Consider the following 54,586-nt stretch of genomic DNA (forward strand, 5'->3'; position numbering starts at 1 on the left):
CCCCGACGACAAACCCGAACGCGTGCGCTTCCCAGGCGATCTGGGCGCCCTCGGCGCCGGGGGCCAGTCCGACAAGGCCGGTTACGGCGTTCAGCGCCATGATCACGGCCGCCATGGACAGGAAGCGACGGTCGAGGAGTGGACGAAGGCTGCCGTCCCGCCGCCCCAGCAGGCGAATAGCCGCCCCCATCAGGCCGAATATCGCCCCCGACGCACCCACGAGGGGATCGTAGACCTCGGGATTGACCAGACCGAACCCGGCCGTCCCCGCGACGCCGCACACTATATAGAAGGCGAGAAATCCTGCGACGCCCCGCGCACGCGGCATGAGACGGGCGACGGGAGGGGCAAAGGCGAAGGCGCCGGCCGCGTTCATCGCCACATGCTCCCAGCCGCCGTGCAGGAACATCGAGGTGACCAGACCCGGCCACCAGTCTCCCCTCCAGAGAGAGGCGGCCTGAAACGCCAGCGAATAGCCGCCGTCGGGAAGCCTCTCCTGCAGCCAGTACAGCGCCGGCATGGACGCCGCGATCACCACCGCGATCGCCGGCGCTCTGAAGACGGGTTCGCGAACGGTCGCGTCGGTCAGGGTCGGCTCCGGAAGTGCGGCTGAGGTTTCAGCGTCTTACAGCTCAGCATGGCAAGCGGTTCTTAATAACCATGATCCAGATTGGGACCTGGGTTGCCTACCGACCCCTAAACCATGTTCGCGTGTGGAGGTTCTCGTGACCATCCGGCTGAAGACCATCCCCGCCCTCGTCAGCGCCGTCGCGCTGCTCGTCCCGGCCGCAGCCATGGCCCAGTCCGCCGGCTCCTCGGGCATGGGGAACTACCAGGCGGGCTATGGCGGCTCGCGCTACACCACCGCCCGCCCGCAAACCGGCTCGACCCGCGACCAGAACGGCAACCGCCTGATCGTCGACGGAATCATCCAGGCCGGAGCCAGCGCCTATTCCAGCGCCAGCGGCGGCGTCTCCTCCAGCTTCTCGGGCGCGGGTGGCCAAGGGGGCACGGCCATCGGCGGCTCCACCGCCATCGGCAACAGCCTGAACGTCGTGGTTCAGGGCAACCACAACACGGTCATCGTCAACTCGACCCAGATCAACAACGGCAATGTAACCGCCGGCACCGCCCTGAACGGCACCTTGAGGCTTCCATGATCAACGGCCAGACCGCCCGGCGTCTGAAGACGGTCGTCGCCGCTAGCGCCATCGCCGCGCTGCTCGGCGGCTGTATCTCCGCATCGGCGGGCCCGCAGGGCGTCTATGCGACGCCGATCGGCAATGCGCCGGTCACCGCCAATCCGACGCCCTACTCCGCCGCCCTCTACTGCATGGCCGACTACGCCCGGCGCTATAACCTGCCGTCGCCGCGCATGGCCGTGGGCCGGATCAGCGACTACACCGGCACGGTCTCGGCCGACGGCGGCCGTCAGATCACAGGCGGCGCCTCGCTGATGGCGATGTCGGCCCTCGCCAAGTCGGGCGCCCGCATTCTCGAACGCTACGACACCTCGGTCTCCGAGATGGAGCTGCGCTACGCCAACAACCGCCTGATCGGCGACGCCGGCCCCAACGCGCCGGACGATGTCGAATACCGCCGCATCCTCGCGGGCTCGGTCCCCGGCACCGACTTCTACATCGTCGGCGGCATCACCGAGGTGAACTACAACATCCGCTCGGGCGGCTTCGACATGGCCGCGGGTCAGGCCGCCACGGACACGCCGCTGTCCACGGCCTTCTCCGGCAAGTCGTTCGTGATGAACATCGCCATCGACCTACGGCTGGTCCAGACCACCACCCTCGAGGTCGTCGACGTCGTCTCCTACCAGAAGCAGATCATCGGGCGGGAAGTCTCGGCCGGCGTGTTCGACTTCCTGAACGGCAACGTCTTCGACATCTCCGCCGGCGAAGGCGGGCTGGAGCCGGTTCAGCTGGCGGTCCGCGCCCTGATCGAGCGGGCCACGGTCGAGTTCATGGCCAACCTCTACGGCGCACCCGGCCCGGAGATCTGCCTCTCGGCGGGTCCGGACCCGCTGGGCACCGTCGGCGCGACCGGCGGCTACTATCCGGCTTACCCCAACACGGGAACGAACAATGGCGAAACCCGCGCGGATCCGTCTCGCTGGCACGATCGCCGCGACGGTGATGTGCGCCGCAGCCGCTACTGAGGTTGCCGCGCAGACCCCGCCACCGGCGGATTCGATCGTCCTGAACGAACAGCTGCAGCTGGGCGACGTCTTCTCGCACCAGACGCTCAACGTCGTCGACGCCCAGGAACAGGTCACCGTCAGCACCTCGGCGCAAGGCAACAGCGCCTCGGGCGCCGTCGAGAACGGCTCCATTACGGTCCAGTCCGATCAGGACATGCGCGGCGATTCGGTCGCGACCACAGACATGACCCTCGGCGGCGACACCTACGGGATCGTCAACGCCACCACCCAGGCCCAGGGCAACTATCTGGCCGTCAGCGCCTATGACGCCGACCTGACGGTGGATGCGAACCAGTCCAACACCGGCGCCCTCGTCAGCGCCACCTCCCAGCTGGGTGAGGACGACGCCCGCCTGCTCGGCGGCGCGGTCATCAACGCCTCGGCCATCTCCAATACGGTCGCGGTCTACGGCGAAGGCTCCACCGTCGGCGGCTCGATCGACCAGTCCTCCTCCGCCACCGTTCGCGCCTACAACCGCATCGAGACGCAGTACATTCCGGCGGAGGCCAATGTCTCCAGCCAGGCCATCGTCAACGCGGTCCAGGTCACCAGCGGCCAGACCTCCGGCCAGAACCTCGCCATCGTCCAGACCTCGACCGGCGATTTCGTCGAGGCCGAGTCCAGCGCCAACTCCGGCAACGCCTGGGATCTGGCCGCCCGCGCCCGCGCCTCCGCCAACCAGGCCGTGCTCTACAACCAGGGCGGCTCGGTCGTGGTCGAGTCCAGCCAGGACAACACCGCCTTCGTCCGCGCCGCCGCCACCACCACCGCCTATGACTACGGCCGGGCCGAGGCTCACGCCCGCGGCGTCGCCAACGAGCTCTCGGTCGGCAACAACGACATCTACGTCGAGATCGACAACAGCCAGTTCAACTCGGGCGGCGTCGACGTCACCGCCACCTTCTCCGGCACGAACGGCTACGACGTCTATGTCGGCGCGGACGCCGTCGGGAACAGCGTCACCGGCTACGCCTGCTCCGAGTGCGAAGGCTATCTCGAAGCCCGCAACAGCCAGACCAACAGCGGCGACGTCTCGGCCACGGCCAACACCACCGTCGCCGGCTCGACCCGCGCCGTGATCACCGGCGCCAACGCGGTCGGCAACTCCGCGACCTTCTACGTCTCGCGGCCCTCACATTAATCTTCCGTAACTTGAGCGGCCCTTCCGTGTCGCTGAAAGGTTGTCAGGGGCGTCGGCGGTCGAGGATCGCGGCCCCTGAACCTTGTCCGGCGCGGCCGACCTGAGCCTCAGCGCCAATCGGAAAGATCCGCTTATGCGTTCCCCCCGTCTGCTTCTTCTCGCGGCCGCCTCGGTTGCGGTTCTCGCCACGGCCGCGCCCGCCCTCGCCCAGGTCCAGCCCAGCGAGCCCTGGGCCCAGAGCACGAGCGACATTCCCGCCGACGCCAACGTCCGCTTCGGCCAGCTCCCCAACGGCATGCGCTACGCCATCCTGCGCAACGCCACCCCGCCGGGTCAGGCCTCGCTGCGCCTGCGCATCGACGCCGGCTCGCTGATGGAGAACGAGAACCAGCTCGGCCTCGCCCACTTCATGGAGCACATGGCCTTCAACGGCACGACCAACATCCCCGAGAACGACCTGCTGCGCATCCTCGAGCGGCTCGGCTTGGCCTTTGGCGCCGACACCAACGCCTCCACCGGCTTCGACCAGACCGTCTATATGCTGGAGCTGCCCCGGACCAACGACGAGACCGTCGACACCAGCCTGCGCATCATGCGCGAACAGGTCTCGGAAGCCCTGATGGCCCCCGAGGCGGTCGATGCCGAACGCGGCGTCATCGCCGGCGAGGAACGTCTCCGCAACACCCCGGGCCTGCGTTCGATCAAGGCCCAGCTGGCCCTGCTCGCCCCCGGCCAGCGCATCTCCCAGCGCCTGCCCATCGGCGATCTGGAGATCATCCGCACCGCGCCGCGCGAACGCTTCGTCGAATTCTACGAGGCCTATTACCGCCCGTCGCGCGCGACCATGGTCGCGGTCGGCGACTTCGACGTCGACCAGATGGAAGCCAAGATCCGCGCCGCGTTCGAAAGCTGGGAGCCGAAGGGCGCCGAAGGCCCGGAGCCCGACCTGGGCACGGTCGCCCCGCGCAATCCCGAAACCCGCATCCTCGTCGAGGACGGCGTTCAGTCGTCGATCCAGCTGAACTGGATCAAGGCGCCCGACACCGATCCCGACACCGTCGCCGAGCGCCGCGACAACCTGCTGCGCAACCTCGGCGTGGCCGTTCTGAACCGGCGTCTGGGCGAGATCGCCCGCGCCGACAACCCGCCCTTCATCTCGGCCGGCGGCGGCCAGTCGACCCTAGCTGAAAGCCTCGACATCGCCTCCGTCTCCGCCCAGTTCAACCCGGGCGAATGGAAGCGTGCGCTCGAAACCATCGAGCAGGAGCAGCGCCGTCTCGTGCAGTACGGCGTGTCCGACGCCGAACTGCAGCGCGAAATCACCGACACCCGCGCCGCGCTCGAGAACGCCGTGGCCGCCGCCGCCACCCGCCGCACGCCGTCGCTGGCCAACGGCCTTGTCGGCGCGGTGAACGACGAAGAGGTGTTCTCGTCGCCCCAGACCAGTCTCGAGCTGTTCAACGCCGCCGTCGAAGGCCTGACCGCCGCCCAGGTCAATCAGGCCATCAAGCCGGTGTTCGAAGGCGGCGGCCCGCTGGCGCTGGTCGTCTCTCCGGTCGAGGTCGAGGGCGGTGAAGCCGCCGTCACCGCGGCGCTGGAGGCCTCGCGACAGGTCGCCGTCACCGCCCCCGCCGCCCAGGCCCAGCTCGACTGGCCCTACGCCAGCTTCGGCGCGCCGGGCGTGGTGCAGGAACGGCGCGAGATCGCCGAGCTCGGCGCCACCGTCGTCACCTTCGCCAACGGAGTCCGCCTGACAGTCAAGCCGACCGATTTCCGCGACGAGCAGATTCTGGTCAGCGTCCGCACCGGCATCGGCGAACTGGGCCTGCCCACCGACCGCTCGGACCCGCAGGCGCTGGCGCCGCTGATCTTCACCCAGGGCGGTCTGGGCAAGCTGACGGCCGACGAACTCAGCCGCGTGCTGAACGGCCGCATCTATTCCGCGGGCTTCGGCGTCGACAGCGACACCTACAGCCTGTCCGGCGCGACCCGCCCGGCGGACTTCGGCCTCGAGATGCAGGTTCTCACCGCCTATCTGACCGACCCGGGCCTGCGCCCGGCGCCGTTCCAGCAGATCAAGGCCTTCTTCCCGCAGATCGTCGCCCAGCAGATGGCCACCCCCGGCGGCGCCTTCCAGCTGCAGGCTTCCGGCCTTCTGGCCAGCGGCGACAAGCGTCAGTCCTTCCCGACCGCCGCCGACGTCGCCTCCTGGACCATCGAGGACATGCGCGCAGGTGTGACGCGCGGCCTGTCCTCCGGTCTGATCGATGTCGTCGTCGTCGGCGACGTGACGGTCGAGCACGCCATCGCCGCGGTCGCCCCGACCCTCGGCGCCCTGCCGGCCCGTGGTCCGGACCCTCAACCCGCCCCCGGCGCGACGGTGCTTCGCTTCCCGGCCGGCGTCGCCGAGCCGGTCCAGCTGAACCACACCGGTCCCGCCGAACAGGCGCTCGGCTACATCGCATGGCCGACCACCGACGCCATCGGCGACCGCACCGAGTCGCGTCAGGTCTCGATCCTCTCGGAGGTGCTCAAGCTCCGCGTGCTCGAGGAAATCCGCGAGAAGCAGGCTCTGGCCTATTCCCCCGGGGTCGGCGCCAGCGCCTCGGATGTCTACGAGGACTATGGCTCCATCTCGATCACCGCCCAGACGGCGACCGACGCCCTGCCCGCCTTCTATGCGGCGGTGGATTCGATCGTCGCCGGCCTGCGCGACGCGCCGGTGTCCGAGGACGAGCTCAACCGCGCCCGTCTGCCGGTCATCGAATCGCTGCGCCGTAGCCAGGCCAGCAACGAATACTGGCTCGGCCAACTCGCTGACGTGGCGGTCAAACCGGATGAGGTCCAGCAGACGCTGACCCACATCTCGGACCTCGAGACGATCACGCCGGCCGACATCCAGCGTCTGGCCCGCCAATACCTGCGGCCCGAGACGGCCTGGCGCGCGACTGTCACCTCGTCCCGCCCGGCCGCGGCTCCCGCAGCGGCTCCGGCCGCCCAGTAAGCCGCCCGGCAGGACGCGAAAAAAGGCCCCGGTCCTTGCGGATCGGGGCCAGTCGCTTCTCAGGATCGTCGACAGAGCCGACGTTGATCAATCTAGGCCTCGCCGGCTGACGGCGGGCTGAACGCCGTTGTTCAGATGGGCGTCAGAATACCCGCCCACCCACGCCGCCATCCAGCGTCATGGTCGCGCCCGAAACGGCTATGCCCTGCTGCTCGACGACTTCCTCGCGGTACTCGGTGTAGATCTCTTCCCGGATCATGGTCAGGATCTTCACGCCCGCGCCGTAGCGGCGCAGCAGCGAACGCTCGTTGCATTCGCGCTCGGCCTTCTGGGAGCGGCATTCGACCTGTCCGCCGCGACCGTGCCACAGCGCCTCGCCCTTGCGGCAATCCATCGTCTCGCCGTGGCCGAAGTCGGCGTCGCTGACATATTCGGCCCAGGTGTACTGCAGCCGCGTTCCGGCGAGGCAGCGATACAGTTCGCCTTCGTAATCTGCGTCCACGTCACGGTCAGGGCGGACCTGCGAGGCCGGATGCGGCACGTCGCGGTCGTCGATGCAGAAGGCGCGGATCACGACCCGCTTCTCCCACCGGCGACGCGCCTCATAAGGGACGCGCACGACCTGGCGCACGCGGGCGCCCTCGACGTTCAGGCCGTTGATCGTGGTCGGATAGGGCTGGTCGACCGTCACATAGGCCGAGCCGCCCCCCGAGACCCAGACGCTGCCGCCCGCGCGGGCGTTCAGTCCGGCCCGGCTGCGCGCGCTCGCGTCGGCGCTGGCGTTGACGTTCACATTGACGTTGAAGTCGCCGCCGCCGCCGCAGCACGGCGGAGCCGGCGGCTGCTCGCAGCAGGGAGGCGGCGGGGGCGGCGGGGGCGGGGGCGGCGGCGGCGGCTGGCAGCACGGCGGCGGGGGCGGCGGGCAGCCTTGCCCGCATTGCGCCGCAGCAGTTCCAGCGACCGCCGTCACGGCGACGAACGCCGCCAGACCCGGGGCCCAGTTCATGATCCGCACCCGCATGGGCCGACCTCCACATTGAGTCTTCGCCGCTCATCCAAGACGCGAGCCGCTCCAGACTGCATCTGAACCGCAAAAGCCTTTCGTTTCCGTTGCTTTTCGCCCGGCCCGCTCCTTGCGGCGCAGAGGTCAGAGGCCGAGGCGATGTTTCACCCTGATACGCAGTTCCTGATCGACCACTGGACCGCCCTGTCGCGCGGACCCGGGGCGCGTGGCGGAATCCCCGACCGCGCCGCTATCCAACCGGACGCGCTGGGACTGCGCCTGCCGCGGGCGTTCGTGGCGCGCCGGAACGGCGATGACGCCGTCATTCGTCTGGCCGGAAGCTGGATCGAAGGCTTCCACGGCGAGGCCTTGAAGGACCGGTCGCTGCTGCCCCTGTGGCGCGCCGCCTCGCGTCCGCTGGTGTCCACCGCCCTGACACAAACCGTCCGCGAGGGTCGCCCCGTGGTGATCGTCGCCCTCGCCGGCGCCATCGGCGCGCAGATCGAGATCACTCTCCTGCCCTTGCGCGGCCCGTCAGGACAGCCGGATCGCCTGCTCGGCCTCTATGCGCCGGCGGCAACCCTCACGCTCGCCGCCGACGAGCCTCGCCTGCTGACCGCTCGCGTCTCGATCGGTGTGGGAGAGGCCGCGCGCGCTCCGCTCAGCCTCGCCGCGGTCGGCGGCCGCCGGATCGCCTAGGCCGGCTTCAGGTCCGTCAGATAGCGCTTCCAGTTCTGCACATAGTGGGCGGCGGACGCCTTCAGCGCCTCGATCTGACCCGGCTCCAACTGCCGCACCACCTTGCCCGGCTGACCCATGACGAGTGAGTTGTCCGGGATCACCTTGCCCTCGGTGATCAGGGCGTTGGCGCCGATCAGGCAGTTCTTCCCGATCTTCGCCCGACCCAGAACCACCGCCCCGATCCCGATCAGGCTGTTGTCGCCGATCTCGCAGCTGTGCAGCATCACCATATGTCCGACCGTCACCCCGTCGCCGATGGTCAGGGGCTCGCCGGGGTCGGAATGCAGCACGCTGCCGTCCTGGATATTGGTGTCACGCCCTATTGTGATGGGATCGTTGTCGCCGCGAACCACAGCCCCGAACCAGACGCTGGCGCCGGGCTTGAGAATCACTTCTCCTATGACGGTTGCAGTCGGCGCCACCCAGTATTCGCCCTCCGGGGGAAGCTGCGGTTTCTTGTCACCTAGACTGTAAACATTCATCACAACACCGTCATTTCTAAAGAAACCAAGGGCTTTAAGCTCTCGTAAACCACGCTAGCATCAGAGTGTAGATGCGATTCGAGGTCGCCATTTCGGCCCCGGATCCGAAGCCGGATCAAGCCCGGTCCGGTCAGCTCGGGAGGACGCGCGTGACGCGTTCCGGTCGGCGGATGTTTCCGCTGGAGTTTGGTTCCTCCTCCGACCCGGGCGGGTGCGTTGCATCCTCTGTCTCCCTCCTCCCCATCCTCGTCCAAGGCGATGCTTTTTCGGCGTCGCCTTTTTTCATGCCCGCCGGCGACGCGCCTTCTGCGTCGCCGTTTTTCATGCCCCGGAGGCGTCCATGACCAAGCGTGCGGCAATCAAGCGTCAGACCCGCGACCTGTCCCGTGAGCACGGGGTGCTGGATTCGCGGCAGTTCATCGATGACGCCAAGGTCAGGCGGCTGCCGACCCATGCCGGCTGGTCGCCCTATCCCTCCAACGACGACCGTGACCAGGCCTATCTGAAGACGCTGAAGCCGAAGTCCGAAGGTCAGGCCGAATTGATGACGATGATCGATCATCACAATCTGGTCCTCGCCCTCGGCCCGGCAGGCACGGGCAAGACCTATCTCGCCGTCGCCAAGGCGGTCGAGGCGCTTGAGGCCGGCAAGGTCGGCCGCATCGTCCTGAGCCGTCCCGCGGTCGAGGCCGGCGAGTCGATCGGCTTCCTGCCGGGCGACATGGAGGACAAGCTGGCTCCCTATCTGCGGCCTCTCTACGACGCCCTGTCCGACCGCCTCTCGATGAAGCGGGTCAAGGCGCTGATGGCCGAGGGCCTGATCGAGATCGCCCCGATCGGCTACATGCGTGGCCGGACCCTGAACAACGCCTTCATCGTCGTCGACGAGGCCCAGAACTGCACCTACGTCCAGCTCAAGATGCTGCTGACCCGCCTCGGCTGGCACTCGACGATGGTCGTCACCGGCGACCCGCAGCAGTCGGACCTCCTGCCCGGCATCTCCGGCCTGTCCGACATCGCCGAGCGTCTCGTTGCGGTGCCCGACATCGCCGTCATCAAGCTGGCCGAGCGCGACATCGTTCGCCACCCGCTGGTTGCAAGCATGATCGGGGTGCTCTGAGCGCCCACGACCGATTCTGACGCAGGTTCATGGCAGACTGGCTCATGGACCTGCTCAGGCGCCGAACGGCCGCGTCCGACTGTGATTTTCCGGGGCTGAACGGACTCTATGGACGCAGTGGACGCATCGGACTCTTCGGACTCTTCGGACTCTTCGGACCCAATTTTTCGCCGTTTTACCCGGGTATAATCCGGGGCTCGTCAGCCTCGGCGGAGCTCAGATCAGGTCCGTCACCCGCGGCGGCTCCGGCGGGGCCAGAACCGGCCGTCCGCCCATCCTGTCGATCAGGGCGAAGACGAACGGGTTCAGCGATATCGACAGCAGGGCGGCCGCCAGGATCAGGTCGTGCGTCTCCTGCCGCATCCCGCCCAGGCTGACGCTCAGGGCCGCCAGAATGAAGGAGAACTCGCCGATCTGGGCCAGCGACGCGGCCACCGTCAGGGTCGTCGCCCGATCCCGCCTGAAGGCCGTTGTGATGGCCATCGCCGCCAGCGACTTGCCGACGATGACGATGGCCAGCACCCCCAGCACCGCCAGTGGCTCCCTCACGAGGATCGAGGGATCGAACAGCATCCCCACCGACACGAAGAACAGCACCGCAAAGGCGTCCCGCAACGGCAGCGACCGCTCAGCCGCATTGTGCCCCAGCGGCGAACTGTTGAGCACCAGCCCCGCCAGGAACGCCCCCAGCGCGAACGAATGGAACAGGGCATAGGCCACCCACGCGATGCCCAGTGCGATAGCCAGCACGCCCAGCGTGAACAGCTCCCGCGACTTGGTGTGGGCGATCCGTACAAGGACCCACGGCAGCACCCGCGCGCCCACCACCAGCATGACCGCGCTGAACCCCGCCACCTTGAACAGCGTCCAGCCGATCGAGGCCGCCAGCTCGCCGCCGCTCAGCGTCTCGCCCGGCTGGATGATCAGCAGCGGCAACACGACCAAGGCGATGACGATCACGAGGTCCTCGACGATCAGCCAGCCCATCGCCAGCCGCCCGACGTCGCCCCGCACCTGTTTCCGTTCCTCCAGCGCCCGCAGCAGAACGACGGTGGACGCCACCGACAGGGCGAACCCCATCAGCACCGCCTCGAGGTCGCTCAGCTTCATCAACCAGCGGCCCATGGCCCATCCCAGCGCCGTCGCCGCGGAGATCTGCACCAGCGCACCCGGTATGGCGACCTTGCGAACCTTCATCAGGTCCGCCAGCGAGAAATGCAGCCCCACCCCGAACATCAGCAGGATGACCCCCACCTCCGCCAGTTGCGGCGCCAGTTCCGTGTCCGCGACGAAGCCGATCGTATGGGGCCCGACGACGATCCCGGCGACCAGATAACCCACCAGCGGAGACAGCTTGAGCCGGTTGGCCAACATGCCGAACACGAAGGCCAGCACGAAGCCGCCGACCAGGGTGAGGATCAGGCTGTCGGCATGCGGCATCGGCTCTCCTTGCAGGGTACAGAACGAACTTGAGCGAACCCTGCAATTGAGGCCTGCGGCCGGGTCAGGCAACCTTCACCGCCTGCCCTGCGTCCACGCGACACGATTGCCCCTTCGCGACCGGCGCGCGGACTGCTAACCGGGCGATCTCACCACTCAGCGATCCGAATGAAAATCCCGCGCATCACCCTGGCCGCCTACGGCTTCGCCCTCCTCATCGTCGTCGTCGACCAGCTGATCAAGGCTTGGGTCCTGAACGGACTGGGTCTGCAGTACGAGGGCCAGTCGCACCCGGTGATGGACCCGGTGTTCAACATCACCCTCGTCCACAACGAGGGCGTCAGCTTCGGCCTGTTCGGCGACGGCTCGGCCCGATGGATGCTCAGTGTCTTCTCGATCGCCGTGGCCGGCGTTCTTGGCTGGTGGGCGCTGAAGGCCGATCGCCGCCTGCTGGTCACCGCCGTCGGCCTGATCATGGGCGGGGCCATCGGCAACGTCATTGACCGCATCCGGTTCGGCTGGGTGGTCGACTTCCTCGACTTCTCCGGGACGGGCTTCTTCCCTTGGGTGTTCAACATCGCCGACAGCGCCATCACCATCGGTGTGATCCTGCTCATCCTCGACAGCCTGCTGTCCGAAAGGGCGGCCAAGGTTGGCGTGGCCGCCGAAAAGTCGTAATCAGCCGCTTCCTCTAGGGTCTACGCGCGCGCCTGCCTGGCGCGCCCAACCGAGATTGACCATGCGCCTTACCCGCACAGCCCTACTGACCCTCGCCGCATCGGCTCTCGTGCTGGGCGGGTGCGGCAGCATGCGCAACAGCATCGGCCTGACCAAGGTCACGCCGGACGAGTTCCTGACCGTCTCGACCGCGCCCCTGACGGTGCCGCCGGAATACGGCCTGCGTCCGCCCGCGCCGGGCCAGCCGCGCCCGCAGGAGCTCGCGCCTGAATCCGCCGCCCGCCAGATCCTGCTGGGCCAGCGCCAGGCCGTCACCCGTTCGCCGGGCGAACAAATCCTCGTCGCTCAGGCCGGCGGCGACCGCGCCGATCCCCTCGCCCGCTACGTCGTTGATGACGAGTTCGGCGACCTGGCTCACAAGGAAGAGGGCTGGGCCAACCGCATCCTGTTCTGGCGCCGCGACGACGCCGCCTCGCAGGCGCCGACCACCTCCCAGACCGCCAACGGCGCTGTGACCATCGACGCCGCCAGCGAATACGCCCGCATGCAAGCCCTGACGGGCGGCCGCGCCGGCATCGTCATCGCGCCGCGCCGCGACACCGGCTTCAAGCTTCCCGGCCTCTAGGACCGGCTGTCATCTCATTGAAGGGGCCCGGACGCGTCGGCATCCGGGCCTTTTTCATTGTTCAGGCCTTGGCCGCACCGGCCCTGAGCCCACGCTCCGCCAACGCCACGACCGCCACTCCTCCGATCGTCAGCCCGGCGCCGGTCAGGATCTGCACGGACAGTACGTCGCCCATCAGCAGCCAGCCGATCAGGATCGACACCACCGGCGTCGCCAGCAGATAGGGCGTCACCCGCCCGGCCTCGCGTTTCTGGACAAGCCAGAACACCAGCGTCGTCGCCAGCACCGACGACACCAGCCCGGCCCAGACGACGCAGGCCCAGACGATGGCGTCGGCCTCCCGGATCGCCGCCCACTGTCCCCGTTCGAACACAGCCGAACCGAAGGCCAGGCTCGGCAACGCGACCAAGGCCAGCAGCCCCTGCATTTTCAGCGGCGGGATCGAGGTGGTGCGGCGCGCGATCACGGTCGTCATGGCCCACGCCGCGCTGGCTGCGATGCCCACCAGGATGGCTTTCCAGTCGGCGATGGCGTGCGGGTCCAGCGTCATCCACGCCACCCCGGCGAAGGCCACCCCCATGCCGATCAGGGCGAACCGCGACAGCCGCTCGCCCAGCAGGACGAAGGCGAACAGGGCCGTGAACGGCACCCACAGCTGGGCCGCGACCGACACCGGGCTGACGTCCTGCGCCATCCAGAAAGCCAGATAGATCAGGCCGTAGTGCACCGGACCGCCGAGCCCCACGATGATCAGCAGGCTTTTCCAGTTCGGGAAGGGCGGCCGCACGAACGGAACCAGACACGCCGCGGCGATGGCGAACCGCAGCGCGCCCACGAGCAGCGGCGGCATGGTCTCCGTGGCCAGTTTGGCGGCCGCGTTGTTGACGCCCCAGATCACCACCACCGCGACGATGGCGGCGACCTCGACGAGGCTGAGCGGGCTGTGGGGCTTGTCCGGTGTGATCACAGTCCGGCTATGCCATGCGCGACGCGGGGGCGCCCCTCAAAGCCGGTAACGGACCGTTTCGCCCCGCTATGCCCGGGTCAGAACGGGATGTCGTCGTTCAGGTCGTAGCTTTCCTTCGGACCGCTCGGCTTGTTGGCGCCGCCGGTCGAGAAGCCCGACGAATAGTCGTCGTCCCCGCCGCGCGATGCGCCGCCGCCACCGCCACCGCCGTCGCGGCCGCCCAGCATCGTCAGTTCGCCGCGGAACTTCTGCAGCACGATTTCGGTGGTGTATTTCTCGACGCCGGCCTGCTCGTACTTTCGGGTCTGCAGCGATCCCTCGATGTAAACCGTCGAGCCCTTCTTGAGGTAGTTCTCGGCCACCTTGACGATGTTCTCGTTGAAGATGACCACGCGGTGCCACTCGGTCTTCTCCTTGCGCTCGCCGGTGGCCTTGTCGCGCCACTGCTCCGAGGTCGCGAGCGAGAGGTTGGCGACCCGTTCGCCGGAGTTGAGCGTGCGGATCTCCGGGTCCTTGCCCAGATTGCCGACCAGAATGACCTTGTTGACGCTGCCAGCCATCATCGAATTCCTTTTGTGAGCCCCTCGTGCTTCGCACCGTTGGAGGCCGGTTTTTTGATTTCACGCGCCGCAATCTAGCCGATGACGGAGCGATGTTCCAGATTTGTTCTCTATTGCCCGGGAAGGGGCGGCGGCGCGGCGACACCGACCGGCCGACCGGTCTCGTCCCTCACGATCGCGCCCGGCATGGCCAACCGGCCGTCGCCGGTACGAGCCAGGAAGATGAAGCGTGAACCGTCCAGCGTCTTGCCGAGCCACACCCCTTCTTGGTCGATGAAGATGTACTGGCCCTGATAGGCGCCGGTGACCTCCTGGCGATTCCCACCCTGCCGCAGGAAGCGCACGCGCATCTCTTCCAGCCGGGCCGCGCAGTACTCGATCTGCGGCTGGCCTTCGGCCAGTTTGTTGAACACCGGAGGCTCGCCCTCCTTGCCCATTTCGACCGCGAAGCAGACGCCCTGTTCATAGGGCGCTTCGACCGCGTTACTGCAGGCCGAAATCGTCAGGGCGCCGACGCCGGCGGCAAGCAGAAGGGGAACGCGGTTCATCAACGAAGGTCCGGGAACTGGCAGCTCTGGTTCTGTTCGACCAGGGTGCTGAAGCGGTTGTTGTCAGGCGATTGTTCGACCCGGCGCGGCACCAGCCGCAGGGTCGTGTTGCCCCAACGGCCATAGAGGGCGTCGCCGGGTCGCACGCAGGTGCCGGAGTAGAGCGCCTGCACACAGGCGTTCAGGCTCATGTTGGACGACAGGGCGCGCCAGTCCGAGCCCGTGTGCCGCAGGCACTGCGAGCCGCTCGCCATCTGCGCAGCCGGCTGTTCGGCCTGACCCGGCTCGGGCGTTTCGACAATCGGTTGCGTGCCGGCGTCGACCACCTCGACCGGCGGCTCGATCACGGGCGCGGCGGGCAGAGCGACCAAGGCCCCCGTCTCATCGACGCCAACATCGAGAGCATCGGTAGCCAGACCGTTGCGGCGTGCACAGTCCGCCAGCGTCGCCATCCCTGCGAACTGCCCATCGACGTAGCAACGCAGCTCCCGGGTCGTGTTCAGCTCGGGCGCATCGGCGAGGTCGACGGTGAGTCCGCCCTGCGCCGCCGGCGGCGGAGCGGGATCACGGTCGCGGCCGCCCGAGAATAAGAGCGCGATCACCACCGCAGCCACAACCGCAAGGCCGGCGCCGATGGCGATGAGGATGCGGTTGTCCTGGGGCATGAAGGGCTCGCGCGGCTGGAGAGTCCAATAACCCCGCCGGGCTATGCCGCGTCAACGGCCTTGGTGGGCTGCGCGCCCTTAGCCCCCAAGCCGAGCAAGGGCCGCCTGATAGTTCGCCAGTTGATTGCTCAGATAGGCCGGCACCGGGCCGCTGGAGGCCCCCGCCGCCTTGGTGGCCGGGTCGAGGGCTCGATAAGCGTCCCGCACGGCCTTCATCGCGGCTTGGATACGTTCCCCCGCGGTCTTGGCGAGTGTCGCGTCGCCGATCCGGAGACTCGCCGGCAGGTCGAGGCCGAAGGTCCTGGTGATGTCGTCGCCGATCGTGGCGCCGATGTAGCCCGGAGACAGTCCCAGACCGGCCAGCGCATCGCGCCCGGGCTCGCCCGACGTCAGAACGGCGCCGGCGTTGCCGTCACGCGCGACGATCGACAGACGCTGGAAGCCGCCCGTCGTGGTGTTGACGCCGCCGCCGTCCTTCCCTGTCACGGTACCGCCTTCCGACGCCACGGTGACCTTCAGCTTGCCGTTCGAGGCGACCTCTATCTTGCGGGCCAGGGTGGCGAGCGTGTCCTTGGCGGCGATGGTCACCGAGACTGAGCGGCCGCCGTCGGCGGGGCTGATGTAGAACCGGTCGCCGACTCGCAGCGAGGTGGCGTCGATCAGCCGCTTGGAATCGCTCTGGTCGATTTCGCCTGCGGGCAGGCCAAGCCGGTCCAGCACGCTGGCGCCGCCCGAAGCTACAGCCAGCGTCAACGGACGGGCCTGATCGTCGTCGCCGGACCATGTCCGCTCGTATTCGACGGCGCCGCTCAGCGGGTCGAGCCTGACCAGATAGCCGCGGGTGGGATCGTCCTGGTCGGCCGCCGGGTCGCGGTCAGCGACGCCCGTGATCCAGACCTTGCCATCGTGAACCTTCACATCGGCGGCGCTGTCGTCGCCCGATCCGCCATACCAGGTCATCCGGTCGGACGGGGCAGCGGCCAGGTCGCTGGACAGGGTGGCGACGAAGACGTCCTTGCCGCCCGAGTGAGCTGTCGTCACGCCGCCTGCCGACAGGCCGCTGTCCCGGCTCGTGCCGGTAAGGATGACCTTGCCGCCGGAGACCGACAGACCGCCGATCTCGCCGCTGATGGTTCCGAGATCGCGCGTCGAGGCCAGCGTCGGCGCGCCGGCCGCGTCGAGAGTGAAATGGCGCACCACCGCATGGCCGTTCTCGACACCCGCCGTGTAGAGGTTTGACCCATCCACCGTCATGGCGTCGACGCTGTCGTCGCTGCTGGTTCCGAACTGGGTGGTGGCCGTGGCCTTCGCGACGATGCCGGCGGTGGGATAGGGCTCGCCGGCCTTGAAGGCCTGAACGTAGCCATCCCAGCCGCCAACCGCCGCCGCGCCCGTGACCGCCGACTGGGCGCGCCCGCCGATATAGACGGTCCCGTCCGCGCCGAAACTCACTGAAGTGGCCTCGTCGGCGGCGCGGGCGCCCCGGCGTTGGCTCCAGAGCTCCTGTGCATCCTTGTCGAAGACCGTGACGAAGCTGTCGGCGACCCCGGCGACATCGCCCGTCTTGCCGGCGTCGGTCGTGGAGGTGTTCAGCGCCCCCGTCACGGATCCCGCCACGGCGACGTCGCCGTTGGCGTCGACAGCTATCGCGAACCCGCTGGCGGTCGAGGCCGCGCCGAGGGTACGGGTGCTGACCAGCCGTCCGGCCGAGTCGTATTTCATCAGGGCGACGTCCTGGACACCCTTGATCGGCTGGGAATCCGGGCCGGCGGTGACATTGGCCACGACCCACAGAGAGCCGTCCGGACCGACGGCGCTGGCACGCACGTCCTTCGCGCCTCCGGGCAAGGCCTCTTGCGAGAGACGGCCGGCCACCCACTGGGTTTCGCCGATGCCGCCGCCAGTGGGCTGGGCCGCCGTGCCGACGTCACTCTGGAACTTCAGGAGCTGGGCGACGCCCGCAGCGCCCGAGGATTGAACGACATAGACGGCGTCCGACGTGTCGGGAGCGGTGAACCCGACCGTCTCGGTGGAGGTCCCGCGGATGGCGAGCGCCCATTTGTCCGGACCGGCGGGAAGGGTCACGGGCTTGCCGTTGACCTGGATCGTCTTGGCTTCGGCCTTGATCTGCTCGCGGCCGAGATGGGTCTGGAAGCCGGCCGCCTCCAGCTTGCCGTTGATGTGGGTCAGGACGTTGTCGAGTGTGCGGGGCGTCGAACCCATGTCCGCCAAGTCGATCGGTACGGCGGTGGTCTGCGAACTGGTCAGCCCGACCGGCACCTTGATTGTGATGCTGAAGCGGGTGTCGCCCTCGAAGGCAGCCACCGGGGTGTCGATGGAGCCCTCGTGGATCGGACCGGTGATCGAGCGGGCGCTGTCCCGCGGGACGGCGGCCGTTGTCTTGCTGGTCGTCTTGGAGGTGCCCTGCACCATCCGGATCGCCTCGAAATCAGACGACGACATCCAGGAGCCGATCTCTGTCAGGCCCGAACTGAACCGTTTGGAGAGCTGGGTCAGCTCCAGGCTGCTGATGCCCTTGGTCGCGGAGCGGTTGACCAGTGCGTTCAGCGTATCGAGACCCTGATAGAGGGCGAAGAGCTTGCGATAGTCCGCCGAGGCAGCCTTCATATCCAGTTGGGCGGCGTCTTCGTTGATCAACTTTCGTCCGCCAAGCGCTGCACGGACGAGTGCGTCCTGCTTGGGCGGCTGAACTGTCGTGGACCAGGGCGGAGTCGGCTGTTTGCGGGCCTGGGACAAGGTCGCAGCCGTCGTCGTGTCCAGCGCGAAGTTCGCTGTACCGCCGTAAAGTCCGAGAAGGTAGCTGTTGTTGATCACAGGGCGCTCCGGGCCGCCAGTGTGACCGGATGGGCGTAACGAGCCCTTAACGTCCGGAGGCGGAGCGACTCCGGGCGCGACTCAGGGAACAATGTGCGTTGGCGACGGTTCAGCCCTCGCCGTGGAAGCAGGAGACGTGCCGCATGTCTGCCTTCGTCGAAGCCCTGAGATCGTTGCTCGCCTTGTACGGGTTCGGCTCCCGGACCCACCGTCGGCGGCCCGCACCCGTCTACATCGGACGCTCAGGAGCCAGCCGGATCTAGGGCCTAGCCGCCCCGGAACAGCGACAGGATGATCTGCGGTGCCTGGTTGGCGATCGACAGCGATTGCGCGCCCAGCTGCTGCTGAACCTGCAGGGCCTGAAGCCGCGCGCTTTCCTTGGCGAGGTCGGCGTCGACGAGGTTGCCGATACCCGACTCCAGCGTGTCGACGAGCTTGGTGACGAAGCTGTTGTGAGCCTCGATCTGCTTGGCCTGGGCGCCGATCTCGCCGAGCGCAGCGTTCAGCTGGGTGATCGATGCGTCGAGACGGGTCAGGGCCTGGGTCGCGCCGGTGAGCGTCAGCAGGCTGTCGGAGAGCGTGACATCGACGATGCCGCCACCGAGGCTGAGGTCCTTGGCGGACAGGGTGACGAACGAGGAGGCGTCGGCGTTGGCGAGGAACTTGATCCCCGTCGTCAGCGTGCCGTTGAGAATGTTGCCGCCGTCGAAGGTGGCGTTCTCGACCTGCGAGGCGATGGCCTTCATCAGGGCCTTGAAATCGGCGTCCAGCAGCTGGCGCGACTGCGTCTTGAGCGAGGTGTCCTTCGCCGCGACGACCTTTTCCTTGAGCTGGTTGAGCAGGTCGGAGACCGATTCGCCGGCCGAGAGGGCGACGTCGGCGATGGAGGTCGCCCGGTCGAGGCTCTGCTTGACCGCGCTGAGCGCGCCGACGTCGGCGCGCTGCTGCTGGGCGATGGCCCAGATGGCGGCGTTGTCCTTGGCGCCCTGGACCTTCAGGCCCGTCGAGATGCGGCTCTGGACGTCGCCCAGGCGCTCGTTCGTGCGCGTCAGGTTCTGCAGCGCGATCGCGGCGGAAGTGTTGGTATGGACGCTGTTCGTCATCCGATTCGGCCTTTCAGGTTTGGCCAAGGCTAAGAGGCGAACCGTGCACACATGGTTAACGGCCGCTAACCACGCGTTTTAACCGCGCGGATCGCTCCTGCGCGGCGGGCCTCATCGAATACGCTGTGGCGTCAGGCCTTGGTGTCGATCACCGAGCCGGCGCTGTACTGGGCCGCCTGCATCAGGTCGACGACCTGTTCGCGGGGCAGCTGCTTGACGACTTCGCCGGTGATCCGGTCGAGCGTCTTGTAGATAAAGGACCCGGACTGCGGTCCCTCCTCGATCACCAGACGGTAGCGGGCGGCCTGCTCGGCCTCCTGCGCGAACCTGGAATCGTGGAAATCGCCGCCCGCGGAAGCCGCGGCGGCGGGCTGAACGGCGAGAGCGCCGATCGGGTCTATCTTGGCATTGCTCTGCATCTCTCCTTACTCCGACGTTCAGCCGGCGTCTCCGTGGGGCGGGCCCGGATCGGTCGGGCGGGGCGCAAGGCCCCGCCCTTCCGGTCGATCCTTAGCGGAACAGTCCGAGCAGGATGGAGGTCGAGGAGTTGGCGATCGACAGCGCTTGCACACCCAGCTGTTGCTTGGTTTGCAGAGCCTGCAGTCGGGCGCTTTCCTTGGCCAGATCGGCGTCCACCAGGTTGCCGATGCCGGCTTCGATGCTGTCTTGCAGCTTGCCGACGAAGGTCAGGTGGGTCGAGAAGGACTTGGAGCCGGTGCCCAGGCGAGCCAGGGAAGCCGAGACCTTGTCGATCGAGGCATTGACCAGACCCAGGGCCGTGGTGGCCAGGGTCGAGGTGCCGATGGTGGTCGTGGCCGCGACGGTCACGTTCGCGCCGCCCAGCGAGAGGTTTTCACCCTTCACCTGGATGGTCGAACCCGCCGTGTTGGACAGGGCCTTGAAGCCGTTCGTCAGCGTCGAGTTGTCGATGAGGTTGACGCCGTTGAACTTGGCGTTCGACACGACAGTGGCGATCTGGTCACGGATGGCCTTGAAGTCTTCGTTCAGGGCCGAACGCGCCGAGGTCGTCAGGCTCTTGTCCGTGGCGGACAGGGCCTTTTCCTTCAGCTGCGAAAGGAGGTCGGAAACCGACTCGCCGGCCGAGAGAGCCACGTCCACGGCCGATTGGCCACGGTTCAGGCTGTCCTTGACGGCGTTCAGGGCGCCCAGTTCGGCACGTTGGCCCTGGGCGATCGCGAAGATGGCGCCGTTGTCCTTGGCGGACGAGACCATCTTGCCGGTGTTGATGCGGTTTTGAACCGTACCCAGTTCACTGTTCGTGACCGAGAGGTTCTGCAGGGCGATCATTGCGCCCACGTTCGTGTTAACGCTGTTCAGCGCCATGGCACGTAGTCCTTCTTTCAAGGTGTCCGACGCCATTTTGGCTGCCGGGAGCATTTTGCTCGGAAGGCTACGCAGCAAGGACGGGACCAGTCGGCCGGGGCGCGTGCCAAGGTCACCGACGCTGTTTTTGCTGCGTTAGTTCCTGTTAAGCACGTCGCCCGCCCGGCAAGATGTGCCGGGCTCCCGGCAAGAACTGCCCAGCTACCCGGCACAAGTTGCACTCACCGACGCTTCCGGCCGCAAAAAATAGGGTCCGAAGAGTGCGAAGCGTCCGAAGAGTGCGAAGCGTCCAAAGAGTCCGAAGCGTCCGGAAAGGCGGCCGGGCTCAGGGGAAACCACTGCGGTCCAGTTCGAAATGCGGTCCGTCACGCAGGCTCACCCAGTCTCCCCCCCAGACGATGGCCGTGCCCTGCCGCGCCGCCGCGGCCTTGAAGGCGGCTGCGATGCGAGGATAGAGCGGCCAGTCCCAGCGGACCTGCCCGTCGACCATGGCGGCGACGTCAATGGCGTGGCCGGTCAGGTGACGGGATTGTTTCGTGCGGCTGGCCCCGGCGCGAACCAGAGCAGCCTGTCGCTCCTTCGTGCGCAGGCCTTCGGTGACCATGAAGTCGACGGGGCTGAGAGCGATGGCCTCGCGAGCCAGGGCGACCAGACGGGGGTGAACGCCTTCCAGCCGCCTCAGCGACCGGGCGGAGAGGTGGAAGCCCATCAGCGTCCCTCCCCGCCCGGCCGGAGCGTGCGCAGGCTGGCGATCAGCTGCTGGGCCGTCGGCGCGACCAGATACAGGATCATCGTCAGGGCCATCAGGCCCATCAGACCCTTGGCCAGCGGCAGCGTCGCGTCCGGCGGCGTCAGGACGATGAGCCGGTCCAGCAGCAGCCAGGCTGCGCCGGTGCTGGCGAATACATAGAGGCGGCGCCAGAGCCAGCGCCCCTCGGCCAACGGCGGAACGCCGACGGGACGGTCAACGGGATCGGTCATCGTTCATCCTCCGGATCATCGACCGGATGGGCGCCGTCACGGCGGTCGGCGCCGGCGTGGGCGTAGAGATCTTCAGCGGACAGCCGGAGCGGAGCCTCCCAGGCGTCGAGGTCCAGCAGCAGGTCTTCGGGGTTAGTGCGCGATCGGGACATGGCGGTCATCCCTGCGCGATCAGCCAGACGAGCCCGGCCGCGCCGGATCCGCCAACGCCGCCGGCCGATATGCCGGCGCCGCCGCCTCCTCCTCCGCCACCGGCCGCACCGCCCGCACCGCCATCGCGGCCCGAGCCCGACGTGACCGCGCCGCCGCCCCCGCCGCCCGATCCCGCCCAATAGAGCGTCGGCTGGGGAGAGGCAGCGCCGGCTCCGCCCACGCCGGAGCCTCCCGAGCCCCCGATCGCCTTGACCGCCAAGGCCCCGCCGTCGCCTCCCGCGCCGCCTGAACGGGAGACGCCGGCCGCGTAGAGACCGCCCCCGGCTCCGCCTCCGCCCGGCGCGTCCGGGCGATCGAAGCTCTTGCCGGTCGCGCCCGTGGCCGTGACGCTGGAGGCTCCGCCGCCATTTGAGTTCGGCGCGCCGGCTCCGCCTGCGCCTGCGGCCCCGCTCGCAGCGCCGCCCAGACCTCCGCCGCCGCCACCGGCCGCGATCAGAAGAGCGGTGGAGCCGAGGTAGACCGCAGAGCCGCTGCCGGCGGATCCCGCCGAGGCTACGCCTCCGGCTCCACCGGCTCCGACCACGACAGCCAGGGTCGAGGGCAACTGGTCGGCCGGCCAGACGGCGCGGCTGACGCCGCCGGCTCCCCCGCCGCCGCCCCCGAATCGGGACGCGGAGGCGCCGAAGGCCCCCGCGCCGCCGCCGGCCCCGCCGCCGACCGCCACCGCCTCTATGGACCGCGCCCAAGCCGGAACGGCGTAGACACCGGCGGCCGACATCACCGTCACGGTCCTGCGGACGGCGCCGAGTTCGAATGCGACCCGTCCCGAGGTCCGGTCGACCGCCCAGACGTCGCGCCAGACCGACCCGTCGGGGCTGACCTTCAGCTTCAGATCGTCGTCGCCGATCAGGCCCAGTTCGGCGCGGCCGCCGTATCCGCTCTGAAACAGCAGCGACAGGACGTCGGCCGGGCCTTCCTTGTTGAAGGTCAGGCGCAGATCGCCGTCGCCACCGCCCGAGGTCTCAAGCGCGGTCCACAGAGCCTTGTTCAGCTTCGCAGCGAACGGGTTCGTAGCGTCGGCGGCGGTCCCCAGCCCGAAGCGGGCCAACCCTTCGATCGTATCGAGACAGGCGCCGAGCGGAACCCAGTCGCCCTCCTGTCGGACCAGCAGTTCGCCGGCGTCGGCGACCAGAACGACCATGCCGTCCGGCGCGTCGATGACTGTCCAGCCCCCGGTTTCCGCCCGCATCAGGGTTCCCTCGGCGCGCCCGGACCAAGCCGCCCCGGCTGCATCCGCCGGCAGGATATAGAGGGCGCCGTCCGGCGGTTCGGCGGGCTGGATCGGCTCCGTGCGGCTGACCACGGCGCTCTGGACCAGGGCGTCGAGCCGGGTCAGGGCCTCGTTCAGCGTCACATGCTTCTGCATCTGGCCCGCCGCCAGATAGGGAAGGCCGAGGCGGGCGGTGGTGTCGTCGCTCATCAGAAAGTCTCCGAAAATCTGTCGGAGAACAGTCTGTGGCCGATCGCTCCTGCGGCGCGTTCAGGACGCTGGCAAAGGAGTCAAGCCGAGCCAGAACAATGACATGGCTCGAAAAAGTATGGAGACAGAGGCCGAATAGTCAGCAATCTGTAACAGTGTCAGTCGTGGAGGTAGACGATCCGGCGCAGTCCCGGCTTGCTGCGCATCTCGGCCAGATGGCGGTCGTGGGCGCCGGATGCGCGGGCCTCGCGCTCGCTGGCCTCGACCCAATGGGTGGTCTCGATGTCCTTCTGCAGCGCCTTGGCCGCCATCAGGTGGCCGGGGAAGAAGAAGTCGACGACATCGGGGGCGAATGGGACGACTTCACCGACTGCGGTGGTCGCGCTGTCCAGGCCGAGATATCCAACCATCCGCGCGACCGTCGCGGGAGAGGCCTTCACCCGGGCGGCCTGGATCAGCAACCAGCCCGCCGCGCCAACGCTGTACACAGTGCCCACAACCGGCACCCAGGTCAGCAAGCCGTCGAGGCCGATGCCGAAAGGGCCGATTCCCACAGCACGGTCGGAGAGCTTCTTCACGCCCTCGACATTGGTCCAGATTTTCTCGATATCGCCGATGGTCCGTCTGGCCATGCCATCCTCCGAAGCGAGACCGTAACGCGCCATGACGACCCCCGTTCAACCGGAAAGGCAAGGCTTGGCCCGCGCGGTTCGCGTCTGGAGGCCGGCCGGCGTGCTGGACTGGCTGGCGCGGCTGATCCTCGTGGTTCCGTTGGGACTGGCCTTGGTCGCGCTCAGCGGGATCGGTCACCGGTGGTTCGACATCCTGGCGCAGTTCACCGCGCCGGCGCTGATCGCGACCGCCGTGCTGACACTGTTGCTGGCGGTGACACGGCTGACGGGGGCGGCGACGCACGGCGCCGTGGCCTGTCTGGCCCTGCTTCTCGCGGTGAGCCCGCAGTGGTTTCCCGGAGGGCCGAAGCCCACGACGGATACGCCGATCGTGCGGCTGTATTCCGCCAATCTGTATTACCTGAACGGAGACGTGGCCTCGATTAGACGATCCATCGTCGAAGCCGACGCCGACGTGGTGGTGCTGATCGAACTGGGGCGGGATGCGGCGGGCCGGATCGACGAGGTGCTGGAAGGCTATCCCTACCGGGCGGCGTCGATGCGGATGGACCAGACGCGCGGGCCCTCGCGGTCGGTGATCGGGTCGCGCTATCCGCTGACCGTGCTGGACGATCCACCGGACGGGTTGCACGCGGTGGCGGCGGTGGCGACGACGCCGCTGGGCCGGCTGAATGTCGTCGGGGTGCATCTGACGCGGCCGTGGCCATTCCAGGAGCAGTGGGGCCAGATCAGTCAGACCATGGCCCTGCAGGAGGTGGTCGAGGGCATGACCGGGCCGGTGGTCGTCGCGGGCGACTTCAACAGCGTGTCGAGCGCGCGGATCGGCAAACAGATGCGGCGCGATCTTGGCCTGTATCCGGCGCCGGGGTTCCCGGGAACCTGGCCCTCGAACCTGCCGGCGGCGCTGGGGATGACCATCGATCAGGTCTATGCCTCACCGGAGCTTGGCTTTGTCGCGCGCCGGCTGGCCCGCCCCACCGGTTCGGATCACCGGCCGGTGGTGACGGAGTTCACCCGCGCGGCGAACTGATCAGGGTCCGAAGCCGTCCGGCATGGCCGTCGGAGGGGAAGTCGTCGGCGACCCAGCCCTCCTCGAAGGCTTTCAGAATCCGCCCTGTTTCGGGGCCGGGCTCGATCCCCAGTTTCGCCAGATCACGGCCGCCGACGGGCAGCGGCGGGCGTATCCATGCCTCGGCGAGTGCGAGCAGCCGCCGGGCGCCGGTTTCCTGATCCGGGGCTTCCGCCCAGCGGCGGCGGACGGCGTCGGCGAAGGCGCGGGCTCCATGGCGGTAGAGCACCGCCCGGGCCGCACGGTCCGTCATGGACAGGGCGACAGCAGGGAGCGCCACAGCCGCGAAGGCGAGGCGGTCACGGGTGGCGTTGGGGAAGCGCAGGCGGGCGGCGGCCTCGCGGACAACGCCCTCGTCGGGGGGAAGCAGGGTCATCAACCGGACGACGGGGTCGGCGCCCTGCTCCACCGCGGTATCGAACAGGGGCGACAGCCGCGCCTCCGGCAGGATCTGGCCCAGGACGCCGGCCTCGGCCATGGCCTTCACAGCCGCTCGCGGGTCCGGCGCGGACAAGAGTTTCATCAGCTCGCTGGAGACCCGCTCGGCGGACAGGCGGACCATGCCGGGAGCGAGGTTCCGGCAGGCGGCGAGGGCGGCGGCGTCAGGCTCGCCGCGTCCGTACCATGCGTGGAAGCGGAAGAAGCGCAGGATGCGCAGATAGTCCTCGCGGACGCGGGTTTCCGGATCGCCGACGAAGATGATCCGGCCCGCCAGGGCATCGGCCACGCCCTCGCCGGTGGGGTCGAACACCTGTCCGTCGGCGTCGGCATAGAGGGCGTTGAGGCGGAAGTCGCGACGGGCAGCGTCCTCGGCCCAGTCGTCGGTGAAGGCCACGGTGGCGTTGCGGCCGTCGGTCGAGACGTCGCGGCGCAGGGTCGTGATCTCGAACGGCCTGCGCTCGGAGACGGCTGTGACCGTACCGTGGGCGATGCCGGTGGGCACGGCTTTGAGGCCGGCGGCGCGGATGGCGCGGTCCGTCTCTTCGGGCTTGAGCGTGGTGGCGATGTCGACGTCCGCCACCGGCTCGCCGATCAGGGCGTTGCGCACGCAACCGCCTACGAAACGGGCGCAGCCGGATCCACCCGCCGCCTCGAGTGCGGCGATGACAGCGCGGGTAGCCGGGGCGGTCAGCCAGGGCTGGTCGGAGATGCGGACTGTCACGCGGCGTCCTCCCCGACGGCGGCGCCGGGCCGCGCCTCGTCGCCGTAGAGACGGGCGTGCAGGGCTCGCAGGATGGAGGCGGTGGCGCCCCAGATGTACCGTTCCCGCCAGGGCATGGCCCAGAACCAGCGACGCGGGCCGCTCTCCGGTTCGAGGAAGTCGCGGCGGTGGTTGGCCGGGTCCATCAGGAAGTCCCACGGGGCCTCGAACACCTCGGCGACCTCGTCGGGCGACGGCGAGACGACCGGTGGTTCGGCCAGCCATCCGATCACGGGCGTGACGAGGAAGCCGGTCACCGTCTCGTAGCCGTCGCCGACGCCCAGCACCTCGACGGAGGCGGGATCGAGGGCGACTTCCTCCCGGGCTTCGCGCAGGGCGGCCTGGACAGCGGTCTCACCGGGATCGAGGCGGCCGCCGGGAAAGGCGATCTGACCGGTGTGGCTGGCGAGGGTGTCGGAGCGGCGGGTCAGCAGGACGCTCGCGCCTTCCGGCCTGGCGATGACGGGCACCAGCACGGCGGCCGGCCGCAAGGTGCGGGGCGAGCGAGGCGCGTCTGGGTTGAGATCGTAGTCGGAACGATCGGGCAGGCCGTCCGGGGTCCAGGCGCCGGCCGGGGTCAGGCGCTCGATCAGCCGCTCGCGCAGGGAGTTCAGACTCATGCGACGCCGGCTCCGGCGGGGCCGAGAGCGAAGGTCGCGCCGGCGGAGCGGACGACGAGGCGGTCGTCCTCAACCCCGGCCATCTCGACCAGTTCATAGAAGACCGGACGGGCGATGCGGGCCCACAGGTCGGCGCGGACGTGCAGGGCGGGCGAGGGTTCGCCGGTGACGGGGTCGGTATGGACGCGGATGGGGTGGTCCGGACCAGCCTCGACCTCGTCGCCGACGTCGGTGACGAAGCGGAGCGCGCCCTGCTCCGCCGTCACGGCGACGGCGCGGAACGGCAGGTCCTCGACGCGGATCGACAGCTTCTCGACCGGCGTGACCAAGCAATAGCCGTCGGGGTCCTTGCGCAGGACGGTGGAGAACAGGCGCACCAGTTCGGGGCGCCCGATGGGGGAGTTCTCGTGCAGCCAGACCCCGTCGCGGCGGATGCAGATGTCGATGTCGCCGCAGTGGGGCGGATTCCACAGGTGGACGGGCGGCAGGCCGCGGCCCGGCGCCTGCGTCGCCGCCTCCGCGACGGCGGCCAGTCCGGTCTTGCTGTCGGCGGGGACGGACATGGGTGCAGACTTAAGGGTCCGGCGCGCGGTGGCAATCCTGAAAGAGGCGCGAAGGTTCAGGCGGCGGGCAGGACGGCACCGGAGGACTGATCCGGACCACGCCACAGCACCCGGCGCTGATCGACGGGGCCGGGCAGGCGCGTGTCGGGGGCGGGAGCGAAGCCGAAGCGGCCGAAATACGGAGCGTCGCCGACCAGCAGCACGCCCATCTTCGCTTGGGCGGCCCAGCTCAGGCAGGCCTCGACCAGTTCCGCGCCGAGCCCGGCCTTGCGGTTCTCCGCCGCCACGGCGATCGGGCCGAGAAACAGGGCCGGAATGCCGCCGACGGTGATCGACCACAGCCGGACGGAGCCCAGCAGCCGGTCACCCTCTCTGGCGACAAATCCGACGGCGACCGGAGCCCGCTCGCGCAGCCGCTCGGCGGTCTTGGCGAAGCGGCCCGGACCGAAGGCGGCCAGCACCAGCGCCTCAACGGCCGTGGCGTCGGCGGGACTCTCCACATCGATGTGTGGCGAAGGGAAAAGGGCGGACGTGATGGACATGGGCGCGCGCACCTAAGGGCCACGCGCGGGCGAATCAACCGGCTTTCGAGAAATCGGGCGCACGCTTCTGGCTGAACGCCATGAAGGCCTCCATGGCCTCCGGACTCGACATCTGGCTGCCGAACGCCTCGCCCTCCCGCTGCATCAGGGCCCAGAGCGCCTCGGCGTCCCGCATCAGGCGCTTGGTCTTGCGGATCGAGTTCGGTGCGCGGGCGGCGAGCTTTCCGGCCAGGTCCGCGGCGGCGGCCTCGACGCCGTCGGCAGGGACGGCGCGGTTGGCCAGGCCCCAAGCCACCGCCGTGCGGCCATCAATCGGCTCGCCGAGGGCGAACATTTCGAAGGCGCGGTGATGGCCGATGGCGGCGGGCAGCAGCATCGACGACGCGGCTTCCGGGGCGAGCGCCAGATTGATGAAGGGCACGGACAGCAGGGCGTCCTCGGCCACCACGACCATGTCGCAGTGAAGCAGCAGGGTCAGGCCGATCCCGACCGCTCGGCCCCGGACGGCCGCAACGGCCGGTTTGTCGAACTCCGCCAGCGCTTTCAGGAAGCGGAAGACCGACATGTCCGTCGGTTGCTGGCCCTGCGAGCCGAGCGCGATGAAGTCGGCGATGTCGTTGCCCGCCGAGAAGCTGTCGCCCTCGCTGCGGAACAGCAGGACGCGCACGGCATCGTCGGTTCGCGCCCTTTCGACCGCATCCGACAGGGCCGCGTACATGGCCTGGGTGATCGCATTCTTCTTCTCGGGCCGCGCCAGCGTCACCGTCAGCACGCCGCCGGAAAGCTCCGTCTGGATGTGATCCGTCATGCCTTCGATCCCTGTTTGATTGCGGTCCACCAGTCCACGCCGTCAGCATCGCGGCTGCGGGCTGCGCGCCCGCGGCGGAACAGATAATTGAGGTGCGCGAGGCTTTCGCCCGTCGCCATGCCGCGAACGCCATCGCCGACCGGGCGGGCGAACAAAGCTGAGAATACATCCACGGCGCGGCAGGGTTTGCGCAGGGTGCGCTCGAGCCGCCTCAGGGCGGTCAGATGGCCGCGGATCAGCGCATCCAGCCGCGCCTGCACGCCGCGGAACGGTTCTCCGTGCGACGGCAGGACCAGCACGTCATTCGGAAAGACGCTCTTCATCCGCTCGAGCGATTCCAGCCAGTCGCCCAGCGGATCGGCATCTGGCTCCGTGGGCCAGACGGACACGTTCGACGATATCTTCGGCAGTATCTGGTCGCCGCCCAGCACGACGCCGTCGGATTCGCGCCACAGGCAGGCGTGTTCCGGACTGTGGCCCTCGCCCACGACCACTCGCCAATCATCGCCGCCGATCGACAGACGATCGCCCTCGCGCATCCGGACGAAGCCGGAGGGCATAGGCGAGACAACTCGCCCGAACTGTCCGTATCCGGTTCGATACCCCTCGACCTGCGCCCCGTCCCAGCCCGCCGCCCGATAGAAGACGGCGCCGTCCTCGGGGGCGGGCTGTCCGGTGTCGGCCAGCAGCATCCGTGCGGTGACATACTCCAGCCGGGTCATCAGCAGTGGCGCGGCGAAGCGGCCGCACAACCAGCCGGCGAGGCCGATATGGTCGGGATGCATGTGGGTGCAGATGACCCGCGTGACCGGCATTCCGCCGAGAGGCCCGCTCAGCAGCGTGTCCCATTCGTCCCGCGTGGCGGCCAGGTCCAGGCCGGTATCGATCAGGACCCAGCCTTCGCCCTCCCGCACCGCATAGACGTTGATGTGATTGAGCGCGATCGGCATGGCCAGCCGCATCCACAGGACGCCGGGCGCGACCGTCACGGCTTGCCCCGACGCCGGCGGTTCGCCAAACGGATAGGTCAGCCGACGCTCCTCGCGCGCCTTCACCGCCTCGTCCATCATGGCGACGCCGTCAGCCAAGTCCGTCTCCAATCGAAACTGAGGGAAGATAGGCCGAAGCCGGGATGCCCGTCCAGCGCCGCGAAACCCGCCTTGACCCGGCCACAACCGCCAGCCAAGGATTTCGGCAAATCGTCCTTCTGGAGTGTCACCGTGTTCCACAAGAAGTTGCTTGCGCTCATCGGCGGCGCAATGGCGCTGGCCCTGCTTTCAGCCCAGCCGGTCCTGGCCCAAGACTCCGGTGGGCGGACCAATGAGGAATCCGACCGCGCCAGCGGCAACATCCGTGGCGACCGTGTGCTGCCGGGCCGTATGAGCGACGGCGCGCGCGAGCGGCGGGGCCGTCGCGAGCGGGAGGCCGATCAGGAGAAGCCCGAACAGGCGCCGGCCGCCACCCCGGAAGAGAACAAGGCTGCCGCGCAGGCGCTGCTGACCACGGCCGGCATCACCTGCCAGGTCTCAGAGGCGGCCCTGCTCGGCACGACCGCCGAGATGCAGTCGACCTATGAAGCGACCTGCACCAGCGGCCCCGGCTATCTGGTCGTCGCCTCGACACCGCCGCAGACTTTCAACTGCCTCGAGCTGTCGGGTCAGGCGGAGACCAACCGCCTGCGCGATCCGGCGGCCGAGGTCGGCCAGCAGTGCACCCTGCCCGTCAACCAGAACCCGGTTCCGGTGGTCGCCGCCTTCGCCCGCGAAGCCGGCATCGACTGCACCGTCGACCAGGGCGCCGCGATCGGCCGTCTGGAGGGCAACCTCGTCTACGAAGTGGGCTGCACGGACGGCGACGGCTATCAGCTCGAGCAGGCCAGCACCGGCTGGTCGAAGAGCCCTTGCTGGGCCCGGGCGCTTGAGGGATCGACCTGCCGCTACACCACGCCGGAAGAGAACCTTAAGGCCTGGACGGCGGTTCTCGCGGACACCGAAGCCTCGACCTGCGATGTGCAACAGGCCCGCAAGGTCGGGACCGACGCCCAACAACTGCAGGTCTATGAAGTGAAATGCGGCGTCGGCGACGGCTATTTCGTCCGCGTCGGCAATGCGTTCAAGGCTGAGCGTGTCCATGCCTGCGCGGCCTCGGCCCACATCGCGGGCGGCTGCACCCTGACCACCGCCGCTCCGGCCGCCGCGCCCGCCGAGCAGCAGTAAGATCAAAACCTGAGATCGACGAACGCCCCGGGATCATCCCGGGGCGTTTCCGTTTGGGCGATCGGCGCTTCACAGAGCCCCCCGACGCGCCGTAATCATGACCGATGCGCATCGCCACCTGGAACGTGAACTCGGTCAACGCCCGCCTGCCGACCGTGCTGGCTTGGCTGGAGGCGGCGGCTCCCGACGTGGCCTGCCTGCAGGAAATCAAATGCGTCGACGAGAAATTCCCGCGCGAGGCCCTTGAGGGCCTCGGATACAACGTCGAGACGCACGGCCAGAAGAGCTACAACGGCGTCGCGATCCTTTCGAAACACCCTCTGTCCGACGTGCGGCGCGGCCTGCCCGGCGTGGATGCGTCCGGCTATGAGGCCGAGGCCGAACAGTCGCGCTACATCGAGGCCCTGATCGAGGCGCCGCGTCCGGTGCGGGTCGGCTGCATCTACCTGCCCAACGGCAACCCGGTCGGGACGGACAAATTCGCCTACAAACTGGCCTGGTACGACCGCCTGCATGCCCATGCCCGCGATCTGCTGGCGCTGGAGGAGCCGTTCACCCTGTGCGGCGACTACAACGTCATCCCCACGCCCGAGGACGCGCGGAACCCCGCGGCCTGGACCGGCGACGCGCTGTTCCAGCCCGAGAGCCGGGCGGCGTTCCAGGCGCTGCGCCACCTCGGCCTTGCCGACGCGGGAGAACTGGGCGGGCAGCCGCCGGGCACCTTCACCTTCTGGGACTATCAGGCCGGCGCCTGGCAGCGCGACCATGGCATCCGCATCGACTTCCACCTGCTGTCGCCTCAGGCCGCCGACCGCTTTCAGTCGGTGGAGACGCATCGCGACGCCCGCGACATGGAGAAGCCCTCCGACCATGTGCCGGTCGTCATAGAGCTGGAAGACTGACGATGGCCGAGGCGCTCCGGGTCATCCTGCTCGTGGCGCTGGCGGCGGCGGCCCTGACCACCGCGGCCCTGGTGCTCGCCTGGTGGATGGAGCCGGTACGCCGGATGCGGCGCGCCCTGCTCAAGTCCTTGGGCGCGACGCCCGAAGCGGAGGCGTTGTCGCCGGCCGAGGGCCGGGCCGCCGGGCTGGATTTCGATGGGGCGCAGGTGGCTGTGCTTTGGAACCGCGGCGCGTCGGGACTGGTGTATGCCTTCGAGGAGATCGACGGCGGCGAAATCATCGTCGACGGCCACGTCGTGGCCCGTGTGCGGCGCGGCGAGACGCGGAAGTCGCTCGACATCCTCGCCCCCGATGCGGAACAGGTGGTGCTGCGGCTGATGTTCGGTGATGCGCGGCACCCGGAGTTCGAGCTTGCGCTGTGGGACGCCACCCTGCCCGTGCAGACCAGTTCGCCGGGCGAGGCCTTGCGACTGGGTCGCCGGTGGCTGTCGCACCTCGAGGCGCTGCTCAAGGGCTGAGCCTTCGCCCTTCCGCCGGCCCCGGCGGAACGCTAGAAGCCCCCATCCCTTTTGTGACCGCGTAATCTGGAGCGCCCGCCGTGGCCCGTCTTTTCGACGCCTACATCATCGCCGACTGGACCGCCGCCGAAGGCAAGAAGCTGGGCGACCAATCGGTCTGGATCGGCGTTGCCAAGCGCGACGTCCGCTTCCGCCTCTATACCGAGACCCACAACGTCGCCACGCGCGCCGAGGGCGAGAAGCTGCTCGCCTCCCTGCTGGCCGACCACCGCAAGCGGGGCGACCGGGTGCTGGTCGGGTTCGACTTCAACTTCGGCTATCCGGCGGGCACGGCGGAGCGGCTGAAGCTGACGGGAACACCGTGGCAGGCGATGTGGAAATTCATCGCCTCCAACGTCGTCGACAAGCCGGACAACACCAACAACCGCTATCAGGTGGCGGCCAAGATCAACCGGCTGATGACCGACGAGGCCTGGCCGATGTGGGGCGCGCCGGCCAAGCAGGCGCAGCGCTGGCTGACCACGACCAAACCGCCTGCCGGCGCGGGCGCAGACATCCCGGAGTTCCGGGCCACCGAGGACGCTGTGCGCAAGGGCCGGCTGCAGCCCAAGAGCGTGTGGCAGATGCATGGGGCCGGCGCGGTCGGCGGCCAGACGCTGGTCGGCATTCCGGCCGTTCGCCGTCTGCTGGAGAGCCTCGGCCCGTCGGGCGCGGTATGGCCTTTCGGGACGGGCTGGCGGGCGCTGGACGCGGCCGACGTCGAGCCGCTTTCGGCCCTCGTCGTCGAGGTCTGGCCCTCCATGTTCGACGGCAAGCCGAACCCGGGCGAGTTCAAGGATCAGGCGCAGGTCCGCTCCACCGCCGAGGCCTTGGCGAAGATGGACGAGACGGGGGCCCTGTCGAAGGCCTTTGCCCCGCCCAAGGGCGCGGACGAGGCGCTGATCGCCCGCGTCGAACAGGAAGAAGGCTGGATCCTCGGGGCGTAGGTCCGGCGCTTCAGCCGATCAGCGAGCGGGCCGCGGCGCGGGCTTCGTCGGTGATCGTGGCGCCGGACAGCATGCGGGCGATCTCCTCGCGCCGGGCGTTCTCGTCGAGCGCATCGACCGTGGTGGTTGTCTGGCCGGCCTGATCGGCCTTGCGGACCTTCCAGTGGGCGTGGCCGCGCGCCGCAACCTGCGGGCTGTGGGTCACGACCAGCACCTGCGCGCCCTGCGAGAGGCGCTGCAGCCGCGTGCCGACGGCCTCGGCCACGGCGCCGCCGACGCCCTGATCGACCTCGTCGAAGATCATCACCGGCTGGCGCTGGTCCTCGCGGCCCGCCAGCGCCGCCTTCATGGCGAGGGCGAAACGGGCCAGTTCGCCGCCCGAGGCGATGGCGTCGAGGGGACCGAAGTCCGTGCCGGCGTTGGTGGCGATCTCGAACCGCACGGTCTCGACGCCGAGTGGGCCGCGCCGGCCGTCGGCGACGGGCTCGAAGGCGACCCGGAAACGGGCGCGCTCCAGCTTCAGCGGTCCCAGCTCGCCCATGACGGCGGCGGTCAGGCGGTCGGCCGCGGCCTCGCGGGCCGAGGTCAGCAGCATGGCGGCCACATCGTAGGCCTCGCGGGCGGCGGAGGCGGCGCGCTCGGCGGCGGTGATGGCCTCGGCGCCATCTTCGATCAGGCGCAGCTGATCGCGGAAGCGGACGCGCAGGACAGGCAGCATCTCGACGGAGGTGTTCAGCTTGCGGGCGGCGGCGCGCAGGGCGAACAGCCGCTCCTCGGCCTTGTCGAGACGACCGGGCTCGAAGTCGAAGGCGTTGGCCGCGGCGTCGACGCAGGCGATCGCCTCCTCGGCTTCCACGAGCGTGCGCTCGATGGCCTCGGCGGCGCTGGAGAGCTTCTGGAGCAGCGGATGCTCCGGGTCCGTGCCGGCCTGTCCCGCCCGAGTGCGCGCGTGCTCGACCGCCCGCAGTGCGGCGGCGAGGTTGCGGGACAGCTTGTCGCCGCCCAGAGACGCCCGGGCGTCCGACAGGTCAGCAATGGCTTTCTCGGCCGCTCCCAGCAGGGCGCGCTCGCCGGCCAGTTCGGTTTCCTCATCGGCACGGGGATCGAGGGCGTCGAGCTCGGACAGGTTCAGTGTCAGCTCTTCGGCATGGGCCGCGGCGTCGGCGGCGGCGGCCTTGAGATCGGCCACGGTCCGTTCGGCGGTCTTCAGCCTGTCGGCTGCGGTGGCGACGCCCGCCAGCTGCGGCTGCAGGCCGCCGTAGTTGTCGAGCAGGGCGCGGTGGGTCTTCCAGTCGAGCAGGCCGACGGTCTCGTGCTGGCCGTGCACCTCGACCAGCGCCTGGCCGATCTCGCGCAGGGCCGTCACGCCGGCGGGCTGGTCGTTGACGAAGGCCCGGCTGCGCCCGTCGGCGGCGAGGGTGCGGCGCAGGATCAGTTCCTCGCCCGCGGCGACCTCGAAGCCGCGCTCGGAGATCATCTCGATCAGGGCCGGGTCGTCAGGCGCGGTGAAGACGGCGGTGGCGGAGGCCTGTTTCGCGCCGCTGCGCACCAGACCGGCGTCGGCGCGGGCTCCCAGCGCGAGGCCGAGGGCGTCAAGGATGATCGACTTGCCCGCCCCGGTCTCGCCGGTCAGCACCGTGAGGCCGCCCTCGACCTCGAGATCGAGCACGTCCACCAGCACGATGTCGCGGATGGAGAGGGCGGTCAGCATGGGGGCGCGGTCGTCCGGGTCTGATTCGCCATGGCCGTCAGTCTAGCGGCGAACGCCCGTCATGCCTGCCTGTTGCGACAGAATCGGTCGTCAGCCCGGGATGATCCGGCGCAGCCAGCTTTCGCGCTGCCCTTCGGGGGCGACGTCTGGGCGACGGCCGTCCTCGGTGAGCAGGGCGTAGGCCTCGGCATACCAGGGGCTGCCCGGATAGTTGTGGCCGAGCACGGCGCCGTTGCGGGTCGCCTCTTCCTTCAGGCCCAGCTGGAGGTTGACCTCGACCAGACGATAAAGGGCCTCCGGCGTGTGCGAAGTGCGCTGATAGGCTTCGTTGTCGATCACCGACTTGTAGCGGTTCATGGCCGCCAGCGGCTGACCGGCGCGCTGGTAGTAGCGGCCGATGGCCATTTCCTTGCCGGCCAGCTGGTCGTTGACCATGTCGATCTTGACCGTGGCGTCGATGGCGTAGGAGGTCCCCGGATAGCGGCGGGCCACGTCACGCAGGCCGTCCAGCGCCGCCTGGGCATAGCCCTGATCGCGGCCCACGTCGGTGATCTGTTCGAAATTGCACAGGGCCTTCATGTAGAAGGCGTAGGGCGCGCTGGGATTGCCGGGGAACAGCTGGATGAACCGGTCCGACGCGGCGATCGCCTCGGCGTAGTCGTTGCTCTGATAGTGGGCGTAGATCTGCATCAGGATCGCGCGGCGCGACCACTCGGAATACGGATGCTGACGCTCGACCTCCTGGAAATAGTCGATGGCGTCGCCCCAGCGCCGGCTCTGGAGGCGCTGATAGCCGGTGTTGTAGAGCGCCTCGACGGGGCGCTCCTCATAGGCGAGGCGGGGGCGATTGCCGCGATTGGCGCAGCCCGAAATCGTCAGGGCCGACACGGCCACGGCTGACAGGATCAGGCCGGTGCGGAACTTGGAAGCAGGCAAGGACGACCTCAACATGACAGGCCGGCGGGCATCACCCGTCGGCGCCCCCGGATACGAGACGCGATCTCTACACCAGCCGACAACCCCGCGCCAATGCGTGAAGAAGTCGGCCAAAAAGACTCTCGGCGCTTGTGGCTGAGCCGTCCCCTGATATGTAGCGCGCCAGCGCGACGGCGGCATTCTCAGCCGGGCGATGACGGCGAAAGGATGACCGGACATGAAGCTGCTCTCTGGCAACTCCAACCGGACGCTCTCCCAGGCCATCGCGGCGCACCTCGACATGCCGCTGACCAAGGCTGACGTGAAGCGGTTCGCGGACAACGAAGTCTTCGCCGTGATCGAGGAGAACGTCCGTGGCGAGGACGTCTTCATCATTCAATCGACCAGCTACCCCGCCAACGACAATCTGATGGAGCTGCTGATCATGACCGATGCGCTGGTGCGCGCGTCGGCCAAGCGGATCACGGCGGTCATGCCCTATTTCGGCTACGCCCGGCAGGACCGGAAGACCGGCGGCCGGACGCCGATCTCGGCCAAGCTGGTGGCCAATCTGATCACCCGCGCGGGTGCGGACCGGGTTCTGACGATGGATCTGCATGCCGGTCAGATCCAGGGCTTCTTCGACATCCCGACCGACAACCTGCTGGCCACGCCGGTGCTGGCGCAGGACATCAAGGAACACTATCACCGCGGCGACGATCTGATGATCGTCTCGCCCGACGTCGGCGGCGTGGTTCGGGCGCGCTCGCTGGCCAAACGGCTCGACGCCGATCTGGCCATCGTCGACAAGCGCCGGCCCAAGGCGGGCGAGAGCGAGGTCATGAACATCATCGGCGACGTCGAAGGGCGGCGCTGCATCCTGTTCGACGACATCGTCGATTCGGGCGGGACGCTGGTGAACGCGGCGCAGGCCCTCATGGACAAGGGCGCGACCGAGGTCTCGGCCTACATCAGCCACGGCGTCCTCTCGGGCCCAGCGGTCCAGCGGATCAACGACGGTCCACTGAAGGAGCTGGTCATCACCGACTCCATCGAGCGTCCTCACGAGGTTCTGACCTGCAAGAAAATCCGCTGTGTCTCGGTCGCGCCGCTGATCGGCGAAGCCATCCGGCGGATCGCCAACGAGGAATCGGTCTCCAAACTGTTCGACTAGGTTCCCGGAACCGATCCGCGCCCGCCCCATTTGCGCCCTCAGACTGGGCGTTGCTGGACGCCGATGATCCGAGGAGTCCTGATGCGTCCGGTTTTCCCGCACCGCGGCCGTTCCATAGTCGCGCTCGCTGTCGCCGCCCTGCTGGCGAGCTGCGCCTCGGACACGCCGAGCCGCGCCGAGCTCGAAGCCGCCCGTGTGGCCGCCGAGGTCGCAGCAATCGCGGCCCGGACGCCGCCGCCGATCAATCTGAACCGAAGCGTCGCCGAGGCCGCCGCCGTCTATATGGCTTTCAGCCGCGACATGGCGGGGCTTGAGGGCGGCTTCACCGATCCCGAGCAGATCCAGGCCGCCCTGCGCCGCGGTTCGGCCTACGATCCCGCGCAGATTTCGCGCGGGCTGGTCGCCTATGCCTCCATTCTGGCGCTGCAGTCGCCCGAGTTCGTGTCCGGAGTCCGCGGCCTCGCCGACGATCAGGCGACGCGCGAACGGATCGTCGCCCGCATCGTCGCCGACCCGAGCTATGCCTCGACGCTACCCGGGGCGGAGGCGGCGGCGGGGCTGGTCATGTCCACCCTGGCCGCGGACATCAACGCCCTGAGCCGGGCGGCGAACTCGATCGAAAACGATGCCTACGCCATCCAGGCCCGCTACGACCCCCGGCGGTCGTGGGCGGTCGCCGAAGTGCCCAACCGCGACGCCCGGCTGGAGGCCGCAAAGAGCCGCTCCGCCCAGAGGATCCTGCCCTCGGCGGAAGAGGCGTCCCGGATGTTCGCCGCGGCCCACAGCGGCGGCGGAGCCCTTGCGGTCAGCGGAGAGCCCCGCAAGCCGCCCTATCCGCCCGCGGTCATCAACGGCCTGGCGCTCGCCGCGCTGGCGGCGCTCGGCTACGCCGGAGAAAACGCCAAGGCCAATACAGACGCCCTGCAGTTCGATCGCGTCAGCGAGGGCTGCCTGACGATGTCCAAGCTGAATCTGTTCCAGTGTCTGGCGGCGTCCCGGCCGAACTACGAGGACATGTTCTGCCTAGGCCGTCACATCGTCCGCGATCTGGCGACCTGCTCGCGGGGTGCGGCGATGCCGGCGCCGATCGTCACCGTGTCGGATGTGACGCCGGACGAGACCCGCCCGCCCGCGGATGAGCCGATCATCATCACGCCGGTTCCGCCGTCACCCGCCCTGCCTGCGCCCCGCCAGTCCGCACCCGCAAATCCGATCACGATTTCGCCAGCCCCGACGCCTGCGCAGCCTCCGAGGCCGGCCCCGTCGGTGACAGGACGCCTGAATACCCAGCCCGCGCAGTCTCCGGGCGGCTAGTGCGCCGAAATGCCGCCGGGCTCCAGCCAAGCTGGCATTAACGCTCGGCGAACCTCTTGGGCCGCGTTATAAGCGCTTCCAGGTTCCGGCGTCTAACGATGACGCCGCGCGTCCACGTGGGGATCTCGTATGCTTGAGGCTCGTTTCCGCCGCGGCTTGTCCATGGCCGCCATCGCTGCAATGGCTGTTCTTTCGGCCTGCGCCACGCCCGAGCCCGAGCCGGCTCCCGCACCCGCGCCGCCGCCGCCCCCGCCCCCGGCTGTCAGCCTGAACGAAGGCGTGGCCGAGGCCGCCGCCATCTATGTCGCCTTCATGCGCGACGCGGCCACCATCGAGGCCGGATTCCCGACGGCGGAGTCGATCCAGGCGGCGATCCGCAAAGGCGCGGCCTACGAGCCGGCCCAGCTGTCGCGCGGCATGATCGCCTATGGCTCGATCCTGGCGCTGCAGTCGCCGGAGTTTGTTCAAGGCGTGCGCACCTATGCCGTCGATCCGGCGGTCCGCCAGGAAATGGTCTCGCGCATCATCGCCGATCCGGCCTATGCGGCCACCCTGCCCGGCGCGGACGCCGCCGCCGGTCTGATCGTCGAAGCCATTGGCCACGACGCGGCCGCCATGCTGGCCATCGCCGACGCCGTGGAGGAAGACGCCTATACGATTCAGGGGCGGTCCGATCCGCGCCGCCGCTGGGCCACTGTCCACATCGCCGACCGCGACACCCGTCTGCAGGGCGCCAAGGCGCTGTCAGCGGTTCAGATGCTGCCGTCCGCCGAGGAGTCGGCCAAGCTGTTCGCCGCCGCCAACAGCGGTTCCGGCCTCGCCGTGACCCCGGCCCATTCGGGCCCGCCGTATACGCCGGCGGTGGTTCGCTCGTTGGCGCTTGCGGCGCTCGCAGCGCTCGGCGCCGGCGGCGAGGAAGCCCGCGCCAATACCGAAGCCCTGACCGTGGAGCAGAACAGCGAGTTCTGCCTCAATATGTCGAAGCTCATGCTGTTCCAGTGCCTCGCCGCCTCGCGTCCCAGTTACGAGGATATCTTCTGCGTCGGCCGGCACATCGCGCGCGATCTGGCGACCTGCACCGCCCAGAACATCACCCCCGCCCCCATCGCCACCCCTGCGACCGAAGTAGCCGGCCCGGCCCCGGCTGTCGTTCAGACGCCGGTCGCGGCCGGAGCGGCGGCCGCTTCAGCCTCGGCGACGGCGAGCCTGAACAGCGACGGCTGATCGCCGACGATATGGGTGCGCCCGAACGGTTGCGTCACCGGGCGTCTGCGTGTAATAGCCCGCGCTCTTGAATTCGAGGGTTCGAGGACCCCGCCGCGCGAGCGAGTACGTGAGCGCGGCGTTTCTGTTGTTGAGGCGAGCCATATGGCCGAGATCATTCTGAACGTGGACGTCCGTGACGGCGTCGGCACCGGCGGCGCCCGCGCTGCGCGTCGCGCGGGCATGGTCCCGGGCGTCCTGTACGGCGGCGACAAGGCCCCGGTGGCGATCTCGGTGAACGAGCGCGACTTCCGCAAGTCACTCTACACCGGCAAGCTGCTGGGCCACCTCGTGACCCTGAAATACGGCGACGAGAGCCAGCCGGTCATCGCTCGCGACGTGCAGTTCGACCCCGTGTCGGACCGCCCGCTGCACTTCGACCTGATGCGCGTCGACGAGAAGCAGACGATCAAGATCGAAGTGCCGGTTCACTTCATCAACCAGGACCAGTGCGAAGCCTTCCGTCAGGGCGGCTCGCTGGAGATCGTTCGTCACTCGGTCGAGGTGAAAGTCCGCGCGGATCACATCCCGGAAGACCTGATCGTCGATCTGGCCGGCCACAAGATGGGTGACACCATCCGCTGGACCGACCTGAAGGGCACGGAAGAGGTCGAGCCGACCATCACCGACCGCGACTTCGTGATCGCCTCCATCAAGACCTCCTCGGCCGCTATCTCGGCCGCCGCCGACGAAGCGCATGACGCTGAAGTCGCCGCCGAAGCTGCTGAGGCCGCCGAAGTCGAAGCGACCGAACAGGGCGCCGACGACGAAGCCGCCGCGGAAGACACCGCCGAGGGCTGATCCCCTCGTTGCAAGCTGCTACTGGAACGGCCCCATCCGGCGACGGACGGGGCCGTTTCCTTATCCGGACCACGCGCCATGATCATCATCGCCGGCCTGGGCAATCCGGGACCGAAATATCAGGGCAATCGCCACAACATCGGCTTCATGGCCGCCGACGAGATCGCGCGGCGATGGTCGTTCGGGCCCGAGCGGGCCAAGTTCCAGTCCGTGATTCGCGAAGGCGAGGTCGAAACGGCCTCGGGCCGTGAACGCGTCCTGCTGATGAAGCCGCAGACCTTCATGAACGAGAGCGGCCGGGCCGTGGCCGAGGCGGCGCGCTTCTACAAGGTGCAGCCGTCGGAGGTGATCGTCTTCCACGACGAGATCGATCTGGCTCCCGGGCGGTTCCGGATGAAGAAGGGCGGCGGCGCCGCGGGCCAGAACGGCGTCCGGTCGCTGATCAGCCAGCTCGGCGCGGATTTCCGCCGGGCGCGCATGGGCGTGGGCCATCCGGGGGAGCCGCAGCTGGTGCACGGCTACGTCCTGAGCGACTTCCACAAGGCGGAACAGCCGTGGCTGGACGCCATGCTGGGCGCGATAAGCGACGCCCTGCCCTTCGCCCTCGCCGGCGACGACGACCGCTATCAGGCCGAGGTCATGCGGCTGGCCCCAGCTCCGAAATTCAGCCCCCGGCAGGCGGCGCGCGGCGAAGGCTGAGCCGTGACAGCCCGCCGCCTTGCCGCTGCGACGGTCGGGCTATAGACCCCGCGATCTTCACAGAAAGCCCTCCAGATGGCCCGAGCCTCTTTCCCTGTCGTCCTGATAGCCTTGGTCGCCGGCCTGGCTGCCTGCACCCCGAAAGAGAAGGCCGCACCGGCCGGCGCCGCCACGGTCGAGGTCTCCGGCGCCCTGTGCCGTCCGACGCCGGTCGGCCGCCATTCGACCGGCTGCTACCTGACGCTCAAGGCGAGCGCGGACGATCGTCTGGTGAGCCTCTCCACGCCCCTGGCCGGCCGCGCCCAGGTCCATGAGAGCCGGATGGAGAGCAATATGATGATGATGCTCGAGCTCAAGGACGGCCTTGCCCTCCCCGCGAGCCAGATTGTCGAGCTGAAGCCGGGCGGCAACCACATCATGCTGCTGGGCGTCGAGGAGCCGCTGAAGGTTGGGGACACGGTCCCGCTGACGCTCACGTTCGCGACGGCCGAGCCGGTGGAGGTGACAGCCGCGGTGGGACAGCCCGCCATCGCTGATTCGGGCAGCGCCTCGCACTGAGCGCCGCCGCATCGGACTGACAAATCGGCCGCGACCGTCTAAAGGCTCGCGCTCACCAAGGAACACCCCGCCCCCATGGCTCTGAAAGTCGCGATCGTCGGCCTGCCCAACGTCGGCAAGTCCACCCTGTTCAACGCCCTGACCAAGACGGCGGCGGCGCAGGCCGCCAACTACCCGTTCTGCACCATCGAGCCGAACACGGGCGACGTGGCGGTGCCGGAGCCGCGGCTGGACGTGCTGGCGACCATCGCCGGGTCGAAGGAGATCATCCCGGCCCGTATCACCTTCGTCGACATCGCCGGTCTGGTGCGTGGCGCGTCCAAGGGCGAGGGACTGGGCAACCAGTTCCTGGCCAATATCCGGGACTGCGACGCCGTCGCCTTCGTGGCCCGCTGCTTCGTCGACGACGACATCACCCACGTCGAGAACCGCATCGATCCGATCTCCGATCTGGAGATCATCGAGACGGAGCTGATGCTGGCCGACCTCGAAAGCCTCGAGAAGCGCGTCGTCAACGTCGAGAAGCGCGCCAAGGGCGGCGACAAGGAAGCCCAGACGACGCTGCGCCTCATCAACATGGCCCTGACGCCGCTGCGCGCGGGCAAGCCGGCGCGCGTGGTCGAGGTGGACAAGGAGGACCAGAAGGCGTGGCACATGCTGCAGCTGCTGACGTCCCTGCCCGCCCTGTACGTCGCCAACGTCGACGAGGCCTCGGCCGACAAGGGCAATGAGCTGTCGAATCTGGTCGCCCAGCGCGCCGCCGCCGACAACGCCAAGGCCGTGGTCATCTCGGCCAAGATCGATTCCGAACTGGCCGTTCTCGACGCCGAAGAACAGGCCGAGTTCCTCGAGAGCATGGGGCTGGAAGAGCCCGGCCTGAACCGCCTGATCCGCGAAGCCTACGCCCTGCTGGGCCTGCAGACCTATTTCACGGTCGGCCCCAAGGAGGCGCGCGCCTGGACCATTCCGATCGGCGCGACCGGACCGCAGGCCGCGGGCGTGATCCACACCGACTTTGAAAAGGGTTTCATCCGGGCCGAAACCATCGCCTACGCCGACTTCGTCGCGCTCAAGGGCGAGCAGGCGGCGAAGGAAGCCGGCAAGATGCGCGCCGAGGGCAAGAACTACGTCGTCAAAGACGGCGACGTGATGCATTTCCTGTTCAGCTAAGTTGTAGCTCCGCCGCCTCACCGCTAAGGATTGCAGGGGGATTCGGGGGAGTCAGACGTGATCTTCAGGTTCGGCATCGGGCTGTTGCTCGGCGCGTGCATGTTCGCGGGCGGGGCCGCTGCGCAGACGGCCTCGCGCCCGTCCACGCCGTTCGTCATTCATGGCGTCGCGGTCGACAGCACGGAGCGGACGGCTCGGGAGGGGCAGCCGCTCCTGGCGCAACCGGTGACGTCCGTCCGTTCCGCCCGGCTCGATGCAGAGGCGCCGGCGGAAAGCGCGGGCTGGTTCAAGGACAAGTCCTTCGCTGCCGGGACGCCCATGTTCGGCGCCTATGCCGGCGACCAGTGGTCCTACTGCGCCGTCGCGGAATCGCGGCAGTCGTTCTGGACCACCGATCAGTTCATTTGTTACGTCGACGCCGACGATGACGGCCGGTTCGACTCCGCCATCGATTCCGGGACGCCGTTCAATGGCGTTCCGCTGCTCGTGTTCAGCACGGGCGCGAGTCGGCCACTGCCGGCTCCCGTGCCTTACAGCAGGCTTCCGCTGGCGGATGGACCCAGCGTCGAATACGCCATCAGCTACGAGATCGTGCGGCCCCACGGGCGCGCCATGCTGAACGGCCGCAACGTGCCCCGCGCCGCCACCCACATCGTTCCCGTCGTCGGCTTCCGTGTCGAAGGCGGACGCATCCAGCCCCTGAGCGCCGCGGGCGGTGAACGCCGAATCCCCTTGGCCGGCGGGCAGCAGGCCACGATCCGGGTCAAGGGCGCGGTGATCGAAATCCTCGGCGTCAACAACGACGATTCCGTCCGCTACCGGGTCGTCGAAACCATTCCCTCGCACGTGGACCAGATCATGCTCCAGATCATCACTACGACGACATGGGTGGTCTACTGATGCGCGCGCTTCTGACAGTCACCGCCGCCTTGGCGGCGCTCCACGCGGGTCAGGCTGTTGCGCAGGATGCTGTGGCGCAGACGCCTGTAGCAGCCCCGGCCGCTGAGGCTGAAGACGTGCTGACGTGGGACGAACTGCCGGCGGATCTTCGCCGCCGGGCGGAACCGCTGATCGGGCGGGTCGCGGCCCAGGCCGTCCTGAACGTGCAAGGCGCCGTCGAGGCCGACGCGGATTTCAGGTCAATCGATCACGGACACGTCCTGTTCGAGCAGGCGGTTCGGCCGGCCGCACTGGCGCGGATCACGCGCTCGGTGGACAACGCCGCCAAATACGGTCCCGTTGGAGCGGCGCTGTGGCCGGGAATCGGTCCCGCCGGGGACTACTGGTGCTGGCGGCGGTTCAATCCCGAGAACGCCTTCTCGCGCGGCAACATCTATTGCTACGAGGACAAGGACGGCGACGGCACATCCGAGCGGATGATGGAGAACCCCGCCTGGATGGCGCAACTGCCCGCCAGCCGCTTCCAGTTCCTGAGCCTCGGGCACGACGAAGGGGTTGAGGAGAACGCCACCTTCCAGGTCGAGCCCGGAACCTTGGGCGAGTTCAACGAGATCGTTGTCCTGCGTTATTACGGAGCCACCCGCGGGTTGCTGCAGCCGGACGGCTCGCTGGCTCCGGCGACCGTGGAGTTCGAACTTCTCACGGGTCCGGATAGACAATCGCTCGGCGAAGTAAGCCGCATCCGCGTCCAGCTCAACGCCGCCGGCAAGGGGGAGTATCACGCGCTCAACGGCGTTCGACTTGAGGTGGACGGCGTGAACGTCGACGGGACGGCCCGGGTCAAGCTTCTCGGCGGCTTGCCAGAGGGGCGGACCCTGCTGATCCCGCCGCTGACCCGTGAGTTGATCGTCGAACGGATGAGCGAGGTGTTCAATCCCGACGGGTCGCCGAAAGAGCAGCCCCCGGCGAGCGAGGACGAAGCCACGCCTGCGCCCGCAGCGGCGCCTGCAGCCTAAGTCGCCGGCGTATCTTCCAGCGTCGTGCACTTCGTCAGGGTGACGACGGCGTTGTCGCGGTTTAGCCAGGTTAGCCGCATGGTCTGACCCGATACGGCCATCCGGATGCGTTCGCTGGAGACCATGCCTTCGGCCGTGCAGGTCAGCGCGACCTCATAGCCGTCCACGATCTGGTCGACCTCGCCGATGGCGCAGCTGTTCTCATAGCCTTCGAACCGGGTGACGTTGATCTCGATCGGTCGCTGCGGACCGCTGGTGTTGGGGCACCATGAGACGTCCGCCGCCCAGCGGCCGACGAAGCTGCGTGGGCCCGTACCGGGCAGGATGGACCCGGCCCCGGGCGGCGGAGCCCCAGCGGGAGCAGCAGCTTCGGGCGTGGCGATCGCCTCCGCCGGTTCGGTCGGCGGATTGGGCTCGCCGGGTCCGCAGGCGGCGAGGGCGAGGCCTGCAAGCAGGCTAAGGTGAAGTCGGTTCATAGGGGCCGAAACGCGGTCCGAGGTCCGCGGCTCCGCCGGTTCGCCCCGATCACGAATTCGCGGTCACGCTTGCATCCCCCGCCAGTATTTGCGACCGGTTCTCCAGTGTCGAGAACAAGGGGGTGTCCCGAATGACTCAGAACACCAATCCGTGGGCAGCGCAGGTCGATCCGTTGGCGCAGGACATCGCCGCGGTGCTCAAGCGCATGGGCGGTTCCGCTCACCAGAAGGACGTCGTCCAGTGCGTGGCGGCGATGAAGCGACAGCGCGGCGAGACCGTCGCGCAGGATCTGGCCAACCGGATCGTCGAGGTGTTCGAGCGCTACCGCGACCTGTTCTTCAAACCCTTCGGCGAAGGGTCCATGCGCTGGGCGCTGCAGCCCGGCGTCGCCTGACATTATAACGGCGCCTGCAACAAAAAAGGCCCGCGGCGCACCGCGGGCCTTCGTCATATTCGCCGACAGAAATCAGAAACGGCGGATGTAGGCGAACGACACGGCGTCGAAGCCGCCGTCCAGCTCTTCGTACTCGTGACGGGTGACGTCCATGCGCACGCCGTTGGACTCGTCGAAGAAGTACTGGCCGCCGATGCCCAGGGCCGCGCCGCTGAAGCTGTCGGAGACGGTCACGCCGCCGGAGCTGGCTTCGAACTCGGTCGAGCCGTAGCCGACGCGGGCCGTCAGGTCGAAGTTCTCGGACAGGGGCCAGTAGGCGACGGCGAAGGCCGCGACCGTGTGGTTCATCTTGAGGTCGACACCGCCGATGTCGGAGGAGCCGAGGCCGATGTTGCCCTCGGCTTCAACGCCGAAATAGCGGTGGAAACGGGCGGCGACGCGGGCGGCGGCCGAGTGGCCGTCCCAGTCCTGGCTGCCATCGGCGAAGCGGGTGTAGCCCACCGAGGCGGTGACTTGCGGCTTGTAGCCCGATTGCGCGGCGGCCGGCAGGGCGACGGCGGAGGCGGCGACAGCCGCGAGGATGAACAGACGCATGGATTCCCCCAAATGATCCGCCGAAATAGCGGTCCGGGGCCCTTTCGCCCGTTTTGACAGGGAAGCGGAGCCATATTCCGCGACAGGAGCAATTATCGCAGAAGGTGTATCGTCGAAGTCACAAGCCCTTCATCCGGAGAGAGAAAAGGTCCGCCGGCGAGCGGCGGACCCTCCCTGTTCGCGTAATACGTGCCGGCCCTAGAAGCGGCGGACGAAGCTGAGACCGTAGGTGTCGAGTTCGCCTCCGTTGTCTTCCTGGAAGTCGCGGCGAGTCCAGTCGGCGCGGATGCCGTTGCGGCCGTCGATGAAGTAGTTGGCGCCGACGCCGTAGTTGACGCTTTCACCGTCTTCGGTGGCGGCGAAGCCGGCGGTCGAGGCCTTCACCTCGGTGGTGCCGTAGCCGACGCGGCCGAAGAGCTCGAGGTTTTCGGACAACGGGAGCTTGGCCACGCCGTAGACCGCGGCGTCGTACTCGTGCTCGAGGGTGGTGTTGACGCCGCCGAAGGTGACGTCCTGATCCTTGACGCCGACCGAGGCCTCGCCCTCGATGCCGAGGTTGCGGGTGAAGTCGTAGCCGACCCGGCCGGTCACGGCGCCAAGGTCGCCGTCATCGCCGTCCAGCTGGGTGTAGCCGATCGAGCCGGTGACGCGGGACGCGGGGTCCTGAGCCATGGCCGGGGCGGCGATCAGAGTAAGAGCAGCAGTCGCGAGAAGAACGTTACGCATGGTTTCTTGTATCCTCTAGATGTGGTCACTTCTGCGGTGACCAGCCCCATCCAGCGGATACACAAATGGGCCTCCATTGAAGTCGTTCCAGTGCCGGGAAACGACTTGAAACCGACTGTGCGCGGGGTGGCACAGACGCCGATACGCCAATCGTGACCTTATCTGGGCGAATGGTTGCTATCGGTCCTTCTCGCGCTCCGTCCCGGCCTGCGCGTGCAGGGCCGCCTGGGCGGCGGCGAGGCGGGCGATAGGAACGCGGTAGGGGGAGCAGCTGACGTAGCTGAGGCCAACCTCCTCGCAGAAGGCGATCGAGGCGGGATCGCCGCCGTGTTCGCCGCAGATGCCCATCTTGATGTCCGGGCGCGCCGCGCCGCCACGTTCGGCGGCGATGCGGATCAGGTCGCCGACGCCTTCCTGATCGAGGCGGACGAAGGGGTCGGTCTCGAAGATGCCCTTGTCCATATAGGCCTGCAGGAACCGGCCGGAGTCGTCGCGGCTGATGCCGAAGGTGGTCTGGGTCAGGTCGTTGGTGCCGAAGGAGAAGAACTCGGCGTGTTCGGCCAGATCGCCGGCGCGCAGGGCGGCGCGGGGCAGTTCGATCATGGTGCCGACCAGATACTCGACCCGGTCGCCGGCCTCGGCGAAGACGGCCTCGGCGGTGCGGTCCGTCAGCTCCCGCAGGTATTTCATCTCCAGCCCGAGCGCGACCAGCGGGTGCATGATCTCGGGGATGGGCGCCTCGGCCGCGGTCTTCTTCACTTCCAGCGCCGCCTCAAGGATTGCGCGGACCTGCATCTCGTAGATCTCGGGATAGGCGACGCCGAGACGGCAGCCGCGGTGGCCGAGCATGGGATTGGTTTCGTGCAGTTCCTTCGCCCGCCGCTTCAGCTTGGCGGCGTCGAGACCCTGTGTCTCGGCCAGGGCGTCGATCTCGGCTTCGGTGTGCGGGATGAATTCGTGCAGCGGCGGGTCGAGCAGGCGGACGGTGACCGGCAGGCCGGCCATGATCCGGAACAGCTCGACGAAGTCGGCCTTCTGGAACGGCGCGATCTTGGCAAGGGCGGCGCGGCGGCCAGCCTCGTCGTCGGCCAGGATCATCTCGCGCACGGCGGCGATGCGGGCGTCGTCGAAGAACATGTGCTCGGTGCGGCAGAGGCCGATGCCTTCGGCCCCGAAGCCGCGTGCGGTCTTCGCGTCGAGCGGCGTCTCGGCGTTGGCGCGGACCTTGAGGCGGCGGACCTTGTCGGCCCAGGCCATCAGGGTCTGGAAGTCGCCCGTCAGCTCGGGCTCGATCATGGCCACGGCGCCGTCGAGCACCTCACCCTTCGAGCCGTCGATGGTGATGACCTCGCCGGCGCGGAAGGTGCGGCCCCGGGCGGTGAAGGTCCCTGCCCGGCTGTCGATCTGGATCTCGCCCGCGCCGGAGACGCAGGGCCGGCCCATGCCGCGGGCGACCACCGCCGCGTGGCTGGTCATGCCGCCCCGCGCGGTGACGATGCCGCGCGCCGCGTGCATGCCGTGGATGTCCTCGGGCGAGGTCTCCTCGCGGACGAGGATGACCGCGTCGCCGAGTTGCGACAGGCGCTCCGCCTCGTCGGCATCGAACACCACCTTGCCGGTCGCCGCGCCGGGGGAGGCTGGCAGGCCGGCGGCCACGACTTTGCGCTCGGCGTTCGGGTCGAGGGTCGGGTGCAGCAGCTGGTCGAGCGCCGACGGCTCGACCCGGCCGATGGCTTCCTCCTGCGAGATCACGCCCTCGGCCGCGAGATCGACGGCGACCTTTAGCGCCGCCTTGGCCGTACGCTTGCCGTTGCGGGTCTGCAGCATCCACAGCCGGCCCTGCTCGACCGTGAACTCGATGTCCTGCATGTCGCGGTAATGGGTCTCGAGACGGCCGACGACGTCCACGAACTGGGCGAAGACCTCGGGCATCGCCTCTTCCATCGAGGGGGCGGTTTCGCCCATCTCCTCGCGCCCCGCCTTCGTCAGCGATTGGGGCGTGCGGATGCCGGCGACAACGTCCTCGCCCTGGGCGTTGATCAGGAACTCGCCATAGAGTTTGGCCTCGCCCGTCGACGGGTTCCGGGTGAACGCGACGCCGGTGGCCGAGGTGTCGCCCATATTGCCGAAGACCATTGACTGGACGTTGACCGCCGTGCCCCAGCTTTCGGGGATGTCGTGCATGCGGCGATAGAATTTGGCGCGATCGTTCATCCAGCTGGCGAAGACGGCGGACACCGCCCCCCACAGCTGGTCGTTGGGATCCTGCGGGAAGGCGTGACCGAGGTTGTCCTCGACCACCCGCTTGTAGTCGGCGACGACCTTTTCCCAGTCGGAGGCCGAGAGGTCGGTGTCTATGGTGACCCCGAGCCGGTCCTTGTGATCATCCAGCACTTCCTCGAAGTCATCGTGGGACAGGCCCAGAACGACGTTGGAGTACATGGTGATGAAGCGGCGGTAGCTGTCGAAGGCGAAGCGCCGATCGCCGCTGAGGGCCGCGAGCCCTTCCACCGTCTCGTCGTTGAGGCCGAGGTTAAGGACGGTATCCATCATGCCCGGCATCGAGGCGCGGGCGCCGGAGCGGACCGAGACCAGCAGCGGGTTCTTCGGATCACCGAAGCTCTTGCCGACGATCCCCTCGACCGTCTTCAGGCCCGCGGCGACCTGTTCCGCCAGATCGGCCGGATAGCTCTGGCCGTTCGAATAGTAGTGGACGCAGGCTTCGGTGGTGATGGTGAAGCCCGGAGGCACCGGCAGGCCCAGCGACGACATCTCGGCGAGGTTCGCGCCCTTGCCGCCGAGAAGGTTCTTCATCGACGCGTCGCCATCGGCGGAGCCGCCGCCGAAGCCGTACACCCACTTGGTCATCCATCAGCCCCTGAGCCGTGATCGAACGCGGCGGAGTCGCTCCACTCGCGGTGCATGGCCCCGCTTACCGCGCGCGGCACGGCATGGCGAGGCTGAGCGTGTAACAAAACGTGAGCCGCTGTGACGGTTCCGGCGAGACGCGCGACACTGTCACCGAAAAACGCGAAACCCTGTCATCCCGACACTCTCGTGCGCTTGGTGATTTCCGCGCGTGCTGGCGCGGTGGCGTCGCTTGGGCGTTGTGCGCTGGCCTTCCTCCTTCCGCGGACAGAAAAGCACGCGCCTGCGTCAGAAGCGGTCGCAGCCGGGCCATCGAGCGGTTGGGCGGCAATTCCGAGGGGTCCGGGATGACGCGAGATGACCGGGTTTGGCAGGGTTGGCAGGGTATGACCTGACAGGGTTTCTCCCCACTGTTCCTCTCGCCGCCCTCTCTCGGGTGCGCTGGGACGACAGGCGTTAGATCGGGCGGGCCGCAGGCCGGGTCCGGGTCGCGGGTCTTGCCTTATCCATCGGCCCATCGCCGGGCTGGGCGGGCGGCGCGAGGTCGGCGTCGGGCGACAGGAAGGAGCGGCGGGTGGGTGCCGGGGCGCGGCTGCGCAGCAGGCGGACGAACTCGGCGAAGTCGCCGATCTGCTCGTTGTAGAAGGCCGCCTTTTCGACCGGCCCCATGTGACCGGCGTCCTCGACGCGAACCAGCCGGCCCTGCGGAAGGGCTTCAGCGATGGTTTCGCCCGCGTGGTCCTTGGTGATGAGGTCGCGTCCACCGACGAAGACGAGCGCGGGCACGTCGACGTTCGCGAGTCGGTCGGTCACCGACCAGCGACACATGGCGATGTTGCCGAGGGCCTGGACGGCGGGAGAGTTCTTGGTGATCAGCCGGGTGGTGCGCTCGAGATGCTCGCGCATCGGCCGAGTCCCGAAGCCGACAACCCGCGCCGCGACATGGCTGGAGCCGCTGAGGTAGGCCTGCCAGTTCATCGCCCAGGTCAGGGGAGAGACGAAGGTTTCGAGCTTGCAGGCGAACTCGATCAGCGGCTGCAGCGGAGTGAGGACGCGCGAGAACACCATGGTCGTCAGCGGATTAGTGTGGGTGGTGTTCTCCAGCACGATGCCCGCGATACGGTGGTTCAGCAGTTCCGGGTGACGGGCGCAGAAGGTCTGGACGATCATGCCGCCGATGCTGTGGCCGACGAGAATGACGGGCCGATGCTCCGGCAGGCTGTCGACCACGGCGTGCAGGTCCTCGGCGAAGGCCTCGACCGAATAGCCGGTGGTCGGTCGACCCGAGCGGCCGAGACCCGGCAGGTCCCAGAACACCAGACCGAAGCGTTTACCGAGATCGGCGCGGGCCTCCGCCCAGATGCGGGCCGACAGACCCCAGCCGTGGCTGAAGACGAGGATCGGGCCGTCCATCGCGCCTTCGACCTCGACATGGAGGACCGAGCCGTCGGCGCCGGCGACCGCGACGCTTTCGGCGCGACGGGCGGGCGCGGTGGTTCCGCCGCGTCCGAGCAGCATCAGCATGGGCGTGCGGCCCAGCAGGCTGAAGGCCATCAGGGCCCCGCCCCACCACAGACGCGCGTTCGAGGGCTCGGCGAGGTTCAGCGTCTCGGCCACATGCTCGGCGTCGTACCAGCTCCACAGCAGCCAGGCGGCGACAGCGAAGACGGCGATCGACGCGATCGCGAGGATACGCTGGAGAAAGGCGAACAGGACCATCAGGCGAACTTTCGTCAGGAGCCGAACCCAACACCCGGCGAACCCTGATCGTTCCGTGGAAATCGCCGCGGCTAACCCGGCCTTAACCGCGATGATTCACCACTCGGTCTCCAAGCTGTACGGGGCCGAGTTATATGTCCGGGTTGAAGACCGATGTCGTTCTGAGGGGCGATTGCATCGAGGTGCTGAAGGGCCTGCCCGACGCATCCGTCGACATGGTCTTCGCCGACCCGCCCTATAATCTGCAGCTGGGCGGCGATCTGCTGCGGCCGGACAACAGCCTGGTCGACGCGGTCGACGACGACTGGGACAAGTTCGACAGCTTCGCCGCCTATGACGCCTTCACCCGCGCCTGGCTGACCGAATGCCGCCGCGTGCTGAAGCCTGAGGGCTCGATCTGGGTGATCGGCAGCTATCACAACGTCTTCCGGCTGGGCTCGGCGATCCAGGACCTCGGCTTCTGGGTGCTGAACGACATCATCTGGCGCAAGTCGAACCCGATGCCGAACTTCAAGGGCACGCGGTTCACCAATGCCCACGAGACGCTGATCTGGGCGGCGCGGAGCCGCGAGCAGAAGCGCTACACCTTCAACTACGACGCGCTGAAGGCCTTCAACGAAGACACACAGATGCGGTCGGACTGGACCTTCGCCCTGTGCACGGGCGAGGAGCGGATCAAGGATGCCGACGGCAAGAAGGCGCATCCGACCCAGAAGCCCGAGGCCCTGCTGCACCGCGTGCTGCTGGCGGCGACGAAGCCCGGCGACGTGGTGCTGGACCCGTTCTTCGGCACCGGTACGACGGGGGCGGCCGCCAAGCGGCTGGGGCGGCATTTCATCGGCATCGAGCGCGACGAGGGATACGCCAAGGTGGCCGAGAAGCGGATCAAGGCCGTGATCCCGGCCGCGCCGGAGGACCTCGCGGTGATGGGCTCCAAGCGGGCCGAGCCGAAGGTGCCGTTCGGCGCGCTGGTCGAGGCAGGGCTGCTGCGGCCCGGCGACCGGCTGTACTGCCCGAAGGGCGAGCGCGAGGCGCGGGTGCGGGCCGACGGCTCGCTGGTGGCCGGCTCGCTGAGCGGCTCGATCCACAAGATGGGCGCCCTGTTCGAGAACGCGCCGGCCTGCAACGGCTGGACCTACTGGCGCTTCAAGTCCGATCAGGGCCTGAGGTCGATCGACACCCTGCGGGCCGAAGTCCGCGCGGGTATGCAGTAGGGCTCAGCCGGCGAGGCCGCGCTCCAGCGCCTTGCGGAAGACGGTGGGCAGGGAGGCCAGGGCCTCCGCCTCCGGCAGCCAGATGAAATCGCCCCCGCCCTGCCCGGCGCGCACCTGCAGCGTCAGGGCGAAATGGGTGAAGACATGCTCGACGGAGCCGGTCTCGCGCCAGTTCGCGGGAACCGGGGGCGCTGTCTCGACGGGAGCGGCCGCCCAGTCGCTGGTCGGCAGGCCCAGCATGCCGCCGAGCAGTCCCTTGTCCGGCCGCCTGACCAAACCGATGCGGCCCTGATCGTCGCGCAGCACCCATGCCATGCCGGTGCGGTGGGGGCGGTCGGCCTTCTTTGTCTTGAGCGGATAGCGTTCCGGCCGGCCGGACTGAAAGGCTGCGCACCACGCCGTCAGGGGGCAGCGCTCGCAGAGGGGGCGGCCGGGGCGGCAGACGGTGGCGCCGAGGTCCATAAGGGCCTGGGCCCAGTCGCCGGGGCGTTCGTCCGTGACGAGGGAGCCGGCGAGCCGTTTCAGCTCCGGTTTCGCGGCGGGAAGCGGCGTCTCGACGGCGAACAGCCGGGCTGTGACGCGCTCGACATTGCCGTCGACGACATTGGCCGGGCGGCCGAAGGCGATGGCGGCGACGGCGGCGGCCGTGTAGGCGCCGACGCCCGGGAGGGCGAGCAGCCCCGCCTCGGTGTCGGGGAAGACGCCGCCGTGGTCCCGGGCCACGGCGCGGGCGCAGGCCAGCAGGTTGCGGGCGCGGGCGTAGTAGCCGAGCCCCGCCCAAGCGGCCATGACATCGGCGTCCTCGGCGGCGGCGAGGTCCGACACGGTCGGCCAGCGGCGGGTGAAGGCCTCGAAATAGGGGGTCGCGTGGGCGGTGGTCGTCTGCTGCAGCATGATCTCGGACAGCCAGACGCGATAGGGATCGGGCGGCGCCGCGCCGGGCCCCGCGCGCCAGACGAGCGTGCGGCGGTGCGCGTCGTACCAGCCGAGCAGGGCCGCGCGGACGGCGGTGCGGTCGCCGGCGGCTGACTTGGGGACTTCGGCGGGGACGGAAGGCATCGCCCGCGCTATAAACCGGAAATGGCCCGCACGCTGCCCACCGACGCCGAGGTTCGCGAAATCCTGTCGCGGCGACGCACGCGCCCGGCTCCCCGTCCGGCGCCCAAGGCGGGGCGGGCGCTGCAAGGGCTGATCAAGGAACTGGACGCGAAATTCGGCCGGGGGGCCTCGGCGCTGGAGCCGCGCTGGACCGAGATCGTGGGCGAGCGGCTGGCTCGGGTGACCCTGCCGCAGAAGCTGATCAAGGGGCGCGGCGGCGCGGGCGGGACGCTGGAACTGCGCGTGGCCGGGCCTGCGGCCCTGCTGGTGCAGCACCAGTCGGAGGAGATACTCCAGCGGGTGAACCTGTTCCTCGGCCCCGGCAGCGTCGACAAGCTGAGGATCGCGCAGGGGCCGGTGAAGGCGCCAGTCGGCCTGGCGAAGCCCGCGCGCCCCAGGGCTGGCGCCAAGCCGCTGGCCGCGCACGAGGAGGCGGAGTTGAAGGCGGCGGTCGCGGAGGCGCCGGATGCGCTGAAAGGACCGCTGGAGCGGCTGGGCCGGGCTGTGCTGGGCGATCCGCACAAGGGCCGCGAGCGGGCCGGAGACTGAAATCAGCGCGAAGACGGAGGGAATGCGCAACCTCCGCTTGACATATTTCGATGATTAGCTAAATATCGAGACATGAACAAGGTCTTCAAGGCTCTGGCTGACCCCACCCGCCGCCGCGTGCTGGAATTGCTCCGGCAGCGACCGATGACGGCGGGCGAGCTCAGCGAACATTTCGAGGTCTCGAAGCCGACCATGTCGGCGCATTTCGCCGTGCTGCGCGAGGCCGACCTCGTCGATGCCCACAAGCAGGGCGTCACCATCACCTACCGGCTGAAGCTGTCGGTGCT

57 protein-coding genes (2 of these 57 cut by a window edge) are annotated in these 54,586 nt (G+C 68.6%); 26 read left to right on the forward strand and 31 right to left on the reverse strand.

Annotated elements, in window-relative coordinates:
- Window positions 1-535, reverse strand: the 5' portion of a protein-coding gene (locus GGQ87_RS01150; protein ID WP_342448280.1) for a rhomboid family intramembrane serine protease. It extends 89 nt beyond the left edge of the window; 535 of the gene's 624 nt are visible here — the first part of the coding sequence; the start codon lies at window positions 533-535; its stop codon lies off the left edge, out of view.
- A 190-nt stretch (window positions 536-725) separates the two neighbouring features.
- Here GGQ87_RS01150 and hfaA point away from each other — a divergent pair, with 190 nt between their 5' ends.
- From hfaA to GGQ87_RS01170, 4 genes are all read left to right on the forward strand, one after another.
- Window positions 726-1,160: a holdfast anchoring protein HfaA gene (hfaA, locus tag GGQ87_RS01155; RefSeq protein ID WP_342448281.1), complete on the forward strand. Its 435-nt coding sequence runs from the start codon at window positions 726-728 to the stop codon at window positions 1,158-1,160.
- Window positions 1,157-2,170 carry a holdfast anchoring protein HfaB gene (hfaB, locus tag GGQ87_RS01160; protein ID WP_168044888.1) on the forward strand — a complete coding sequence of 338 codons (1,014 nt, stop codon included), beginning with the start codon at window positions 1,157-1,159 and terminating at the stop codon, window positions 2,168-2,170. Before hfaA ends, hfaB begins: the two co-directional genes overlap by 4 nt.
- Window positions 2,097-3,353 (forward strand): holdfast anchor protein HfaD, encoded by a 1,257-nt coding sequence (hfaD, locus tag GGQ87_RS01165; protein WP_168044889.1) that lies wholly within the window; start codon window positions 2,097-2,099, stop codon window positions 3,351-3,353. Before hfaB ends, hfaD begins: the two co-directional genes overlap by 74 nt.
- Before the next feature lie 133 nt (window positions 3,354-3,486).
- Window positions 3,487-6,357, forward strand: coding sequence for a M16 family metallopeptidase (locus tag GGQ87_RS01170; protein ID WP_168044890.1), 2,871 nt, complete (start codon window positions 3,487-3,489; stop codon window positions 6,355-6,357).
- Window positions 6,358-6,499: 142 nt separating this feature from the next.
- Here the strand turns inward: GGQ87_RS01170 and GGQ87_RS01175 are convergent, their stop codons facing one another.
- Window positions 6,500-7,378, reverse strand: a complete 879-nt coding sequence (locus tag GGQ87_RS01175; RefSeq protein ID WP_209282370.1) for a hypothetical protein — start codon at window positions 7,376-7,378, stop codon at window positions 6,500-6,502.
- Between the two features lie 141 nt (window positions 7,379-7,519).
- On the opposite strand from GGQ87_RS01175, the gene GGQ87_RS01180 reads away from it, so the two are divergent.
- Window positions 7,520-8,059: a PAS domain-containing protein gene (locus GGQ87_RS01180; protein WP_168044891.1), complete on the forward strand. Its 540-nt coding sequence runs from the start codon at window positions 7,520-7,522 to the stop codon at window positions 8,057-8,059.
- Here the strand turns inward: GGQ87_RS01180 and GGQ87_RS01185 are convergent.
- Complete coding sequence (locus GGQ87_RS01185; RefSeq protein ID WP_168044892.1) at window positions 8,056-8,583, reverse strand: gamma carbonic anhydrase family protein; 528 nt, start codon at window positions 8,581-8,583, stop codon at window positions 8,056-8,058. The two genes, GGQ87_RS01180 and GGQ87_RS01185, sit on opposite strands and share 4 nt — an antisense overlap.
- A 340-nt stretch (window positions 8,584-8,923) precedes the next feature.
- On the opposite strand from GGQ87_RS01185, the gene GGQ87_RS01190 reads away from it, so the two are divergent.
- A complete protein-coding gene (locus GGQ87_RS01190; RefSeq protein WP_168044893.1) occupies window positions 8,924-9,703 on the forward strand; it encodes a PhoH family protein in 780 nt (259 codons plus the stop codon).
- 216 nt (window positions 9,704-9,919) lie between these two features.
- Here GGQ87_RS01190 and GGQ87_RS01195 read toward each other — a convergent pair whose 3' ends face one another.
- Entirely contained in the window at window positions 9,920-11,143 is a 1,224-nt protein-coding gene (locus GGQ87_RS01195) for a cation:proton antiporter domain-containing protein (RefSeq protein WP_168044894.1), read from the reverse strand.
- Between the two features lie 168 nt (window positions 11,144-11,311).
- On the opposite strand from GGQ87_RS01195, the gene lspA reads away from it, so the two are divergent.
- Together lspA and GGQ87_RS01205 are read left to right on the forward strand one after the other, a co-directional pair.
- A complete protein-coding gene (gene lspA, locus GGQ87_RS01200) occupies window positions 11,312-11,821 on the forward strand; it encodes a signal peptidase II (protein ID WP_168044895.1) in 510 nt (169 codons plus the stop codon).
- Between the two features lie 61 nt (window positions 11,822-11,882).
- Window positions 11,883-12,446 (forward strand): DUF3035 domain-containing protein, encoded by a 564-nt coding sequence (locus GGQ87_RS01205; protein ID WP_168044896.1) that lies wholly within the window; start codon window positions 11,883-11,885, stop codon window positions 12,444-12,446.
- A 61-nt stretch (window positions 12,447-12,507) separates the two neighbouring features.
- Here the strand turns inward: GGQ87_RS01205 and GGQ87_RS01210 are convergent, their stop codons facing one another.
- The 13 genes from GGQ87_RS01210 to GGQ87_RS01270 form a co-directional block, all read right to left on the reverse strand.
- Entirely contained in the window at window positions 12,508-13,413 is a 906-nt protein-coding gene (locus GGQ87_RS01210) for an EamA family transporter (protein ID WP_168044897.1), read from the reverse strand.
- A 77-nt stretch (window positions 13,414-13,490) separates the two neighbouring features.
- A complete protein-coding gene (gene ssb, locus GGQ87_RS01215) occupies window positions 13,491-13,973 on the reverse strand; it encodes a single-stranded DNA-binding protein (RefSeq protein ID WP_280644082.1) in 483 nt (160 codons plus the stop codon).
- 110 nt (window positions 13,974-14,083) lie between these two features.
- Window positions 14,084-14,521 (reverse strand): hypothetical protein, encoded by a 438-nt coding sequence (locus GGQ87_RS01220; protein ID WP_168044899.1) that lies wholly within the window; start codon window positions 14,519-14,521, stop codon window positions 14,084-14,086.
- Window positions 14,521-15,186: a hypothetical protein gene (locus GGQ87_RS01225; protein ID WP_168044900.1), complete on the reverse strand. Its 666-nt coding sequence runs from the start codon at window positions 15,184-15,186 to the stop codon at window positions 14,521-14,523. Before GGQ87_RS01225 ends, GGQ87_RS01220 begins: the two co-directional genes overlap by 1 nt.
- A 78-nt stretch (window positions 15,187-15,264) precedes the next feature.
- Window positions 15,265-17,844: a transcriptional regulator gene (locus GGQ87_RS01230; protein ID WP_245161389.1), complete on the reverse strand. Its 2,580-nt coding sequence runs from the start codon at window positions 17,842-17,844 to the stop codon at window positions 15,265-15,267.
- A gap of 443 nt (window positions 17,845-18,287) precedes the next feature.
- Window positions 18,288-19,124, reverse strand: a complete 837-nt coding sequence (locus GGQ87_RS01235; protein ID WP_168044902.1) for a flagellin — start codon at window positions 19,122-19,124, stop codon at window positions 18,288-18,290.
- Window positions 19,125-19,255: 131 nt separating this feature from the next.
- Entirely contained in the window at window positions 19,256-19,543 is a 288-nt protein-coding gene (locus tag GGQ87_RS01240; protein WP_168044903.1) for a flagellar protein FlaG, read from the reverse strand.
- Between the two features lie 91 nt (window positions 19,544-19,634).
- A complete protein-coding gene (locus GGQ87_RS01245) occupies window positions 19,635-20,468 on the reverse strand; it encodes a flagellin (RefSeq protein WP_168044904.1) in 834 nt (277 codons plus the stop codon).
- A gap of 325 nt (window positions 20,469-20,793) precedes the next feature.
- Window positions 20,794-21,177, reverse strand: a complete 384-nt coding sequence (locus GGQ87_RS01250) for a M15 family metallopeptidase (protein WP_168044905.1) — start codon at window positions 21,175-21,177, stop codon at window positions 20,794-20,796.
- Entirely contained in the window at window positions 21,177-21,449 is a 273-nt protein-coding gene (locus GGQ87_RS01255) for a hypothetical protein (protein WP_168044906.1), read from the reverse strand. The genes GGQ87_RS01250 and GGQ87_RS01255 overlap by 1 nt, the downstream gene beginning before the upstream one ends.
- A complete protein-coding gene (locus GGQ87_RS01260; protein WP_168044907.1) occupies window positions 21,446-21,601 on the reverse strand; it encodes a hypothetical protein in 156 nt (51 codons plus the stop codon). Before GGQ87_RS01260 ends, GGQ87_RS01255 begins: the two co-directional genes overlap by 4 nt.
- A gap of 5 nt (window positions 21,602-21,606) precedes the next feature.
- A complete protein-coding gene (locus GGQ87_RS15535) occupies window positions 21,607-23,082 on the reverse strand; it encodes a DUF2793 domain-containing protein (protein WP_168044908.1) in 1,476 nt (491 codons plus the stop codon).
- Window positions 23,083-23,240: 158 nt separating this feature from the next.
- Window positions 23,241-23,714, reverse strand: coding sequence for a DUF4112 domain-containing protein (locus GGQ87_RS01270; RefSeq protein ID WP_168044909.1), 474 nt, complete (start codon window positions 23,712-23,714; stop codon window positions 23,241-23,243).
- Window positions 23,715-23,778: 64 nt separating this feature from the next.
- Between GGQ87_RS01270 and GGQ87_RS01275 the strand changes: the two genes are divergently transcribed.
- Window positions 23,779-24,744 (forward strand): endonuclease/exonuclease/phosphatase family protein, encoded by a 966-nt coding sequence (locus GGQ87_RS01275; RefSeq protein WP_245161390.1) that lies wholly within the window; start codon window positions 23,779-23,781, stop codon window positions 24,742-24,744.
- Here the strand turns inward: GGQ87_RS01275 and GGQ87_RS01280 are convergent.
- The 6 genes from GGQ87_RS01280 to GGQ87_RS01305 are packed head-to-tail and all read right to left on the reverse strand — an operon-like array spanning window position 24,725 to window position 29,605.
- On the reverse strand, window positions 24,725-25,945 hold the full coding sequence (locus GGQ87_RS01280) for a tRNA nucleotidyltransferase/poly(A) polymerase-related protein (protein ID WP_168044911.1): 1,221 nt from the start codon (window positions 25,943-25,945) through the stop codon (window positions 24,725-24,727). The genes GGQ87_RS01275 and GGQ87_RS01280 overlap by 20 nt on opposite strands.
- On the reverse strand, window positions 25,942-26,604 hold the full coding sequence (locus GGQ87_RS01285; RefSeq protein ID WP_168044912.1) for a CoA pyrophosphatase: 663 nt from the start codon (window positions 26,602-26,604) through the stop codon (window positions 25,942-25,944). The genes GGQ87_RS01280 and GGQ87_RS01285 overlap by 4 nt, the downstream gene beginning before the upstream one ends.
- Complete coding sequence (locus GGQ87_RS01290) at window positions 26,601-27,167, reverse strand: DUF1285 domain-containing protein (RefSeq protein WP_168044913.1); 567 nt, start codon at window positions 27,165-27,167, stop codon at window positions 26,601-26,603. Before GGQ87_RS01290 ends, GGQ87_RS01285 begins: the two co-directional genes overlap by 4 nt.
- A gap of 56 nt (window positions 27,168-27,223) precedes the next feature.
- On the reverse strand, window positions 27,224-27,709 hold the full coding sequence (locus tag GGQ87_RS01295; protein ID WP_168044914.1) for a GNAT family N-acetyltransferase: 486 nt from the start codon (window positions 27,707-27,709) through the stop codon (window positions 27,224-27,226).
- Window positions 27,710-27,743: 34 nt separating this feature from the next.
- Window positions 27,744-28,517 carry an enoyl-CoA hydratase gene (locus GGQ87_RS01300; RefSeq protein ID WP_168044915.1) on the reverse strand — a complete coding sequence of 258 codons (774 nt, stop codon included), beginning with the start codon at window positions 28,515-28,517 and terminating at the stop codon, window positions 27,744-27,746.
- Window positions 28,514-29,605, reverse strand: a complete 1,092-nt coding sequence (locus GGQ87_RS01305) for an MBL fold metallo-hydrolase (RefSeq protein WP_245161391.1) — start codon at window positions 29,603-29,605, stop codon at window positions 28,514-28,516. Before GGQ87_RS01305 ends, GGQ87_RS01300 begins: the two co-directional genes overlap by 4 nt.
- 132 nt (window positions 29,606-29,737) lie before the next feature.
- Between GGQ87_RS01305 and GGQ87_RS01310 the strand changes: the two genes are divergently transcribed.
- From GGQ87_RS01310 to GGQ87_RS01325, 4 genes are all read left to right on the forward strand, one after another.
- On the forward strand, window positions 29,738-30,733 hold the full coding sequence (locus tag GGQ87_RS01310) for a hypothetical protein (protein WP_168044916.1): 996 nt from the start codon (window positions 29,738-29,740) through the stop codon (window positions 30,731-30,733).
- 104 nt (window positions 30,734-30,837) lie between these two features.
- Window positions 30,838-31,635, forward strand: coding sequence for an exodeoxyribonuclease III (locus GGQ87_RS01315; RefSeq protein ID WP_168044917.1), 798 nt, complete (start codon window positions 30,838-30,840; stop codon window positions 31,633-31,635).
- A 2-nt stretch (window positions 31,636-31,637) separates the two neighbouring features.
- The gene (locus tag GGQ87_RS01320) at window positions 31,638-32,153 is read left to right on the forward strand and encodes a hypothetical protein (protein ID WP_168044918.1); all 516 of its coding nucleotides are present in this window, start codon (window positions 31,638-31,640) and stop codon (window positions 32,151-32,153) included.
- 80 nt (window positions 32,154-32,233) lie between these two features.
- Window positions 32,234-33,139 carry a cobalamin biosynthesis protein CbiG gene (locus GGQ87_RS01325; RefSeq protein ID WP_168044919.1) on the forward strand — a complete coding sequence of 302 codons (906 nt, stop codon included), beginning with the start codon at window positions 32,234-32,236 and terminating at the stop codon, window positions 33,137-33,139.
- A gap of 10 nt (window positions 33,140-33,149) precedes the next feature.
- Here the strand turns inward: GGQ87_RS01325 and recN are convergent, their stop codons facing one another.
- Entirely contained in the window at window positions 33,150-34,850 is a 1,701-nt protein-coding gene (gene recN / locus GGQ87_RS01330) for a DNA repair protein RecN (protein ID WP_168044920.1), read from the reverse strand.
- Window positions 34,851-34,940: 90 nt separating this feature from the next.
- Entirely contained in the window at window positions 34,941-35,801 is an 861-nt protein-coding gene (locus GGQ87_RS01335; protein ID WP_168044921.1) for an outer membrane protein assembly factor BamD, read from the reverse strand.
- A gap of 202 nt (window positions 35,802-36,003) precedes the next feature.
- Between GGQ87_RS01335 and GGQ87_RS01340 the strand changes: the two genes are divergently transcribed.
- From GGQ87_RS01340 to GGQ87_RS01380, 9 genes are all read left to right on the forward strand, one after another.
- The gene (locus GGQ87_RS01340; RefSeq protein WP_168044922.1) at window positions 36,004-36,939 is read left to right on the forward strand and encodes a ribose-phosphate pyrophosphokinase; all 936 of its coding nucleotides are present in this window, start codon (window positions 36,004-36,006) and stop codon (window positions 36,937-36,939) included.
- A gap of 81 nt (window positions 36,940-37,020) precedes the next feature.
- Entirely contained in the window at window positions 37,021-38,253 is a 1,233-nt protein-coding gene (locus GGQ87_RS01345) for a hypothetical protein (RefSeq protein ID WP_168044923.1), read from the forward strand.
- A gap of 129 nt (window positions 38,254-38,382) precedes the next feature.
- Window positions 38,383-39,477: a hypothetical protein gene (locus tag GGQ87_RS01350; protein ID WP_168044924.1), complete on the forward strand. Its 1,095-nt coding sequence runs from the start codon at window positions 38,383-38,385 to the stop codon at window positions 39,475-39,477.
- A 144-nt stretch (window positions 39,478-39,621) separates the two neighbouring features.
- The gene (locus tag GGQ87_RS01355) at window positions 39,622-40,317 is read left to right on the forward strand and encodes a 50S ribosomal protein L25/general stress protein Ctc (protein WP_168044925.1); all 696 of its coding nucleotides are present in this window, start codon (window positions 39,622-39,624) and stop codon (window positions 40,315-40,317) included.
- Window positions 40,318-40,395: 78 nt separating this feature from the next.
- Window positions 40,396-41,016 carry an aminoacyl-tRNA hydrolase gene (gene pth / locus GGQ87_RS01360; RefSeq protein ID WP_168044926.1) on the forward strand — a complete coding sequence of 207 codons (621 nt, stop codon included), beginning with the start codon at window positions 40,396-40,398 and terminating at the stop codon, window positions 41,014-41,016.
- A gap of 75 nt (window positions 41,017-41,091) precedes the next feature.
- The gene (locus GGQ87_RS01365; protein WP_168044927.1) at window positions 41,092-41,574 is read left to right on the forward strand and encodes a copper chaperone PCu(A)C; all 483 of its coding nucleotides are present in this window, start codon (window positions 41,092-41,094) and stop codon (window positions 41,572-41,574) included.
- A gap of 75 nt (window positions 41,575-41,649) precedes the next feature.
- Window positions 41,650-42,744, forward strand: a complete 1,095-nt coding sequence (gene ychF / locus GGQ87_RS01370) for a redox-regulated ATPase YchF (RefSeq protein WP_168044928.1) — start codon at window positions 41,650-41,652, stop codon at window positions 42,742-42,744.
- A gap of 57 nt (window positions 42,745-42,801) precedes the next feature.
- Window positions 42,802-43,644 carry a hypothetical protein gene (locus tag GGQ87_RS01375; protein WP_168044929.1) on the forward strand — a complete coding sequence of 281 codons (843 nt, stop codon included), beginning with the start codon at window positions 42,802-42,804 and terminating at the stop codon, window positions 43,642-43,644.
- Window positions 43,644-44,660, forward strand: coding sequence for a hypothetical protein (locus tag GGQ87_RS01380; RefSeq protein WP_168044930.1), 1,017 nt, complete (start codon window positions 43,644-43,646; stop codon window positions 44,658-44,660). Before GGQ87_RS01375 ends, GGQ87_RS01380 begins: the two co-directional genes overlap by 1 nt.
- Here the strand turns inward: GGQ87_RS01380 and GGQ87_RS01385 are convergent.
- Window positions 44,657-45,136 (reverse strand): hypothetical protein, encoded by a 480-nt coding sequence (locus tag GGQ87_RS01385; RefSeq protein WP_168044931.1) that lies wholly within the window; start codon window positions 45,134-45,136, stop codon window positions 44,657-44,659. The two genes, GGQ87_RS01380 and GGQ87_RS01385, sit on opposite strands and share 4 nt — an antisense overlap.
- 131 nt (window positions 45,137-45,267) lie before the next feature.
- Between GGQ87_RS01385 and GGQ87_RS01390 the strand changes: the two genes are divergently transcribed.
- Window positions 45,268-45,531: a hypothetical protein gene (locus tag GGQ87_RS01390; protein WP_168047218.1), complete on the forward strand. Its 264-nt coding sequence runs from the start codon at window positions 45,268-45,270 to the stop codon at window positions 45,529-45,531.
- Between the two features lie 72 nt (window positions 45,532-45,603).
- Here GGQ87_RS01390 and GGQ87_RS01395 read toward each other — a convergent pair whose 3' ends face one another.
- The 4 genes from GGQ87_RS01395 to GGQ87_RS01410 all read right to left on the reverse strand — a co-directional run bounded on the left by GGQ87_RS01395 (window position 45,604) and on the right by GGQ87_RS01410 (window position 51,438).
- Complete coding sequence (locus GGQ87_RS01395) at window positions 45,604-46,125, reverse strand: outer membrane beta-barrel protein (RefSeq protein WP_168044932.1); 522 nt, start codon at window positions 46,123-46,125, stop codon at window positions 45,604-45,606.
- Between the two features lie 198 nt (window positions 46,126-46,323).
- On the reverse strand, window positions 46,324-46,851 hold the full coding sequence (locus GGQ87_RS01400; protein ID WP_168044933.1) for a porin family protein: 528 nt from the start codon (window positions 46,849-46,851) through the stop codon (window positions 46,324-46,326).
- A gap of 177 nt (window positions 46,852-47,028) precedes the next feature.
- Entirely contained in the window at window positions 47,029-49,719 is a 2,691-nt protein-coding gene (ppdK, locus tag GGQ87_RS01405; protein ID WP_168044934.1) for a pyruvate, phosphate dikinase, read from the reverse strand.
- Between the two features lie 456 nt (window positions 49,720-50,175).
- Complete coding sequence (locus GGQ87_RS01410; RefSeq protein ID WP_168044935.1) at window positions 50,176-51,438, reverse strand: alpha/beta fold hydrolase; 1,263 nt, start codon at window positions 51,436-51,438, stop codon at window positions 50,176-50,178.
- Between the two features lie 134 nt (window positions 51,439-51,572).
- On the opposite strand from GGQ87_RS01410, the gene GGQ87_RS01415 reads away from it, so the two are divergent.
- Entirely contained in the window at window positions 51,573-52,652 is a 1,080-nt protein-coding gene (locus GGQ87_RS01415) for a site-specific DNA-methyltransferase (protein WP_168044936.1), read from the forward strand.
- A 3-nt stretch (window positions 52,653-52,655) separates the two neighbouring features.
- On the opposite strand, the gene mutY is transcribed toward GGQ87_RS01415, so the two are convergent.
- On the reverse strand, window positions 52,656-53,711 hold the full coding sequence (mutY, locus tag GGQ87_RS01420; protein WP_168044937.1) for an A/G-specific adenine glycosylase: 1,056 nt from the start codon (window positions 53,709-53,711) through the stop codon (window positions 52,656-52,658).
- Window positions 53,712-53,732: 21 nt separating this feature from the next.
- Here mutY and GGQ87_RS01425 point away from each other — a divergent pair, with 21 nt between their 5' ends.
- Window positions 53,733-54,299, forward strand: coding sequence for a DUF721 domain-containing protein (locus GGQ87_RS01425; RefSeq protein ID WP_168044938.1), 567 nt, complete (start codon window positions 53,733-53,735; stop codon window positions 54,297-54,299).
- Window positions 54,300-54,371: 72 nt separating this feature from the next.
- Window positions 54,372-54,586: the 5' portion of an autorepressor SdpR family transcription factor gene (locus GGQ87_RS01430; RefSeq protein ID WP_168044939.1), read on the forward strand. 97 nt of this gene lie beyond the right edge of the window; 215 of the gene's 312 nt are visible here — the first part of the coding sequence; it begins with the start codon at window positions 54,372-54,374; its stop codon lies off the right edge, out of view.

This window comes from Brevundimonas alba (assembly GCF_011927945.1).
GTDB classification, from domain to species: Bacteria; Pseudomonadota; Alphaproteobacteria; order Caulobacterales; family Caulobacteraceae; genus Brevundimonas; species Brevundimonas alba.

Bases quoted from the DNA above. Each gene is read 5' to 3' on its own strand.
- hfaB (WP_168044888.1), top strand. From the start codon at position 1,157: ATGATCAACGGCCAGACCGCCCGGCGTCTGAAGACGGTCGTCGCCGCT.
- GGQ87_RS01290 (WP_168044913.1), bottom strand. From the start codon at position 27,167: ATGTCCGTCCCCGCCGACAGCAAGACCGGACTGGCCGCCGTCGCGGAG.
- pth (WP_168044926.1), top strand. From the start codon at position 40,396: ATGATCATCATCGCCGGCCTGGGCAATCCGGGACCGAAATATCAGGGC.
- GGQ87_RS01190 (WP_168044893.1), top strand. From the start codon at position 8,924: ATGACCAAGCGTGCGGCAATCAAGCGTCAGACCCGCGACCTGTCCCGT.
- ppdK (WP_168044934.1), bottom strand. From the start codon at position 49,719: ATGACCAAGTGGGTGTACGGCTTCGGCGGCGGCTCCGCCGATGGCGAC.
- GGQ87_RS01350 (WP_168044924.1), top strand. From the start codon at position 38,383: ATGCTTGAGGCTCGTTTCCGCCGCGGCTTGTCCATGGCCGCCATCGCT.
- GGQ87_RS01400 (WP_168044933.1), bottom strand. From the start codon at position 46,851: ATGCGTAACGTTCTTCTCGCGACTGCTGCTCTTACTCTGATCGCCGCC.
- GGQ87_RS01295 (WP_168044914.1), bottom strand. From the start codon at position 27,709: ATGTCCATCACGTCCGCCCTTTTCCCTTCGCCACACATCGATGTGGAG.
- GGQ87_RS01335 (WP_168044921.1), bottom strand. From the start codon at position 35,801: ATGTTGAGGTCGTCCTTGCCTGCTTCCAAGTTCCGCACCGGCCTGATC.
- GGQ87_RS01220 (WP_168044899.1), bottom strand. From the start codon at position 14,521: ATGAACCGCGTTCCCCTTCTGCTTGCCGCCGGCGTCGGCGCCCTGACG.
- GGQ87_RS01205 (WP_168044896.1), top strand. From the start codon at position 11,883: ATGCGCCTTACCCGCACAGCCCTACTGACCCTCGCCGCATCGGCTCTC.
- GGQ87_RS01180 (WP_168044891.1), top strand. From the start codon at position 7,520: ATGTTTCACCCTGATACGCAGTTCCTGATCGACCACTGGACCGCCCTG.
- GGQ87_RS01175 (WP_209282370.1), bottom strand. From the start codon at position 7,378: ATGCGGGTGCGGATCATGAACTGGGCCCCGGGTCTGGCGGCGTTCGTC.
- GGQ87_RS01240 (WP_168044903.1), bottom strand. From the start codon at position 19,543: ATGCAGAGCAATGCCAAGATAGACCCGATCGGCGCTCTCGCCGTTCAG.
- GGQ87_RS01185 (WP_168044892.1), bottom strand. From the start codon at position 8,583: ATGAATGTTTACAGTCTAGGTGACAAGAAACCGCAGCTTCCCCCGGAG.
- GGQ87_RS01390 (WP_168047218.1), top strand. From the start codon at position 45,268: ATGACTCAGAACACCAATCCGTGGGCAGCGCAGGTCGATCCGTTGGCG.
- GGQ87_RS01250 (WP_168044905.1), bottom strand. From the start codon at position 21,177: ATGGGCTTCCACCTCTCCGCCCGGTCGCTGAGGCGGCTGGAAGGCGTT.
- GGQ87_RS01260 (WP_168044907.1), bottom strand. From the start codon at position 21,601: ATGTCCCGATCGCGCACTAACCCCGAAGACCTGCTGCTGGACCTCGAC.
- GGQ87_RS01385 (WP_168044931.1), bottom strand. From the start codon at position 45,136: ATGAACCGACTTCACCTTAGCCTGCTTGCAGGCCTCGCCCTCGCCGCC.
- GGQ87_RS01355 (WP_168044925.1), top strand. From the start codon at position 39,622: ATGGCCGAGATCATTCTGAACGTGGACGTCCGTGACGGCGTCGGCACC.
- recN (WP_168044920.1), bottom strand. From the start codon at position 34,850: ATGCTGACCGCCCTCTCCATCCGCGACATCGTGCTGGTGGACGTGCTC.
- GGQ87_RS01285 (WP_168044912.1), bottom strand. From the start codon at position 26,604: ATGAGTCTGAACTCCCTGCGCGAGCGGCTGATCGAGCGCCTGACCCCG.
- GGQ87_RS01320 (WP_168044918.1), top strand. From the start codon at position 31,638: ATGGCCGAGGCGCTCCGGGTCATCCTGCTCGTGGCGCTGGCGGCGGCG.
- GGQ87_RS01170 (WP_168044890.1), top strand. From the start codon at position 3,487: ATGCGTTCCCCCCGTCTGCTTCTTCTCGCGGCCGCCTCGGTTGCGGTT.
- GGQ87_RS01315 (WP_168044917.1), top strand. From the start codon at position 30,838: ATGCGCATCGCCACCTGGAACGTGAACTCGGTCAACGCCCGCCTGCCG.
- GGQ87_RS01340 (WP_168044922.1), top strand. From the start codon at position 36,004: ATGAAGCTGCTCTCTGGCAACTCCAACCGGACGCTCTCCCAGGCCATC.
- ssb (WP_280644082.1), bottom strand. From the start codon at position 13,973: ATGGCTGGCAGCGTCAACAAGGTCATTCTGGTCGGCAATCTGGGCAAG.
- GGQ87_RS01245 (WP_168044904.1), bottom strand. From the start codon at position 20,468: ATGGCGCTGAACAGCGTTAACACGAACGTGGGCGCAATGATCGCCCTG.
- GGQ87_RS01380 (WP_168044930.1), top strand. From the start codon at position 43,644: ATGCGCGCGCTTCTGACAGTCACCGCCGCCTTGGCGGCGCTCCACGCG.
- hfaD (WP_168044889.1), top strand. From the start codon at position 2,097: ATGGCGAAACCCGCGCGGATCCGTCTCGCTGGCACGATCGCCGCGACG.
- GGQ87_RS01425 (WP_168044938.1), top strand. From the start codon at position 53,733: ATGGCCCGCACGCTGCCCACCGACGCCGAGGTTCGCGAAATCCTGTCG.
- GGQ87_RS01300 (WP_168044915.1), bottom strand. From the start codon at position 28,517: ATGACGGATCACATCCAGACGGAGCTTTCCGGCGGCGTGCTGACGGTG.
- ychF (WP_168044928.1), top strand. From the start codon at position 41,650: ATGGCTCTGAAAGTCGCGATCGTCGGCCTGCCCAACGTCGGCAAGTCC.
- GGQ87_RS01270 (WP_168044909.1), bottom strand. From the start codon at position 23,714: ATGGCCAGACGGACCATCGGCGATATCGAGAAAATCTGGACCAATGTC.
- GGQ87_RS01410 (WP_168044935.1), bottom strand. From the start codon at position 51,438: ATGGTCCTGTTCGCCTTTCTCCAGCGTATCCTCGCGATCGCGTCGATC.
- GGQ87_RS01415 (WP_168044936.1), top strand. From the start codon at position 51,573: ATGTCCGGGTTGAAGACCGATGTCGTTCTGAGGGGCGATTGCATCGAG.
- GGQ87_RS01195 (WP_168044894.1), bottom strand. From the start codon at position 11,143: ATGCCGCATGCCGACAGCCTGATCCTCACCCTGGTCGGCGGCTTCGTG.
- GGQ87_RS15535 (WP_168044908.1), bottom strand. From the start codon at position 23,082: ATGAGCGACGACACCACCGCCCGCCTCGGCCTTCCCTATCTGGCGGCG.
- lspA (WP_168044895.1), top strand. From the start codon at position 11,312: ATGAAAATCCCGCGCATCACCCTGGCCGCCTACGGCTTCGCCCTCCTC.
- GGQ87_RS01225 (WP_168044900.1), bottom strand. From the start codon at position 15,186: ATGCCCCAGGACAACCGCATCCTCATCGCCATCGGCGCCGGCCTTGCG.
- GGQ87_RS01395 (WP_168044932.1), bottom strand. From the start codon at position 46,125: ATGCGTCTGTTCATCCTCGCGGCTGTCGCCGCCTCCGCCGTCGCCCTG.
- GGQ87_RS01365 (WP_168044927.1), top strand. From the start codon at position 41,092: ATGGCCCGAGCCTCTTTCCCTGTCGTCCTGATAGCCTTGGTCGCCGGC.
- GGQ87_RS01235 (WP_168044902.1), bottom strand. From the start codon at position 19,124: ATGACGAACAGCGTCCATACCAACACTTCCGCCGCGATCGCGCTGCAG.
- GGQ87_RS01345 (WP_168044923.1), top strand. From the start codon at position 37,021: ATGCGTCCGGTTTTCCCGCACCGCGGCCGTTCCATAGTCGCGCTCGCT.
- GGQ87_RS01255 (WP_168044906.1), bottom strand. From the start codon at position 21,449: ATGACCGATCCCGTTGACCGTCCCGTCGGCGTTCCGCCGTTGGCCGAG.
- mutY (WP_168044937.1), bottom strand. From the start codon at position 53,711: ATGCCTTCCGTCCCCGCCGAAGTCCCCAAGTCAGCCGCCGGCGACCGC.